Consider the following 57148-nt stretch of genomic DNA (forward strand, 5'->3'; position numbering starts at 1 on the left):
CCTTCACCAGTATGTACCGTGTCATTGCACTCCTGAGCAGAAATTTTCATAATCATGATTACTGCCAAAAAATAGAAAATGTAACTGTGTGATTTCATTAAATTAGGTTTTAATTCTTTTTAAATTTCTTTCTTTCTTTCTTTTTTTCTTTTTACTAAAAAGCCTCTTTAAAAAATTATCTCTTTTTTCTGGTTTACATTCTAAATCTTCAAGGATACTATTAGAAGTTTTTTCAAAACTACTTTTGGTTATAGGATCGAAAACAGGGTTCTCGTTCATTTTTTGATAAAGTTTTCCGAAGATTGGTAATGCAGAATTAGCACCTTGTCCCTGTTTGGTGGTTTTAAATCCAATATTATAATTATCATTTCCTACCCAGGTTACCGTGACAAGTTTTGGTGTAATTCCTACAAACCAACCGTCTTTGTTGTCTTGAGTCGTACCCGTCTTTCCTGCTATTTCATTTTTTAACCCATACGTTTTTCGTAATCTGATTGCTGTACCATTATCTACCGTAGACTTCATCATTTCTAGCATTACCTGTCGCGTATAATCGCTATAGGCAGTTTCTCTTTTTTCTTGTTCAAAAGATGCAATTAGATTACCATTTCTATCTTGTATTTTTGTTATATAAAAAGGTTGAACACCTTTAGATTTATTAACATAACTAGCATAAGCACCTGCTAATTCTTTAATCTTGATTCCGGCTGTTCCTAATGTAATGGACGGTTGTTCTGGCAGCTCTTCATCGATTCCCATTTTTTTTATTTGATCAAGCACATTTGTAACTCCAACTTCGTCCATAACTTTTACAGCTATTGTATTTACCGAGTTACTTAAAGCAGTTTCTAGATTATAGTTTAAATAAGGATCTTGTTCTGTAGAAGAATTCTTAGGCGTCCAATCTTCTAAATTAGTATAAGTTACTTCTTTTAGTGGAAAGTAAGTACAAGGTTTCATTCCATTTTCAATGGCTGCTGTATATACAAAAGGTTTGAACGTGGAGCCTACTTGTCTTTTACTTTGTGATACGTGATCATATTTAAAATATCTATAATCAATACCTCCTAAGTATGCTCTAACTGAACCATCTTTAGGGTCAATAGCAATCATTCCCGCATTCAGAAATTTTAGATAATGCTGTACACTATCTCTTGTAGAGACCTTTTTAGTAATATTACCTTCCCATTCAAAAAGTTCCATTTCTTGTTTTACGGATAATGAATCCTTGATCTGGTTTTCACTAAGACCTTGTTCAATGTATTTCTTGTAAATAGGAAGTCGTTTAATTGTATTGTCCAGAAGTTTTGTGTTCCCTTTCCAAGGAGCCTTTAAACCATATTCTTTTTCATATACGTTTTGTAAGTTTCGCATATGATCTTTCATTACTTTTTCGGCTAATGATTGCATTTCGTAATCTAAGGTTGTATGTATTATCAACCCATCTTTATAGATGTCATATAAGGTACTATCTGTTTTTTTGTGCTTTTTTAAGATCTGAATAAGTTCTTTCTTTACTTCTTCTCTAAAATAAGGTGCCAATCCCAGATCATGATTAAAGTATTGATAATCCAATACGATATTCTTATTCATCACTTGGTCTGCTGCATTTTGAGTAATGTGTCCGTATTTTACCATTTGGCGTAAAACAACATCACGTCTTAATTGACTTCTTTCTGGGAAGAGTCTAGGATTATAGCTATGGTTAGCCTTTAAACTACCAATCAACGTAGTTGCTTCTGATAATGTAAGTTCTTTAGTTGATTTATTGAAAAATTTCTGCGAAGCACTCTCAATTCCATATGTGTTATCAGGAAAAGGCACAGTATTAAAATACTGGGTTAAAATATCCTCTTTAGAATATAAATCTTCAATTCGTTTAGCAACAATAGATTCTTTTAATTTATTTACTACAATGCTAAAAACCCCATAGTCTTTTCTTCCAAAAATATTTTTGACTAATTGTAATGTAATTGTACTTCCTCCTCCAGAGGATTTATCACTTAATAAAATAGTTTTAAAAAAGACTCTAAGTAAACTAACATTATCAACACCATTATGTTCGTAGAAACGAATATCTTCTGTGGCGACTAATGCATCTATTAAATGATTTGGGAGATCATCATAGGTTATGGGTTGTCTGTCATAGATATAATATTTTCCAATAAGACGTCCATCTTTGTCTAGAACTTGTGTTGCTTCTACTTGTTTTAATGAGCTCAATTCATCTTTGTTCGGAATGTTTCCCCAGAAACCAAAATAAATGCTTCCATAGAAAATAATGAAGATGAAAATAAATCCTCCTAATGAGATTAATGGATACTTAATCCATTTTTTTTTAAATAGTACTCGTATCATAGATCTGACAACTGTTAACGTTAAAAATATAATATTATTGAGAAGTACTACGCTTTACATTATTCGTAAAATTAATTTCAGGGAAACACTTACTTTTTTTGAAGGTTAATTATCTGGTTTTTAGATTTTTTTATTTTAAATTGTAGTAATAAATACTGCGTCATAAGCACCAGAAGAAAATTATTTGAAGTGTATATGCAAAATTGAGCTTCAAAATGGATTGTATTAAAAAATGTAACACAAAATAACATTCTTTGATTTACTATTTATTAGTGAAATAACCGACTAATCCTGCGCATTATGAAAAGAGTAATTGTTAACTACAAAAAGCTGAACAAAGACATTTTAAATCTTTTAGTAGGTAAATTTCCAGAAGGCTATTCAGACAGTGATATTATTTCTTTTAAGAATCATCAAAATGATACCATTGAAGCTGTAGAGGTAAAAACTAATGATACCATATATTTAGTCAAAATTAGTGAGCGTCTTGCGGGTGTTATGCAAGATTATGATGAGACTACTTCTAATATTAAGATTCCTGAAGGGGTAACAAAAGTGCAAGTAGGAGATGGAGTGAACTTTGACGTTTAATACTTATTATTACAGGCTCCAAGTAAACAGATAGTGCTGTTATTTCAATGTTTTATGTTGATTTAACAGAGATGTTGCTGCCGCAAAGGGAGTGATTTTATGTTGTTGTACAGCTTTAATTTGATCGGATAAAGATTTTTTGATTTCTGGATGATTGTAAAATGAGTTTTTTAACTCCTCTTCAATAGTTTGTAATAACCAAAATTTATTTTGTCGAATTCTATTTTGTTCGAAATATCCGTTTTTTGTAGAAATATCTAAATACCTTAAAATTAATTCCCAGATCTCATCAATGCCAGTATTTTTAAGAGCACTACAAGTCAATACTTCTGGAGACCAACTACTTTCGGCTAGCGGATAAAGATGCAAGGCTTTTTTAAATTGGTTTTTAGCTTCTCTAGCACGTTTTAGATTATCGCCATCTGCTTTATTAATAACAATTGCATCCGCCATTTCGATAATACCTCGTTTAATTCCTTGAAGTTCATCTCCCGCTCCGGCTAATTTTAATAGAAGGAAAAAATCTACCATACTGTGCACAGCAGTTTCGCTTTGCCCAACTCCAACAGTTTCAATGATTATTACATCATAGCCTGCAGCTTCACATAAAATAATTGACTCACGCGTTTTTTGGGCAACACCTCCTAAAGAACTTCCAGAAGGAGAAGGTCTAATGAAAGCACCAGTTGATCTCACAAGTGATTCCATTCTGGTTTTATCGCCTAAGATACTCCCGCCAGAAATAGTGCTACTAGGGTCTACCGCTAAAACGGCTACTCTTTTTCCTTTTTTTATAAGGAGATTTCCTAAAGCTTCGATAAATGTACTTTTTCCTACTCCAGGAACTCCTGTAACTCCTATTCTTATAGAGTTATTAGCATAAGGAAGACATTTTTCAATAAGTTGTTGGGTTTTTTGACTGTGCTTTTGTTGAGTACTCTCTACTAATGTAATTCCTTTACTTAAAGCTGCTGTATTTTGTGAAATAATTCCTTCAAATATATTGGGAATAGATACTTCCTTTTGCTGTAATTTCTTAAAACGATCAATAACATTCTTATTGGTGTTAGAGGGGATTTTAGAAGATTGATCTTTCATATAATTTTATTCAGAAACTACTTTAGAGCAAATTTATAAATTCATTTTAGTATACATTACTATTCTTGTACAGAATACAGGGTAAAATTATTGTTTAGAAGTTATAGGGATCGCAATAGCCGTTTGATCCCAAGCTAAGAACATAATAGTGAAATTATTAGCTTCCTGAAAGTAAATAGAAAATTGTTCTACAACATTTAATAAATGTTGCACAGGAACTTCTATAGTTAGTATATCATATTCAGGGTTTCTAGATGGAGTACCGTCTGTAAAATTAACTCCCCAATTATATTGACCTTTATTAAAAATAACCTTCCAAGAGTCTTTTCCGGGGATTGTCCATAACGTATAGGTTCCGGTTTTTAGTTCTGTCCCATCCACAAGAATTGATTTATCAGTTGTAAAAGTTGTGGCTTCATTGGCACCAGTTCTCCATACTTCATCAAAAGGAACTAATTCTCCAAAAATTTTCCTACCGTTTTTAATAGGTCTGTTATAAAAAACAGTAAAGTTTGTTTCTTTACTTGTATGTGTAACTGTCTGTTCTGGACTATGTGCTTTGGTCTTCGATTTAAGAATTGATATTCCTGCAAATCCTATAATAACAATTCCGATAATTATGATTAATAATCTTTTTAAGAGCTTAGACATTAGTTGTTTTTTTGTTTTTAAAGATAATCCATTTTACATGTGAAAATACAGATATTTATGTACTTTTGGGCTCTTACTAGTGACATATGGTCGAAAAATCCTTTAAAAAATTTACTTCAGATATTAAATTTACCGATGATACTTATGTTATTATTGGTTCAGGAATTGGCGGCTTAACCACTGCGGTTTTTTTAGCTAAAGCTGGGAAAAAAGTAGTAATCTTAGAGCAACATTATACTCCAGGTGGATTTACACACACTTTTAAAAGGCGAAAAGGATTGATTTGGGATGTAGGAGTTCATTACGTAGGGAATATGGAAGAAGATTCAGGATTACGTAGAATTTTTAATTATCTATCTGATAACAAGTTGGATTGGGATTCGATGGGAGATCCATACGATGTAGCGTATATAGGTGATCGTAAGTTTGAATTTGTTAGCGGAAAGGAAAACTTTAGACAGAAGTTTCATGAATACTTTCCTAATGATACTATTGCAATAGATAAATATTTAGAATTACTTCAGAAATCAATTAAGAAAAACCTTTTATATTTTGCTCAGAAAGCTTTTCCAACATTTCTAAGTGTAGTTTTAGGCCCTTTATTTAGAAGAATACAAAGTTCTATTTCTAAAAAAACTACGTACGAGGTTTTAAGTAGTATTACAGATAATCGGGAGCTTATTGCAGCATTATGTGCCCAATGTGGAAATTATGGGCTATCACCTAAAGAAAGTAGTTTTGCTTCCCATTGTATAGTGATTAATCATTTTATGGAAGGAGGGTATTATCCCAGAGGAGGAGCTAATCGTATCCACGAGACCATAATTGATAATTTAGAATCTTTAGGGGTTCAGGTATATATCAAAGCAAAAGTTGAAAAAATTCTTACTAAGGGAAGATCAGTTTGCGGAGTTATGATTGATGGACAAGAATATGCGTGTAAGAAAGTAATTAGTAATGCAGGAGCTCGTAATACTTTTTTACGTTTATTAAACAATTCTTTGAACAATAAAAAATATTTGAATTTTGAAAAGATTAATCCATCTACTTCTCATTTATGCTTGTATGTTGGGTTAAATAAAAGTGATAAGGATCTTAAATTACCAAAATATAATATTTGGTGGTATGACGATAAGGATACGGATAGTATCTTAAATGATAGAAATAATCTAGAAAAAGATACTTTGTCTTTTGCGTATATATCTTTTCCTTCTGCAAAAGATAGTTTATGGTCTTCTGAGCACCCTGATCAATCAACAATTCAATTAATTGGTAGGGCTTGGTATTCGGATTTCAGTAAATATGAAGATAAACCTTGGCTCAATAGAGGCGAGGAATACGATAAAATTAAAGAGAAATTTAAGCTTAAAGGATTAGCATTGCTTAAAGAGTTATATCCACAATTAGAGGGACAAATAATCCATGCAGAAGTTTCTACTCCTGTTTCTACGAGAAAATTTAGTAATTACAGTCAAGGAGAAATTTATGGGATTACTCATGGACCGGAACGATATCAAACTAGAGTTTTGAGACCTAGGACTCGTATTAAAGGTTTGTATTTAACTGGGCAGGATATTACATTAGTTGGAGTAGGTGGAGCTATGGGGAGTGGTGTTTTGACTGCAGCTACAATTATAAAATGGAATATGAGTAAGCAGTTTAAAGAAATTGCTGCTAAATATTAACCGCTATATTTTCTTCATGATTCTCATAGAATTCATCACATTTACCGCATATGTGTTTCGTTGAGTTACTAATAAGTCAAGTACTGATTTTGGTAATAATTTAGTTTCTAAGAAATTGTCTATTTGATTGATTATATCTTTTGTACTATCAACATTATCCTTCATAAGATTGATGACATTTTTAAACTCGTTAGTATCTGTTTTAGTATTGTTAATTGAAGTAAGCATTTCTTTGATAATTTGTGATTAAAAGAATTTGTGTGTTTTAGTAGTCTTATGTTTTATTAAAAGCTTACTTCGTTTTGTGATTTTTTTTAACAGTTTGATATTCAGTGTGTTTTGTTTTTTTGTTTTTTTTATCTTTAATTTTGCAACAAATTGATATTCCCTGTCGTCTTTAGAAGAGAATAGTAATTAGAACAGTTTTAAAAAAGTAATCACTAACCAAAATTTAGAAAAGTTTGTTACAGAGCGAGCTAATAGAACAATGTAGGGCTAATGATCGTAAAGCACAGATGAAGCTTTATAATAAGTACTGTGATGGTATGTATTATGTGGCATTACGATTTCTTAAAGATCCTTTTGAGGCTGAAGAAGCCATGCAAGAATCTTTTATTAAAGCCTTTTTAAAACTTCATCAGTTTACTGGTGATGTGACTTTTGGTGCGTGGTTAAAACGTATAGTGATTAATAAGAGTATTGATATGCTCAAAGCAAAGAAGATGAATATGGTTGCTATCAATGAGCAGGTTATGTCTACAGTAGAAGAACAAGATGATTGGTCCGTTGCTGATTCAACAACGGTTGAAGAAGTGAAGGGAGCAATAGAAAGATTACCTGAGAAATATAAATATGCTGTAATGCTATTTTTAATAGAAGGATATGATCATAAAGAGATCAGTGAAATATTAGATATTACTCCAGTTGCTTCAAGAACTTTAGTACATAGAGGAAAGAAACAGCTTCAGGATCAATTAAAACATTTGAGAGATGGGACAGGATATTAGAGAGTTATTAAAACAAGACAACAGGATTCCTTCAGAACGTTTGTCAGAAGGACATCAGAATCGTTTTATGGCAAGATTGGAGGAGGAACTTCCTAAAAAAGCTAGGAAATTTAACTATGGTTGGTTAAGAATTGCAGCCAGTGTTGTGGTAATCTTATCAATATCTATGTTCGCTTTTAATGAGTTTGGGAATAATAATGGTAGTAATACTAAAATTGTTGATACTAATACTCCAGATGTGAAAAATGCTACAGTGGTTTTGAGTAAACAGACATCATCATTAGCCGAGATGTTTCCGGAGTATGAAAAAACAGAGAATTATTTGCTAACAGGAATAAAGTTTCAGTTATCCCAAATTAATGTAGATGATTCTAATAGAGAGCTGGTAGAAAGTTTTATGAAGAGGTTAGAGAATTTAAATAGAGAATATCAAGATCTTAATAAAGAATTAATAGAGATAGGACCTAATGTGCAAAGTGCGGAAGCAATGATAGAAAATCTAACACTTAGACTATCGCTCTTAAAGAGACTAAAAGACAAACTAAAAGAATTAGAAAAAATTGAGAATGAAAATTACATTGATATACAAGCTTAATCTTGTAACACTTAGTTTAGTATGTTTCTCTGGAGTATTTGCTCAGAATAAACAAGACAAGTTAAGTGAAAAGTTTGTAGTAAATAAAGATGTTGCAATTCATCTAAATACTAGCCATACCGAAGTTGTGTTCGAAACTTGGAATAAAAATTCCGTTGAGATAGAAGCATACATAGAGGGGGATAATATTACAGAGGAAAACAAAGAGCGGCTACTACAAAATTGGAAAATAGAAGCTTTAGGCAATAGTAAAGAAATTACGATAAATTCTATTACAGGTAATTTTTGGTCAGGAAAAGCGGCCGTTTCCAACGCGCAAAATATCAATTCACCAGAACTTAGACGATTAGAACCAGTTATTTCTAATATGCTAAGGCCTATCCTAAAAAATATAGAGAATAACCCAATGCCAAGTGCTCTTTCCGAAAATCTGGCTAGTATGAATTTTGATACGAATAAGTTTAAGGAAAATGAAGAAAAATATATTCAACAATGGGGAGATCAGATCAAAGAAAAGTTTGGAGATAATTATGAAAATGTTGTAAAGAGTTGGACAAAAGAACTAAGTAAGAATGCTAAACAAATCCAACCAAATTCTGAATTAAGTTCTCAGAATTGGGCAGGAGAAGAGTTTGCTCAGAGAATGCAAGCCTGGGCATCACAATTCTCTGGTGATTTAGAAATAACGCAAACAAATGGTTCTAATGTTACTGTATACAGATACAGTTCTCGAATGAATAACTCAGGAAGTATTCATAGAATTGTAAAAGTAAAAATGCCAAAAGAAGCATTACTTAAATTAAATATTAGGCATGGAGATGTACAATTAGCAGAAAAAACAACTAATATAGTTGCTTCTTTATCCCATACGAGCCTGCAAGCTAATGTTATCGATGGAGATCGTACATTTATAAGAACATCATATTCTCCTGTAGTTATTAAACAATGGAACAATGGTAGATTAGCAGTTAATTATGTAAAGAATTGCAGAATTCAAAGTGCTAAGAACCTTAGAGTAAATGCAGATTCTAGTAATATTTTTATTCAAGAATTAGAAGATAATGCGGCTATATCCGGAAGCTTTGGAGCAATTACTGTAGCAAACCTTTTAGATTCATTTTCTACATTAGATTTAGCTGTTGAGAATAGTGATTTTAAATTGAAATTACCAGAAGTAGCATTTAATATAGCCTATAGTGGAATGCAAAGTAGAATTTCATTACCAAAGACCGTAGAGGTAAATGCAAGAAGAAATTTTGGAAATGTATTTGTCAATGGATTCAATCAAACTAGAAATACTGATAGGGTTATAACTATAAACGCCAAGTATAGCGATATCATACTACAATAATTTTATAATAATGTGTTAATTGTTTAAAAGCTCTGCTAATCAATTTAGTAGGGCTTTTTTGTTGTCGTGTTTTACAAGTAAAAGAGTTTCTTCTTGTAAACGAATTACTACACTGTTGTTTCTGTAATTGTTTAATTGTGTATTTAGCCGACTATATCAAAACTTAAGCTAAAAAGTTTTAAGGTTCTTTTGTCTATTATGATTTTATGGTAAATTTAAAGTGGGAAAATACAGATCATAATTAATTTAATTTCAGTGGCTTATGAAAAAATTATTACTAATTTTTTCTTTAATATCTGCTACAGTTTTGTTTGGAAATAATGGGAATGACGAAAGCCTCATCGTCAAACGTAATGGCAACATCATCACTGTAGTCAATTTTAAAGATGGGGACAAAGTAAAATTGTTTGAGTTAAGAACAGGTAGGATTATTACCTATAAAACAAAAAGAGGAATCTTCGACCTTACTCAGCTTCCTGCAGGTAAATACCTTCTAGTAGATAAAGATGGGCGAAAGGTTATCGTCGAAAAATTATCAAATCCAGAGTTTTATGTTAAGTGATTGTAAATCAAAAATTAAGCAAATTTTGATATGCAAATTGTGTGCGTAAATGTTAATTTATTCACATTTAAAGCTAATTATTAATGTTTTTTTAAGACAATTATAATAGTACGAATATTAAAATCTGGTTTTTTCGTCTAAATAATGTGCTTTTTGTCGCTTTTTTCGAAGTCTTACAAAAAATAAATAATTGATAATCAGGTATTTATTGTTTTAAAATTAAATAAACAGACCTTTTTGTGTCATTTGTCGAAAATCAAAAACGTTTGATCTAAAAGTTGGTGTTTTTTTTCGGGAAACGATAATTTAACAATATTATTGTATGGTAATCACGTAATAACATTACAATAAATATATCCAGACAATGAGGGCTTTAATTTTTATTTTCAGTTTATTCTTCCTAACAAATCTAAATGCTAGATTTGAGGATGATGATCTGCAAATAGCAAGAGAAGGATTTGTTATAGTGGTAGTCGATTTTAAAGAAGGAGATAAAATAAAAATGTTTGAGGTTGAAACTGGTGATCATATTTTATCTAAAACAAGAGGTCAGATAGATCTTAGTCAATTACCATCAGGTAAGTATTTGTTAGAAAATAATGAAGGTAAATCTGTTGTAATCGAAAAAAGTGAAGATGATATAGTAATCGAGAAAGAACTTGGTACAGAATATATAGTGGAGTACGATAGTGAGTCTATGTCTTCAAATGATGTAACTGTAGAGGAAGAGTTAGAAGAATATTATTTAAAGTCAGAATTAAATCCTTTAGGAATTACGAGAAACGGTGATGTTATAACAGTTGTAGATTTCTTAGAAGGAGATAAGATTAAATTGTTCGAGATGATTGGTAAAATTCACGTTTTGTCCAAAACAACGGAAATTGTAGATCTTACGCAGTTGGCTACTGGTAAATATATTTTAGAAAATGATAGAGGACAATCTGTAGTTGTAGAGAAATTTGATGTTGATCTAGAATTTACGGAGACTGTAGCATTCAACTAGAAAATTAAAATTAATTATTTATTTTTATAGAATAAGTAGAATTTGGGGGAAAGACCTATCAGAAATGATAGGTCTTTAATATTTTATAAACTATTTTAATGTTTATTTATCCAAGTTGCTAGTCATTTTAAAACCAGTAAATAATCCTGCCCCAGCCATTAAAAAGATAGTTCCTGGATATGCTACTTCTCCATCTACACCTAAGCTATAATGTAGTATTCCTGCGATAAAAATACCTAAACCAATTCCCATTAATAATAAGGAAAAGTTAAGAATGAAAACTTTCCAAATAGGAGTTACTCTTTTCGTTTTACTGCTATAAAAAATAGAAGCATCAGCTCCTTTATCAATAAGAGACATACGCTCTTTATTGCGGGCGGTAATAAATAAATAAAAAATGCCAAAAATACATCCGAATATAGATAATGGTATTAGTACTTCGATAAAACTCATAATTTTAAGATTTAAAAAATTTAACTGTTCGTTTTTTATCTATGACGCTGATATGTAAAGTTAGGTTACAGAAAAGATGAAAAAATTATTTTGTATCTTTTTACGTAAGGAGTGTAACCAGTTCTAAAAAGGTGTCGTCTAATGTATAAATGAACCATCAATCAGATCAATATTATATTAAACAAGTGTTAGAAGGAGATGCAAATGCTTTTTCCGCATTAGTAGAACGTTATCAAAATTTGGTGTATACTGTGATATACAGGATGGTTAGAAATAAAGAAGAAGCGGAAGAGGTTGCACAGGATACTTTTATTAAAGCCTATAAATCCTTATCTAATTATAGAGGAGAAGCTAAGTTTTCTACCTGGTTGTATACTATTGCATATAGAAAAGGCTTAGACGCTATCAAGACTAAAAAACGATTCATTGCTACAGAGTTAATTGAGGATATAAGTGAAGGAGAAGTTACTAATGTAAACGATGCATTAAGTTATTTACAGGATAAAGAACGAAAACAAATTATTTCTGATAGTATTCTTAAGCTTCCAGAAGAAGAAGCTGTTATTGTAACCTTATATTATTTTGAAGAGAAAAGCGTAAAAGAAATAAAAGATATTGTAGGAATTACAGAAAATAGCATCAAAATAAAACTATATAGAAGTAGAAAAAAACTATATTCGATACTTAAGTATCACATTTCACCAGAAATTAATACTAGCAATGGAAGAGCAATTTAATGACATAAAGAAATTAGTAAAAGAAGCAGGTGTAGAAAATCCTTCAGTAGATTTTTTGCAAAATGTGATGCGTAATGTTAGTGTAGAAAACACTTCTTCAAATAAACCTCTAGTTTATCAACCTTTGATCTCAAGAAAAGCATGGGTTGTTATTGGTTTAATAGTAATTGGAGTTTTAATTTCTTTACCGTTTTTATCAGATGGAACTTGGGCTTTGCGTAAATTCGATTTTCCATTATTTAGTCTACGTGATTTTAAGAATCCCTTTTCCGATTTTAGGCTTCATGCTACTACAACATATGGTATTATATTTCTTGCCATATTATTTACAGTACAGATAACAGTAATTAAAAGAAGGATAGATAAGATATATTCTATTTAAACTGCTTCTGTTGTTAATCTAAATCATAAAATACTTTTTAAACTTATATACATTCTTTATTTTACAAGCTGCTTTGGATAACAGGGTTATAGTTTATGAAATCAAGAATATGTATTATAGGGGCTGGACCAAGTGGTATTACTACTCTAAAAAATTTGAAAGACAAAGAGCTAACAGTTGTTGTCTATGATTGTAATCAGGAAGTAGGAGGTAACTGGATTTTTTCAGAAGATGTTAGTCATTCTAGTGTATTCGAAACGACACATATAATTAGTTCCAAAACACTTTCGCAGTATGAAGATTTTACTTTTGATGATTTTGATACTACTGTAGCAGATTACCCATCTCATGATGAATTAAGAAGATATTTTCAAGCGTATGCTAAACATTTTGAGCTCTATCCTTATATAGAATTTGGAACTATTGTAAAGTATTGTGATCGTATAAGTGATCGTGAATGGGAAATTACAATACTGCAAAATGGAAGTGAACGAAAAGAAACGTTTACAGATTTAGTAGTTTGTAATGGACATCATTCTGTTCCTAGAATTCCTAAATATCCTGGTAATTTTTCTGGAGAATTTATACATTCTCATGGATATAAAAAGGCTGCACCATTTGCAAATAAAAAAGTTTTAGTAATCGGTGGAGGTAATTCTGCTTGTGATGTAGCTGTGGAGACAAGTAGGGTAAGCAAAAAAACAGCAATTAGTTGGCGTAGAGGTTATCGAATAATACCCAAATTCTTTTTTGGGTTACCCTCTGATATTGTCGGGGCAAGATCTGCATGGCTTCCGGTAAAAATTCGGAGTTGGTTTAATGATAGGTTATTAAACCTTATGCTTGGTAAGAATAAATTATATGGTTTACCAGAAGTAAAAACTAAGTTTGGTGAAACGCACCCAACGATTAACGACGAACTTTTGTATAAAGTAAGACATGGGAAAGTGCATCCCAAAGTTGATATAGAAAGGTTGGACGGTAAAACGGTATGTTTTAAGGATGGAACAAAAGAAGATTTTGATGTAATTATCGCCTGCACAGGCTATGTGTTAAAACATTCATTTTTTGATTCGTCATTTATCGATTATAGTGAAGGACCAGTTCCGTTGTATCTTAAGATGTTTCATGAAGAATTTCATAACCTTTTTTTTATTGGATTGTTTCAGCCTTTAGGATGTATTTGGCCGGGATCAGAATTACAAAGTAAAATATTAGCAAATTACCTTACAGGAACCTGGAAAATGCCTTCTGCTATAAAAAAATTATGTCAACGAGAAATAACACATCCTCATTACAAACAGATTAATACACCTAGACATACGATTACGGTTGATTATCACAAATTTAGAAAATCGTTACTAAAACAGTTGCCCAAGAATTGGGTTTCGAAAACACTTAATAATATTTCAAATAGTACTTGATGATAAATAATTCATTTTCTCAGTTTATAGAGAGCTTATCCCATAGTTTTATACCCGTTGTTAATCCTGAGTTTTTAAAAGAAGACTATGTTTCTATAGATTTATCAATATACAATAAGGATTTAGAACGTATTGATGTATCCTCTTCTAAGGCTTTTGAAGGTTATATAAATAAATATTTAGCAAAGAATGTGGCTAAGGTAGCTTTTGGTGGTTATAATGAAACCAGAGGGATTTATAGGAGAAGTAAACATTTTAATCAACAAGATCCAGAAACCGAACGTAATATACATCTCGGATTAGATGTTTGGTGTGATGCGGGGACTGATGTGTTAACTCCATTAGAGGGCAAAATTCATAGTTTTAAAAATAATAGGAACTTTGGAGATTACGGACCTACTATAATTTTAGAGCATAAGATAGAAGAAATAACCTTTTATACATTATATGGTCATTTAAGCGAAAAATCTATTGAAGGTCTAAAAATAGGACAACACTTTTATGCCGGAGATGTTGTAGCTAAGTTAGGACACTCATCAGTAAATGGTGATTATGCACCTCACTTACATTTTCAGATTATTAAGGATATGCAGGGTAATCTAGGTGATTACCCAGGAGTATCTAATAAAAATGAGTTGCGGTATTTTTTACAAAATTGTCCAAACCCTAATTTATTATTGAAAATTTAAGCTAATTATTGTGTTATTTTCGATGTATTTAATTTATGTGTGAGATAATCAAAATCTTAAATAGCCTAAAAAGATATAAGAACATGGGCGTTTTTTGTGTTTTTTATCGGTACTAAAAAGCTTTTTATCAGATTTTTTGTAATTTTTAAAACATAAATAATTGATAATCAGTTGTTTAAAAAGTAAATTAACAAAATCTTTGTAGTTGAACGAAAATCCGTGCTATTTCATCTAAAAGTCTGATTTCTAGTTGGTGGCGTAAGTTTTTTGCAGTATTCTTGTATGGTAAAGCCGTAATAACTTAACTTTAAAGCCCCAAAAAAATGAAAGTTATAGCCCTAATATTCAGTCTATTTTTATCTCTTATCATTTCAGCAAATGAAGACAACAAACTTACTGTTCATATGGATGGTTTAACTGTTGAAGTGTTAAATTTTGAAGAAGGAGATAAACTTAAGTTATTTGAACTTGAAACTGGAGATCATATCTTATCTAAATCTTATTCATTAATAGACCTAAGTCAATTACCTGTTGGTTCTTATTTATTAGAGAACAATGAAGGTAAGTCTTTAGTAATTAACCGTCAAGAAGAGGAGTTGATGATTGATGGCGCAGTTATTTTACAAGAAGAAGAGTTTATAGTAGAGGATGATGCTCAATTAGCTGATGTTAGTGGAGATGAAGAAATGAATGTAGAGAAAGATTTTATTAATAACTACGTAAATTCAAACCAAAACTTATTGAATATTGAAAGAGAGGGAGATATTATAGTGGTTTTGGATTTTGAAGATGGAGATAAATTAAAATTGTTTGAAGTAAAAGATACTATTCACGTATTGTCTAAAACAACAAATGAAATAGATTTAAGTCAATTACCAGTAGGGTTATATATATTAGAAAATAGTAAAGGGGATTCTGTTGTTGTTGAAAAATTTATAGAAACTCAAGCTACATTAACTGATTTGTAGAAGTTTAAAGGGGATAAACAAATACAAGAATAAAGCGGGTTCAATTTGGGCCCGCTTTGTTTTTGTTTATAATGAGAATGTATTATTCGTTTATGATTTCTTTTAAAATATATTCGCCGTCAGTTCCGTGGGTAAATACACCAGTAAGTTGTTCTTGATTATTAATCTTGGTTGATAATTCATTGCATAAACTTTCACAATCAATACGTATAAAAGAATTGATTATTGAATAATTATTGTCCTCATCTACAAATACCCAATTTTCAAAACTTTCGGGAATAATGTTTCTAGTTAGTCTAATTTTAAAGGTTGTGTCAGGTGAAATCTGTGTTTTTGCTAATACTTTTATTAAAGTTATTTCGTATGGAGGGATGTCCGCAATAGATAAATCGTTGGGTTTTAATTTAACTATAATGTCTTGTATAAAACCATTTTCAAATTCAAAACCGTTGATTCCTCCGTATAGGCTTATATAGTCTTCGGTACCAATACTATCATCTGTTTGGTATTGTATTGCTGCAGTATAATCTAAAAATATTACAGTATTTTGATAGTGATTAATCCTCCACGACTCAATTCGAGAATCATCATTATTATTATCACCATTACAAGAGTTTAAAATAATTGATATAACAAGTAAAAACAATACTTTTTTCATGGTAGCTTTTTTTTATATAGATGAAAAAAAGCTGAGTGGTTGCTTAAGGTTTTTATTAAAGAATGTTAAAATTAAATACATAGAATTATGATGTATTGTATTTTTATGTATATTTGAACTATGTATTCAAAAGAACTTCTAAAAGGAACGTTATCTGTTATTATTCTTAACCTATTATCAGAAAAAGGTAGAATGTATGGTTATGAGATTTTTCAACAAGTAAAAGAACGATCAGATGGTAAAATATTACTAAAGGATGGGTCACTCTATCCTGCTTTACAGAAAATGAGAAAAGATGGTTTGTTGTCTTGTGAAGAAGAGTATATCGGCAAAAGAGTTAGGAAGTATTATTTGCTTACATCCAAAGGGAAAGAAGAAAAAGTAAACTATATAGAAGAGCTTAAGGATTTTATGGAAACACTTAATAAAGTTATTTTTCCAAAACTAGATGCTATATGAAATTGAATAGTGAACAAGAAAAGAAAATTAAAAATTTTGTTGATAAACAAGGATTTAAACTATTAGAATTACGAGATGATATAGAGGATCATTTATGTTGTGTTGTAGAGAGTGATCTTAAGCGAGGAAGAACATTTGATCAATCATTACAAGATGCTATATCAGAATTGGCGCCTAATGGATTAATCGATTTAGAACAAAGAACAATTTTTTTATTAAACTCAAAACGAATTATTATGATGAAAAAACTGATGTATTTTATTGGATTTATTGGAGCTTTAACATTAACTGCAGGTATTGTGTTTAAGATATTATGGTATCCAGGTGCTAACAAACTTTTTATAACAGGATTTCTGTTGTTGTTGTTGATTTTTGTTCCGATGTTAGCTATTGATAGATATAAAGTAGCGATTGCAAAAACTCTTTCAGAGCGTTTAAAAATTGTTTTAGGTTGTGTTTCTGGTGTTATTGTAGGTTTATCAGGATTGTTTAAATTGATGCATTGGATGGGAGCAGAGGTGTTATTACTAGCAGGTTCTTTTCTTTTTGTGGTAGGGTATCTTCCATTTTTATTTTTTACAATGTATAAAAAGTCGCTTGCTTAAGTAAAGTACCTGAATGTAATATAAATAAAACAACCCTGAAGTATCACTTCAGGGTTGTTTTATGTTAAATGTTTTTTGAAACCTACTCGTTTACAAGTACCCATTCTCCTTTTTCAATTAGAGGAATTGCTTGTTTGTATTTTACAGTTTTGTTTTCACCACTCATTACATGTTTGATAGTAACTTTGTCATTACGTCCAATTTTTGGTTGTTCTCTAACGATAGTTTCTGTTATCTGAGGGCGTTGTTGCGTTTCTCCTGCAGCTCTGTTTTGGGCAGCACGTTCGTCCATGTTCGGAATTTCTTCTTTAGAAGTCTCTAAATTGTCTTTTCTTCGTACTTGGCGAGCTTCAGAAATATCTTGCGTGTTGCCTGTTGGTAATTCTCCTTTGAATAAGAAAGAAATAACATCTTTATTAACCTCTTCAATCATTACTTTGAATAATTCAAAAGCTTCGAATTTGTAGATCAATAATGGATCTTTTTGTTCATGAACTGCTAATTGTACACTTTGTTTTAACTCATCCATTTTACGAAGATGTGTTTTCCAAGCGTCATCAATAATTGCTAGCGTGATATTTTTTTCAAAATCAGTGATTAATTGTTTCCCTTCACTTTCATAAGCTTTTTCAAGGTTAGTAGCCACATTTAAGCTTTTTACTCCATCTGTAAACGGAACTAAAATACGTTCGTATTTGCTAGAAGGATCTTCGTATACTTGCTTAATAACTGGATATGCAGCTTCTGCATTTCGCTTCATTTTGTCTTGATAGTGCTCATAAGCAGCCTTGTAAACTTCTCCAGCAATCTTTTGGGTATCCATTTTCTCAAACTCCTCAGCGGTTATAGGGCTGCTCATTGAGAAGTAACGAATTAATTCAAACTCAAAGTTTTTATAATCCTGAGCATTCTTGTTTGACTCTGTGATCACCTCTGCGGTGTCATAAATCATGTTGGCAAGATCTACACGAAGACGCTCTCCAAACAATGCGTGATAACGACGTTTATATACAACTTCACGCTGAGCGTTCATTACATCGTCATATTCTAATAATCGCTTACGAACTCCAAAGTTGTTTTCTTCTACTTTTTTCTGAGCTCTTTCAATGGATTTAGAAATCATAGAATGCTGAATTACCTCACCTTCTTTCAGTCCCATTCTATCCATCATTTTAGCAATACGTTCTGATCCAAAAAGACGCATTAAATTGTCCTCTAAAGAAACATAGAATTGAGAACTACCTGGATCTCCTTGACGACCAGCACGCCCACGTAGCTGTCTGTCTACACGACGAGAATCATGACGTTCTGTACCTATAATAGCTAAACCACCTGCAGCTTTTACTTCATCAGATAATTTAATATCTGTTCCACGACCTGCCATGTTGGTTGCAATAGTAACTACTCCTGGATTACCAGCCTCAGCTACAATATCCGCTTCTTTCTTATGTAGTTTCGCATTCAGTACATTGTGTGGTACTTTACGAATTGTAAGCATTCTACCCAGTAATTCCGAAATTTCTACAGAAGTAGTACCAATAAGTACAGGTCTACCAGCTCTTGATAATTCGGTTACTTGTTCGATTACAGCATTGTATTTCTCACGTTTAGTTTTGTATACTAAATCTTCCATATCTTTTCTAGCGATAGGTCGATTTGTAGGGATTTCTACAACATCCAATTTATATATTTCCCAAAGCTCTCCTGCTTCTGTAACAGCAGTACCGGTCATACCAGATAACTTTCCATACATACGGAAATAATTCTGTAATGTTACAGTTGCGAAAGTTTGAGTTGCATCTTCAATTTTTACATTTTCTTTGGCTTCAATCGCTTGATGTAATCCATCACTATAACGACGTCCATCCATGATACGTCCTGTTTGTTCGTCAACAATTTTTACTTTGTTGTCCATCACTACATACTCTACATCTTTTTCGAATAAAGAGTATGCTTTTAGTAATTGGCGTAACGTGTGGATACGTTCGCTCTTTACACTATATTCTCTGAAAAGATCTTCTTTCTTTTCTGCTTCTTCTTCTTTTGGTAACCCAAGATTCTCAATTTTAGCAATTTCCATTCCTATCTGAGGTAGTACAAAGAAATCTGGGTCATCCTTACCAGAAAGATAATCTACACCTTTGTCAGTGAGATCAATCTGATTGTTCTTTTCTTCTATAACGTAATAGAGATCTGCATCAATTTTATGCATCTCTCTATTGTTATCCTGCATATAAAAATTCTCAGTTTTCTGAAGTAACATTTTTACACCTTCTTCACTTAAGAATTTTATTAACGCTTTATTTTTTGGAATTCCTCTATAGACTTGAAGTAATTTAAACCCTCCATCTTTAGTATTTCCTTCTTTAATAAGTTTTTTAGCTTCTGCTAAGACCGTTGTTAGGTATTTTTGTTGTACCCCAACAATATCAGCAATTTTTGGTTTTAACTCATTAAATTCGTGGATATCTCCTTTTGGAATAGGTCCGGAAATAATTAATGGAGTACGGGCATCATCAATTAATACCGAATCAACTTCATCTATGATTGCATAATTATGAGGGCGCTGAACTAAATCTTCTGGCGCATGAGACATATTGTCTCTTAGGTAATCAAAACCAAACTCATTATTAGTTCCATAAGTTATATCTGCATTGTAGGCTGCTCTACGTTCTGCAGAATTAGGTCTATGGTTATCGATACATTCCACAGTTAACCCATGGAATTGAAATATGGGAGCCATCCATTCACTATCACGTCGCGCTAGGTAATCATTAACAGTAACTAGATGAACACCATTACCAGATAATGCATTAAGATATACAGGTAATGTAGCTACTAAGGTTTTACCTTCTCCGGTTTGCATTTCTGCAACTTTTCCTTCGTGTAAAGCAATACCACCAATCAGCTGTACATCATAGTGTATCATATCCCATTTTACTTCTTTACCAGCTGCATCCCAACTTGTAGACCAGATCGCTTGGTCTCCATCAAGATTAATATGATCTCTTGTTCCAGAAAGTTCACGATCATAAGCTGTAGCTTCTACTGTGATAGTATCATTTTCTGCAAATCTCTTAGCAGTTTCTTTTACAACCGCAAAAGCTTCAGGTAAGATTTCGTTTAAAATTTTTTCTGTTGCTTCATAAGCATCTTTCTTTAGTTTGTCGATCTCACCATAGATATCTTCTTTTCTGTCAATATCCTCTGTAGCGTCCGCTTCTTCTTTAAGGGAATCAATTTTAGCATTGATATCAGCACGGGCTTCATTTATGGTGTTTTTGAATTCTACGGTTTTGGCACGTAATTCATTGTCAGAAAGAGAAGCGACACCTTGCGCTGCTTTTTTTATTAACTCAACCTTTGGTTGGATTTCTTTTATATCTTTTTTGGATTTATCTCCAACAAATACTTTTAATACAGAATCTAAAACTCCCATGATTTATGGTTATGTGTTTTTAATGAGATTTAATTTTAAAGTGAAATCAACTTGTTTTTCCTTTAAAAAAAGGTAACGTTAAGTGTAACTTCAAATCTTCGAATCTATTGTAATCTCTATACCTCAAAGGCATTATTATACAATGCTCCACAGGCTATTTGATAGCTAGTGAAGGTGGCGTAATTTACGCAAAAAAAAAGCCTCTTGCGAGACTTTTAATACTATTTAAATATTTTTTTAATATTCATCCTCATTCCAAAGATAATCTTCGTCAGTTGGATAATCTGGCCATATTTCTTCTATAGAATCATACGAATCTCCTTCATCTTCAATTGATTGTAGGTTTTCCACAACCTCTAGCGGTGCTCCCGTACGAATTGCATAGTCAATTAACTCATCTTTGGTTGCTGGCCAAGGTGCATCACTTAAATAAGATGCTAATTCTAAAGTCCAATACATATGCTTACTGGTTTAATTTTTTTGCAAAAATAATTTTTTAGTTTAAAAAGTCAAGTAAAAAATTAATTATTTCAACAATAATTATAAGAACGTGATTTTTCGGGTATTACCCTTAACTTATTTTTAAGCTTTTTTGAGCACTAAGAATTTTTTTGAGGAATCCATTGTATCTCGTTTGCTTGTAAATCGTAGGACAACTTTCGTGCCAGTACAAATAGGTAGTCAGATAGTCGGTTTAAATACTGTAAAGTTGTTGCTTCAAAGGGCTCTAATTCATATAATGCTGTCGCTAAACGCTCAGCCCTTCTGCATACACAGCGGGCAATGTGACAGAATGACACTGTTTGGTGTCCTCCTGGTAATACAAAATGAGTCATTGGAGGTAAAGATTCGTTCATCCGATCTATTTCAGTTTCTAATAGTGTTATATCTTCTATGGAAATAGTAGGGATGTTTAGCCTTTTTTGTCCATTTTTTAATGTTGCTTTTTCTGGATCTGTCGCTAAAACGGCACCTACAGTAAATAATTTGTCCTGAATAGTCACTAATACAGTTTTGCTTAACTCATCTATTTGCTGATCTCTTATTAAACCGATATGCGAGTTTAATTCATCCACAGTCCCATAGCTGTCAATACGAATATGATGTTTAGGGACTCTGGTGCCACCAAATAATGCGGTAGTGCCTTTATCACCTGTCTTTGTGTATATCTTCATCTCTTTTTTGTTGATTATCTTTTTTATATTTTGAAATATCTTTTTTCGCCTTATTTACATTTAAATAAACAAAGATTCCTCCGATTAATACAGCGGTCCAAAACCAAGGAAATTTCATTTTTTCTTCTTTTTGAAATAATTCTTCCTAAAATCTCTTGTCGAGCGATCATATAATTTTTTTTTATTTCTACCAGAATTCCATCGCACTACAAAAAACAGTAATGCTATTCCAATAATAACTAAAACTAACTGGGTTTCTTCAGATAGAGCATCAAACATGATTTCTTCTTTTGCAGTAAATGTAATAAATAGCTATGAGTATTTTAGTAATGGAATTTATGAGTATTTGTACAGATTAGTGTTAAGCTGATTGTTAAATGTTAAGTAAGAACTTAAGTTGTTATCGTATTACCTAAGAAACAAGTAAACTCAAATAGTATTTTATTACATTTGTATCGCTATGGAATTTTCGTCAAAATTATTGGAAAATGCAGTGTATGAAATGTCTCAATTACCTGGAATAGGTAAAAGAACTGCATTACGATTAGTTTTACATCTTTTAAGACAACCAGAAACGCAAACACAGCATTTGGTAAAAGCGTTAGGTACGTTAAGAGAAGATGTGAAGTTTTGTAAAAACTGTCATAGTATTAGTGATGTAGAAATATGCGATATCTGCAGTAATCCTAATAGGACTCAAGATATTATTTGTGTGGTAGAAGATATTAGAGATGTTATGGCGATTGAGAGTACTAGTCAGTATAGAGGTTTATATCATGTTTTGGGTGGAAAAATTAGCCCAATGGATGGTATTGGTCCCCAAGATCTTAAAATCCATACATTAGTGGAAAAAGTAAAATCTGGAGCAGTAAAGGAGTTGATTTTTGCTTTAAGTGCTACTATGGAAGGTGATACTACGAATTTTTATATTTATAAGCAGTTGGAAGGTGTTGATATTAAAATAGCTACTATCGCTAGAGGAATAGGTGTAAATGACGAGTTAGAATATGCCGATGAGGTTACTTTAGGAAGAAGTATTATTAATAGAATTCCTTTTGAAAACGCTTTAAAGAGTTCCTAATCTGTTTCATTTTTAAAATTTGACCCTCTGAAATTATCTGTAGTCATCCTTAATTACAATGTTCGTTATTTTTTAGAACTATGCATTTTAAGCGTTCAGAAAGCTGTAACTGATCTAAATGCAGAGATTATTGTTGTTGATAATAATTCTTCTGATGATAGTTGTGTTATGGTCAAAGAACGTTTTCCTAATATACTTTTAGTAGAAAATAATGATAATGTTGGGTTTGCAAGGGCTAACAATCAAGGAGTTGATTTAGCAAAAGGTGAATATATTTGTATCCTAAATCCAGACACTGTAGTAGCTGAAGATACGTTTGTAAATATTATTTCGACATCAGAAAAGTTAATTCATATGGGCATGTTAGGCCCAAAACTTATTGATGGTACTGGTAATTTCCTTCCAGAAAGTAAAAGAAATGTGCCATCTCCATTAACTTCTTTTCGACGATTGTTTGGTGTTAAATTGGGTAAAGTAAAAAATTACTATGCAGATCATATACCTGAAACTGGAATTGCAGCTGTTGATATTTTAGTTGGGGCTTTTGTTTTAGTAAGAAAAAAAGACTACAAGTCAGTAAAAGGTTTTGATGAAGATTATTTTATGTATGGAGAGGATATTGATCTCTCATATAAAATGAAAAAGAAAGGATTACAAAACTACTATATAGGAACAATTCCTGTAATTCATTATAAAGGCGAAAGTACAGATCGTAACGCAGAATACATAAAACGTTTTTATGGAGCAATGCGATTGTTTTATAGAAAACACTTTAAGAGTAATTGGTTCTTGGATTTCATTGTATCTATCGGAATACGTTTGACTTCTATAATTCAGTCGTTTAAAAGCTATCATAAAGAAAAACGCGTGATTGATACTTGTTATTTAGTATCCGAGAATCATAGTTTGAAGAAGCGGCTTAGTGAGGTACTGCAAAAAGAAGTGAAGTTTATTTCATTGGAAGCTGTAAAGAATTTGGGATATACTAATAACGAGCTTATCTTTGACAACGAGTTACTAAGTTTTGGTGAAATTATAAAAGAAATGCAAGTTTTGAGAAAATCAAATATGACCTTTAAGATTAAACCAGCTGGATGTGATTTTATATTAGGAAGTGATTTTAGTGATGGAAAAGGGGAAGTAATCACTTTTTAAAGAAACTTTAGTAAATAAAAATTAATTTAAGAGCTTAACTTTTATTAATTTCGCAAAAAACATAACTAATAAATACCTTTGATTAAGAATATGGCAAAATTTGAGCTTAAACTTCCGAAGATGGGTGAAAGTGTTGCAGAGGCAACAATAACAACTTGGTTAAAAGAGGTTGGAGATACTATCGAAATGGACGATGCAGTATTAGAGATTGCTACGGATAAAGTAGATAGCGAAGTCCCTTGCGAGGTAGAAGGTGTGTTGGTTGAAAAACTTTTTGAAGTAGATGATGTAGTAAAAGTTGGTCAAACAATTGCTATTATCGAAATTGAAGGAGAGGGTAGTGCAAATACTACTCCAGAAGAAAGTAAAGAAGAAATAGCTCCTGCAACTGCAGAAGTGATTGAAACAGAGATTACTGCCGTGACAGAGACGGTTGTTGCAAAAGCTGATTTTTCCGAAAGTTCTAAGTTTTATTCTCCATTAGTTAAAAATATAGCTGCGGCAGAAGGAATTTCTGTAGCAGAATTAGAAAATATATCTGGAACTGGAAAAGATGGTAGAGTTACTAAAAATGATATCTTACAGTTTGTAGAAGATAGAAAAGCTGGTAAAACTGCGACTCCTGCATCACCAGTATTAAAAGAACAAAAAAATACTCCTGCAGCACGAGCTAAGAAAACGGATGCTCCCAAAGCTACACCAGTAGTTGCATCGGGAGAAGATGAGATTATAGAAATGACCAGAATGGGGAAATTGATTTCGCATCATATGGTAGATTCTGTACAAACTTCTGCACACGTACAATCGTTTATCGAGGCAGATGTAACTAACATCTGGAACTGGAGAAAGAAGGTGAAAGGTGATTTTATGAAGAGAGAAGGAGAAAACTTAACCTTTACTCCAATCTTTATGGAAGCTGTAGCAAAAGCCATCAGAGATTTTCCAATGATTAATATTTCTGTTTCTGGAGATACAATCATTAAAAAGAAAAATATTAATCTAGGAATGGCAGCTGCCTTAGCAGATGGTAATTTAATTGTTCCAGTAATTAAGAATGCAGATCAGCTAAACTTAGTTGGAATGACCAAAGCAGTGAATGATTTGGCAAACCGAGCGCGTAATAATGCACTAAAACCAGATGATATTCAAGGAGGAACTTATACAGTTACCAACGTAGGGACTTTTGGTAGTATTATGGGAACGCCAATTATTAATCAGCCACAAGTTGCTATTTTAGCGTTAGGAGCTATTCGTAAGGTGCCGGCTGTGATTGAAACTCCTGATGGAGATTTTATTGGTATTCGTTATAAAATGTTCTTATCACATTCTTATGACCATAGAGTTGTAAATGGTGCTCTTGGAGGACAATTTGTGCAACGAGTAAAGGACTATCTCGAAGCGTTTGATGTAAATAGAGAGTTTTAAGAAATACTATAATTTATAAATAAAAAAAACCGCATAATACATATGCGGTTTTTTTTATTTATAATATTTAATTACTACCAAGATGTTTTGATTAGAAGACATATAAACGTGTTAGTTCTTGAAATACTCCTATTCCCTATATTCTGTTTTTATACAATAGATGTTGTATTTAGGGATTAAAGAAAATGTGATAAAATATTAATACAATAAATGCATATAATAGGGTAACATTTTCCTTCTAAATGATACATATGTTAAACTCTAATAAATATTTAAATTTTAAAATGTATGAGATTCTCAAAAGTAAATTATTTTTTGTGTGTATTGTTAGGAACGATGTTGTTAAGTTGTTCTCCGGAAGATGGAACTGATGGTGTTCCTGGGTTAAGTAATCTTACAATATTAAATGATGAGCCTATCGGAGTAAATTGTGAAAATGGAGGGGTTAGAATTGAAAATGGCTTAGACTTAAATTCAAATGCAATTCTTGAAACTAGCGAGGTTTTAACGACAACTTTCTTGTGTGATGGATTTAATAGTGATTATCAAGATGAAACAAGGCTAGTTTTATTTAGTAACGGATCTGGTGCGTCTGGAACTAGTTCTGTAGAAGGAAGGAAAATGGGTGAAATAATAAAATTTGATAAAAGAAATTGGGAAAATGCGTCTTCAATTTATTATGTAGCTTGGATATATTCGGAAAATTCTAATAATAGTTGTTTTGTAGAATTATTTAATGAAACGGATGGGGAGGTCATAGCTAATAGTGTTCTTACTAACAATAGTACTAATTATCCTGGAATACTAATGATCTCAGAAAATATAATTTCTTCTATTCCTGAAAAAGAAATAGATATATCATTAAGATTGCGTTCAGAAAATGAAGGTACGACTGTGTATATGGGTAGAAAGGCTGAATTAGTTATAAAACGTTAATAACACAAACACTTTTTTGATCACTATGAAAAATATTATAAAATTAAGTTTCTTATTTATATCTGTTTTAATATTAAGTGGTTGCGAACCAGAGGATGGAGAGAATGGTGTTTCGGGATTAAATTCCTTAACAGTGTTTTCTAAGGAAGATTCTGGCTCAAACTGTCAATATGGAGGTATTAAAATAGAGTTAGGTTTAGATGTCAATTCGAATTTTGTTTTAGAAGCAAATGAAATAGAAACAATCAAATTTGTTTGTGGGGGAATTGATGATCCAATTTCAAAAGAAACGAGAATTATACTTCATAATAATAATGGTGGAGCTTCCGGTACTTCTGGTAACTATATAAATACGTATCCAGCCATTATAAAATTTGATAAAAGAAATTGGAGTAAATTAAGGTCTGTTGTTTATACAGCAAGTATTAAGTCTGACAATAGTAATAATAGTGCAATTGTTGAATTGTATGATGCTACTAATTTTAGAACAATAAGTAATTCTGTTCTTGCTACAAGAAATACCGAATACGAAAATGTGATTTCTAACAATCTTGTTGAATCATTACCTGAGGAGGAAATAAATATTTATTTAAGATTGAGGTCGGAAAATAATACAGGAGATAATGTTTGGATATCTAACAAGTCGGAGTTGATTATTAAACAAGATAATTAATGATGAATACAACGTTTTATTTAAAAACTATATTTGATTTATATTGTTTATACTATAATACTAATTTAGAAAAATATGTTTACAACTGAAGTTAAAAGTGCTCAGGACGAAGATATTTGTATTCTTATAAAAGTGGATAACCATCCATTTAATTATATAGTAGATTGCGGAGAAGCAAAAAGTTTAAACGTAAAAGAATGTCAAAATACTAATGCTATTTTTATAAGCCATACCCATATTGATCATTTCGTAAATTTTGATACAATTCTAAGACATCAAATAGGTATTAAAAGAAAAGTTGTAATTACTGGACCCAAGGGTATCATTAATCAGGTACAAAATAGAATTAAGAGTTATTGCTGGAATTTAATTGATAAAGATTCTATAATATATGAAGTACGTGAGATTTTTAAAGAAGGAGAGTACAAGTCGGTAGTCTTGCGCCCTCCTTTATGGAGTAAAGAAGACGAAAAACTAGTAATAAAAAACACAATATTCGAAGAAAAACAATTTGAAGTAGAATATGAGATTCTCGATCATAAAACTGATACTATTGCATATCTCTTTAAAGCTTATGATAAAATTAAGATTCAATTAAGTGAAGGTTTAAAAGGAGGTAGATGGGTACAGGAGTTAAAGCAGGCTTATGAAGTCTCTGATGAAGAGAAAACTATAAAAATTGAAGATAAAGCATATAGATCTAAAGAATTATTTCATTTAATCAATATCCAAAAAGGTAAGAAATTAGGAGTTATCTTGGATCATGCTGCTAGCAAAGAAAATCATGTTAAGATAAAGAGAAGATTTACTTTCTGCGATGAAGCTTATATAGAATGTTTTTATAAAGATGAAGATTTAACATTCGCAATGAAAAATAATCATAGTTATGCTTCAAAATCAGCAGAGATCATGAAGGCTTGTGAAATAAAAAATGCGATTCCTGTACACTTTTCACGTAAGTATGATGAAGATGAAATAAAAGAGTTGATAGAGCAATTTAATAGATCAAAAAAATAAGTTTTTTGAGATGAGTTTAAGGCCTTAAATAATTCTACTGTCATATCATTATCCTTTTAGAGAATTGTGAATAAAGTGCCTTATGAAGCTTAATTAGCAGAAGAAATTTAATATTTCTATATAATTTTATAGTAATAGATATACGTTAAGTCTCTTTTTAATTTTGTAACAAATAAAATCATATGACTACTAATAAGTTGGTATCTAATTTTAAATATTAAAACGCTATATCTATGACTATTGAGGAAGCATCTAAATTTTTTAAGAACTTGGTTACTGAAACTGACGAAACATCCGAAATAAAGGTGTACAAAAAATTCATTAATATTTTGTCTCAGTTGGAGGGTAGAGGTTTATCTCAAGACCAATTACGTGCTATAGAAAGTAAGTTAGATGCATTTGATATAGATATACTAAGAGAAAATAGAAAAAAATACTATAACAAAAAACTTAGTGAGTTTACAAATTATCTAAAAAAAGAATTCTCTTTGATATCCGAAGGTTATTATATGACAATAGGTATGAGTTTAGGGATGAGCCTTGGAATGAGCTTAGGGATGACCTTTGGAGTAGTTTTCGGTGGTTCTAATGGATTGATTTATGGAATGACTTTTGGAATGGCAATAGGTATGTCTTTGGGATCAGCAATTGGTGCAGCTATGGATGCTAATGCAAAAAAAGAAAACAAAGTATTAAGTGTCAAATGCAAGTAAAAAAGCGTAAAAAATGTCTTTAGATATTTTTAGAAATACTTTTGAGAAGCCTATTAAACTGCATAACTTCGTAGTAAATATCTATAGGTATGGTCAAAAAGATAGCTTATATTACAGATGCTCATATAGATGAAGAATATCCTAAAGGCTTAGGTGTAAATGCTCGAAACAATTGGAAGACAATTTTAGATGATATCGATTCAAAAAATATTAATGAAGTTATTTATGGTGGTGATATAGGAGAGAAATCATCTAATTCATGGTTTTTTAATACTTTACAAAAGTATAAAGTATCCATTTCTTTGGGAAATCATGATGATTTTTCTGAAGTGATGGAACACTACAAAAATGATTTCCTATTAGATCCTAATGAGCTTTTTTATTATAGAGAGGATGATTTTTTTAGGTTTATTTTTTTAGATTCTAGTACCGATGTAGCTAGTGAAAAACAATTAATATGGTTGGAGTCAGCGTTAATTACTTCAAAAAAAATAGTATTATTTATTCACCATCCTGTTTTACCTATTCCTGCTATTATAGATAAAAAATTTTCTTTAAAAGGAAGAGAGAAGATTCAAACTTTATTAGAAAAGATTCCAAATGAAATTATACTTTTTTCAGGACATTATCATATGGAAGATTATCAAAAGTTTAATAATGTAATACAATATACTACACCAGCAGCATCTTATCAGGTAGAAAAAGATCCGAATGAGATTATAGTTCATAATAATTCATTTGGATATAGAATTATTGAGTTACATAAAGATCAATTATTTACTGAGGTAATTACCTTTAGGGTGTAGAATTTTAAGTTCGTTTTAAAAAAAACTTGTTCTTTTCCTTGGTTTGGATTTCTTTGTGATCTCTTCAATAAAAAGGTCAAAACTTGTAATGGGATAGTATAATTTTTTATCTTTTTTGGCAAATGGTAATTCTATGTTTTCTCTGGCATACCCTTTTTCTAACATGTTCCGCCAGAACACAGGGGATAATAAATTATTTTTACTATCGATATCGATTTCTAAAAACTTTATTTTCTTTTCCTTTAGTTTCTGTATTAAGGTATCACATCGATTACAATTTTGATTAGTGTATATAAAGAGTTTGTAGTTTGCTACAGTTTGGGATTGTATTTCTTTTGGTTTTTCTTTTTGCCTTCTGGTATTAATGTTTTCTAATTTATCATTCACAATAAGATTGTAAGTATAAGAGGATTCTTTATCTGTTAATGGAATCAGTATCAACATTTGTACTTTGCTTTTAGCTGGAACGTTCTTAAGAATAGGACGTTGTGCTCTTCTGCGGTAACCAATAGGATCTATTTTAAGAAAAACGCTTTTATCCGAGTCAGTGTCATTTTGGACATAGATAACACTACGTTTTTTTTGAACGTCTTCTACTAAATAAACTAATTCTTTTTGGCAAAAAGCCGTTGTAGTTTTTAATAAAACAAAAAGAAAAGGAAAGTAAGAAAAGATCTTCAAAACAAGTTTTAGTTTTTATAAAGATAAGTAATCTACTTTTTTAAAATTTAAAAAAAGCCCACTCCTAGTAATATAAACTAGCCTCTAAATAAGAAAAAGCGATCTTTCATTTTCTCAATTTCAGAATTCTTATTAGTTATGATATAATCAATAGCTTCAGTAGTGAAATGCTGTCCTTTTTCTGTTAAGGAAACGATATCGTCATTAATTTCGATCATATTATTCTTAAGAGCTAAGTCTAATACAGATTTAGATTTTACTTTTTGCCAATTGATATGCTCATTAAGGTGTTTTACATGTCGCTCAGTTTCGTCATCTGCATGATTACCAAGATGCAGTAGAAAAGTTAGTAATGAAACTTCGATACGTTGTTGTCTGTGTCGGTAAATAACAGAGAAATATCCTCTATTTGGAGCAAACAAATATACTATTAGAAACAAAACACCAAGCACACTAGTCATAGAGCCAGAAATAGAAGTGTCCAGTCCGTGAGCAACCCAATATCCAACAATGGCAGAAATAACACCAAAAACACAAGCTAGTAGTATCATCTTTTTTAGATCATTGGTTAATAGATATGCAGTAGCTGCCGGTGCTATCATAAAAGCAATTACCAAAATGGCTCCAACCGCATCAAAAGCTCCTACTGTTGTTATTGATGCTATAGTCATTAAGCCATAGTGCATTACGATAGGAGACAAGCCTAAGGCAGCAGCAAGGCCAGCATCAAATGTGCTTACTTTTAATTCTTTGAAAAAAGCAAAAAGTAAACCACAAGTTGTTAAAAGGATAGTTCCGATAATCCACAAAGATTTAGGGCCGAGATCTATTGCGTTGATAATAAGTCTGTCAAAAGGAGCAAAAGCCAACTCTCCTAGTAACACAGCATCTATATCAAGATGTACATCATTGGCATTTTGTGCGATCATTATAACACCGATACTAAATAAAGCAGGAAAGACCAATCCAATAGCAGTATCTTCTTTCACTAAGCCAGTTTTTTGAATAAATTCTACTAAAACTACCGTGAGCACTCCGCTTAGGGCAGCTAGTAAAATTAGTAGAGGAGAAGATAGATCATGTGTAATAAAAAAACCAATTACAATTCCTGGTAAGATAGAATGACTAATTGCATCTGTAATAAGAGCCATTTTCCGTAATACTAAAAATGTACCTGGAATAGCACAAGCAATAGCTACAAGACTAGCAATCAATTGTATTTCAATCTGCGCGCTACTCATCATTTACTTGTGTTAGTTGATTGTATAGGTTCGAAGCAGTTTTATATCCAGAGGAGGTTAGAGACCACATGTTTCCTTCGATTTTTACATAATCCTTGTCTTCTAATTTTTGTAAGGATCGTTTGGTAAATCCCTGAAAGTTATTAAGTATTTTGATTGCGTGTGGATGCGAAATGTCTTCGTGATCCCGGGCAATATTATACATAAATGAAAGGGTTTTATGAAGTTGCAGATCGTTTCTGTTTTTTCTGAAACGTATTTCTCTAAATAGAAGTCCTCTACCAGGAGAAAATATAAAAGAAACTAATACAAATACTGCTGCGACTAAAACGATCACTGGGCCTGTAGATAGATTATTATGGCTCGCACTTATAGCGGTTCCGATAACTCCGGAAAATGCACCAAAAATAGCAGCGAGAATTACCATAATTGATAGACTGTTGGTCCATTGTCTTGCTGCAGCTGCAGGAGCAAGAATCATAGCGCTCATTAAAACTACGCCGACAGTCTGTAAGCCTAGAACAATTGCAATAACAATAAATGTAGTAATTAGTATATCTAAAAACTTAACATTAAAACCTAGAGTTTTGGTATAATCACTATCGAACAATGATATTTTAAGTTCTTTCCAAAATAATAATAAGACAACAAGACAAACTCCAGTTACCAAGGACATCATCCAGACATCACTTTCTAATAATGTAGCGGCTTGTCCAAAAAGATAATTCTCTAATCCAGCTTGATTAGCATTCGGAAGTTTTTGGATGTAGGTAAGTAATAACATTCCAAATCCAAAAAATAAAGAAAGAATTAAACCAAGTGCTGTGTCAGATTTAAGGTGTGTTTTTTTAATAATACCTCTTATCCAGAAACTACCAATTAAACCACTGACTAAGGCACCTAGTAAAAAGGCATTGCTGTTTTTGGCTCCTATAATTAAGAAAGCTATAGCTATTCCTGGTAACGCAGCATGAGAAATTGCATCACCCAAAAGACTTTGTTTTCTTAATACAGCAAAACTCCCTAACATACCACATATAGCTCCCAAAACAGCAGTTCCTAATGTGATTGTACGTAGGGTATAATCAGTAAAGACAAGCTGTATGTATTCTAGGATATCCATAATGCTATTGTTGGACGCTTACTTTATAATTTATACCGTATGTTTTGGTAAGATTATCATCGTTAAAAATGTCTTTCACAGGTCCTGTTGCAATTTTTTTTACATTCAAAAATGTAACCCAATCAAAATATTCAGGAACTGTTTGTAAATCATGATGCACTACAATGACTGTTTTTCCAGCTTTTCTAAGTTCTTTCAAGATATTTATAATTGCTTTTTCTGTAGTAGCATCCACTCCTTGAAAAGGTTCATCCATAAAATAGATAGATGCATTCTGGACCAATGCTCTGGCAAGAAAAATACGTTGTTGCTGTCCACCAGAAAGCTGACTAATTTGTCTAGATTTAAATGCAAGCATTCCTACCTTTTCTAAAGCTTCGAGCGCTGCTTTTTTTTGTTTTTGCCCAGGTCTTTTGATCCAACCTAAACTCCCATAAGTTCCCATCATTACCACATCAAGCGCTGTAGTAGGAAAATCCCAATCCACACTTCCTTTTTGCGGGACATAAGCAACTAAAGACCGCTGTTTTTTATAAGGTTCGTTATAGATTTTAATACTTCCTGCAATAGGTTTGATGATATCTAAAATAGACTTAATTAACGTAGATTTCCCGGCACCATTGGGTCCCACAATCGCCATTAAAACTCCTTCTGGGATAGCAAGATCAATATCCCATAATACGGGTTTGTAATTGTACGCGACTGTTAAGTCATCTATTTGTACAGCTATCTTTTCTTTCATTATTTCAATGCATTTACAATGGTGTTTACATTGTATTCAAACATTCCTATATATGTTCCCTCTATAGTTCCAGGGTTTCCTAAAGCATCAGAATATAAAGTACCGCCAATTATTACTTCATGATCTTTAGATTTCACTGCAGCTTGCAACGCTTCAATAGTACGTTTTGGTACTGACGTTTCAATAAAAATAGCTTTTACTTGGTTTTCTATAATAAAAGCAGCTAACTTCTGAACATCTTGTACACCAGCTTCGGTGGCAGTAGATAGGCCTTGCAAACCAACCACATTAAAAGCGTATTCTTTACCAAAATAACTAAAAGCATCGTGAGCAGTTACCAATATTCTTTTGTCCAGAGGTAAGGTTTCGATGGTTGCTTTTATGTTGCTTTCTAAAATATTTAATTTTTCTAGATATGCCTTCCCATTAGTCTCAAAAGCTTCAGCGTTTTTAGGGTCTAATTCTTTTAGTTTTTCAATAGTAAATAAAGTTACTTGTTTCCAGTTATTTACATTAAACCAGATATGGGGGTCATAATTAGAAGCAAAATAATCAGATCCAATAAGAATGCTTTTGTCCAAAACTTCTCCAACAGCAATTGTTTTTATATTTTGGGTTCCCATTTTCTCAAATACTTCTACTAATTTTCCTTCTAAATGAAGTCCGTTATAAAAAATAACATCGGCATCTACTAATTTTGTGACATCACCTTCACTTGCTTTGTATAGGTGTGGGTCAACACCAGAACCCATTAACCCTTCAACAGTTATTAAATTTCCTCCAATATTTTTTACTAGATCAGTAATCATAGTAGTTGTGGTAACTACATTTAATTTTTGATTTACTTTCTTTTCTTCTTTTTTACAAGAAAAGAAGGTAATTGTTAGTGCTAGAAATATTGTGATTTTTTTGATCATTTTAAATTTTAATTCAATGGTGGTGTTCTAATTTTAAGCTAAAACTATATTTAAAAAAGATATCTAAAAAACTTAATAAGAAGAGGCTATAGTTGAATGCCTTATAATTGTATTAGGTTTAGTATTTTTGTTTAATTATAATAGCAAAACTAAAAAAGTTAGCCATGACTAACAAATTAAATTTGAATAATTTAACAAAAAGTGAAGAAGATTATTTAAAAGCTCTTTTTCAATTATTAGTAGAAGATAATTCCGTAAAGGTTGGAAATAATCAATTAGCAGAATATCTTAAGGTGTCTCCAGCTTCTACTAATAATATGGTTAAAAAACTAAAAGCAAAGAATTATGTAGTAAGTGAGAAGTATGGAAAATTAGAATTAACAGAAGAAGGTAGAGCTATTGCTGTTAGATTGATTAGAAAACATAGGCTTTGGGAAACTTTTTTATATAATTACTTAAACTTTAGTTGGGATGAGGTTCATGAGGTGGCAGAGCAGTTAGAGCATATAAAATCATACAAACTGATTGATGAATTAGATCGGTTTATGGATTTTCCTGAAAAAGATCCACATGGAGAATTAATCCCTACCTCTAAGGGTGAATATAAAGTAGTTCCAAAAATCACATTGTCTTCATTGGAAGAAGGTGCTGTGTGTAAGTTGATTGCTGTAAATGATGGTTCAGTTAATTTTTTGAGGTTTGTATCAGAAATTGGATTGGCTTTAAGCAGTGAGATTAAAGTACTTGAAGTACGAGAGTTCGATAAGTCTATTCGAATACAATTTAACGATAGTATAGAAACAGTAACTAGAAAATTTGCTGATAATGTATTTGTAAAGGTGTTATGACTTAATAATAAATGTTAAAAAAAACAAGACTATTGCGGATTGTGGCTTATACCTATTATCTTTGATGCACACAATCAATTTATGGAGCTTACGTTAAAAAGACCGATCTGTTTCTTTGATCTGGAAACAACCGGTATAAATATTTCTAAAGATCGAATCGTGGAAATCTCTATCCTTAAAGTTTTTCCGAATGGAAATAAGGAAAGTAAGACTTGGCTTGTTAATCCAGAGATGCCAATTCCACCAGAAACTACAGAAGTCCACGGAATAACAAATGAAAAAGTGGCTAATGAACCAACATTTAAGCAATTAGCAACTAAAGTTAGTGATATGATAAAGGGTTGTGACCTAGGAGGTTTTAATTCTAATAGGTTCGATATTCCTTTATTGGCAGAAGAATTGTTGCGTGCTGATGTAGATTTTGACATGAAAAATACGGTAGCGGTAGATGTTCAGACGATTTTTCATAAAATGGAGAAAAGAACCTTAGCGGCAGCTTATAAGTTTTATTGTGATAAAGATTTAGAAGATGCACATTCTGCTGAGGCTGATACTAATGCAACGTATGAAGTTTTAAAAGCACAATTAGATAGATATCCTGAATTAGAAAATGACACGAAATTTTTAGCGGAGTTTAGTTCTAGAAAACAATTTGCCGATTTTGCTGGTTTTATAGCTTATGATAAAGAAGGTAGAGAGATATTTTCTTTTGGAAAGCATAAAGGCAAGTTAGTAGAAAAAGTAATGGAAGATGAGCCTGGTTATTTCGGTTGGTTACAGAATGCAGATTTTCCTTTGTATACTAAAAAAGTTCTTACAGCGGTAAGACTTCGTAAGCTAAATAATAGTCTTAAGCTATAACTGTTATCATCAATTTTTATGAAGATTATTTGTATTGGGCGCAACTATACGGATCATATAGAAGAATTGGAAAATGAAAAACCGACAGACCCTGTTGTTTTTATGAAACCTGATACTTCGATTCTTTTAAAGAAACAACCTTTTTTTATTCCAGATTTTTCTAATGATATTCATCACGAAGTTGAGGTTCTAGTAAAAATTAAAAAATTAGGGAAATATATAGACAAAAAGTTCGCTCATAAATATTATAATGAAATTGGTCTTGGGATAGATTTTACGGCAAGAGATCTACAAAGCAAGCTTAAGGCAAAAGGATTGCCTTGGGAAAAATCTAAGGCTTTTGATGGTGCAGCTGTAGTTGGAAAATGGATTGATAAAAATGAGTTTTCTGATGTGAATAATATCAATTTTCGTTTAGAAAAAAACGAAGAAATTGTACAGGAAGGAAATACAAAGTTAATGTTGTGGAAAATTGATGAGCTTATAGCGTATGTGTCACAATATTTTACTTTAAAAATCGGAGATATTATTTTTACAGGTACACCGGCTGGTGTGGGAGCGGTAAAAACAAATGATAATTTGAAAGGCTTTATTGAAGACAAAGAAGTGTTTTCAATTAAAGTGAAGTAAGTCTAAAGTGTTGATAGCATCTTCTTTGGACTCATATATTCGAAATAACGTTTTCTTACTGTAAAATTTTCGTCTAAAAAAATAATTGCAGGTAAAGAGAAAGGAGTATCCTTTCTAGAAGCTAACAATGCAGGAATTTCGTGGATTGCATTTCTTGAAGTAGTATAATTTTTGTTTGTGAAAATTGAACCGTCAAAAGTAATGGTATCCCTGCTCTCTGCATCCATTTTTACAGCATAATAATCCCTAGATATTTTTTCTATAATTTTTGGTTTCGTATATACAGCTCGATCCATTTTCTTACAGTAAACACACCAATCCGCATAAAAACTAATAATTACTTTTTTAGGCTTTAACGAAAGAGAATCATCTAATTGTTCAAAAGTGATCCAATTAATGGTTTTGTTTTCTTGAGCTTCTGTTTTTAATATTGTTATCAAGAAAAAGAACAGTATGATTTTTAAAAATTTCATTACTAATGAAGTTTACCAAATTTTATACCTATAAAGAATGTTCTTGGGGTTCCAGGACCATAAATATAATCAGAATCCCGAAGTGGTCCGATATCAAAATCATCTTGGTAGCTATTAAATATGTTTTTAATACCTCCGCTAAATGTAATTTGAAAGTTTTCCGAAATATCTGAGTGATATTCAAGTTTTAAATTCATATCAAAAAACGAATCCGTATCTACCAGATCTAAAAAACCGGATTCGCTTATAACTCTGGGAACTGTCATTTCTCCTGTGTAAGTACCAGTAACATCTATGTTAAATCGTTCGCTGGGAATCCAGGATGTATTTAGGTAGCCATATGTATTCGGGTTTCTTACGAATTCGTCCACAACTACATTATTTTCTCCGGGTATACTACCATCTGTTTCAAAAAGTATTTGACTTTTATTATAAGATGCTTTTTGAATGGTTCCTCCAAATTGGAATCGCCATTCTTTTGATGGGGATATACCGATTTCAAAATTAGTTCCAAATACTTTGGCTCCTGATCCATTCCTTACTTCTTCAAGAATAGAGCCATTTTCGAGAATTGCACCGGTGCTAACTAAAGTAAAAGGGTCTTCAAGACTTGTATAAAATCCTTCAAGCAAAAAGTCTGCTTGAACCTTTTGTATATTTTTCGTGTAATTTAAAGAAGCTGTAAATGCATTTGAAAACTCTGTATCTAGGTTTTCTGATAAAATAACAAACTGGGGTTCTCCTCCAACTGATGAGATGTGCAAGTCTTCATTAAATGCTTGTGGGGCTCTAAAGCCTCTAGCATATCCGCCTCTAAATTTTAAAGAATTAAGAATGTTATACGATATAGTTATTCTTGGACTTAGTACAGTTTGTTTTATGGAGACATCTCGAGAAATCCCACCTATATTGTATGCCCCGTCAACATTTACATAATCTAGTCTAGTTCCTAAAAGTGCTGTAAAATCGTTGCTCAGTTTCCATTCATACTGCGCGTAAGAACCAATAGTGTGAACTTGTTGATCAATTAATCGATTATATCCGGCAATAATATCTTCGGTATCGCTAATGTTATACTCTGTTCCTATTGTAATAATATCCTTGTTTTTTAAATTTTGAGTGAATTGAAAACCTGTAAGCAAGGCTAAATCTTTGGTAATTCCGTATGAGTTTAATGCAAGAATACTATCTTGTCTAGTTCTAGAACCTCCTAATCCACCATAATAACTATCTCTATCAGTATATTGCCCAGAGGTATAGATTGATAAGTTGTTTGTTCCTTTTTTGTTTTCCAGTTCGTATGTCAAACCTCCTAAAAAAGTGTTGTGATCTAGTTCTTCTGTAATATCTGTAAAATGAGGAGCAAGGTCAAGACGATCTCCTCCACGGCGATATTCTTTAATAGTGGTTAGATCTAATGAAATTTTACTCCGATCATTTGGTTTTAAGAATGTTTTTAGGCCAAAAGTAGTGTTTTGTAGTGTTGTTAATTCTGTGAATCCGTCATCATTAGCATCAAACTCTTCTCGGTCTCTATTGAGCCCAAATACTGTGATTCCGGACATTAAATCATCGCTTACAAGAGATGCATTGAAGTTTAAAGAACGATCAGGAATTTCTCCATCTATAAGACCAAGATATGTTCCGATTTCCCATGTATTTAAAACTGGGTCTTTGGTTATTATATTTATAGTCCCTGCAATGGCATTAGAACCATAAAGGGCAGAACCACCACTTCGTACTACCTCAATACGTTCAACAATGTTGGTAGGTATTTGTTCTAATCCATAAACACTGTTTAGAGCACTAAAAACGGCTCTACTATTTATTAATACCTGAGTGTAACTACCATCTAATCCGTTAAGTCTTACTTGGGTGAATCCGCAGTTTTGACAATTGTTTTCCACTCTAACTCCGGGAGAATAATTTAAACCCTCGGAGATTGATATTGATTGGGTAGCTTCTAGTAGTTTTGGACTTAAAACATTTACAACCACAGGAGCGTTTTTTCGATTTACTCTATTTCTAGTGGCGCTTACTACGACTTGATCTAGATTTAAACGATCTTCTCTAAGAATGAATTTTTTTACTAGATTATTAGTTGTTATTGTAATGTTTTCTGTCAAAGTCTGATGTCCTAAAGAACTAATTTTTATACGATAATCTCCTACAGGAATATTTTTGATTTCAAAAAAGCCATCCCCGTCTGCAGAGGTATATGTATTAAAAGAAGGATTTGATATTGCTATGTTAGCATAAGGTAAGGAAGATTCGGTTGTATTAATATTACCTTTTAGATTTCCTGTTTGACCTATTAATATATAGGAGTTTATTATGGTTAAGAAGAATAAGAATGGTTTCATATTTAGATACTGCGGCTTCTTTATTAGTTTTAGCAAATTTAAAAAGTTAGTTTAGACTAACAAATTGTTTTAACAAATAATAGATTATATTTTAGTTTAGTTTAAATTTATTAAGTTTTTTATATAAGGATGACCTGTATTTATAATTAGAATAGATCTTTTGATCTCGTTATTTTGTAATTTGATTATAGAATAATCAATGAAATATTTTAGATTAAAGATTGGAGATGTTATCTTTACAGGAAGACCAATTAGAACAGATGCTATAAAAGCACAGTATTTATGGTTGGTTTTATAGAAGGATAATAATTTTTTTCAATTATAATTAAGTAAATGAGCAAAAGTTACAGCTTAGAAAGTGTAAATGAATTGTCGGGTGGCGATGATGAATTTATAACAGTATTGGTGCAAACATTTTTAGAAGAAATACCTCCTGATCTCGCAGGTATGGGGCAAGCGGTTAAAGATAATGATCCAAAGACTGCTTATCAATTCGCTCATAAAATGAAACCTAATCTACAATTATTTGGAATTGATCTTTTAAAAGAAATTAAACAAGTTGAAGCTTGGTCAAAATCTGGTATGGATCAATCTGAAATATCTTCTATTCTTGATCATATTACGGCAACTGTTAATGGTGCGATTGAAGACCTGAAAGTTGATTTTCAATAAATATGCTTGCAGAAATAATTACCATAGGAGACGAAATTCTTATTGGACAGATTGTAGATTCTAATTCCGCTTTTATAGGAAAAGAACTTAATAAAATAGGTGTTGATGTTTATCAGATTACTTCTATTCAAGATGATAAGCAACATATTCTCAATGCACTAGAAGAAGCAAAAAACAGAGTGGATATTGTGCTTATTACTGGAGGCTTAGGACCTACTAAGGATGATATTACTAAACACACTATTTGTGAATTTTTTGATGATGCATTGGTTCAAAATGAAAAGGTTTTACGACATATCGAATCGATTTTCGCAAAGTATATACAAACTCCAATTACTGATATTAATCGAATGCAGGCACTTGTTCCTAGTACTTCTATAGTATTGATGAATCAATATGGTACAGCTCCTGGTATGTGGTTGGAGAAAGATGAGACAGTTTTTGTGTCTATGCCAGGCGTTCCCTTTGAGATGAAAAACCTTATGAAGGATGAGGTGCTACCAAAACTTCAAGAACGATTTGATAGACCATTTATCATACATAAGACAGTGCTTACATATGGATTAGGAGAAAGTGCAATTGCTGAAAAAATAGAGGTCTGGGAAGATAATTTACCAGCCTTTATTAAATTGGCTTATTTACCAAATCTAGGAAGAGTTAGATTGCGACTTTCTGCACGTGGAACAAATGAGAAATTGTTAGTGGATACTATTGAAGAAAGAATTGTTGATTTACAGGTTCTTATTGGAGATATCATTGTTGGTTATGAAGAAGATGAATCTATTGAGGTGTTGATAGGTAGAATATTGACTTCGAGAGGGCATTTTCTTGCTGTTGCAGAAAGTTGTACAGGAGGTAAAATAGCTCAGTCTATTACTTCTTATCCTGGAACATCTTCATTTTTTAAAGGAGGAGCAGTAACATATGCTACTCAATCCAAAAGCGATATTTTAGGGGTTTCAGAGGAAATAATAAAACAGTTTACTGTTACAAGTAAAGAAGTTGCAGAGGCTATGGCGCTGGGCGCAAAAAATAAATTTAAATCTGATTATGCTATTGCTACAACAGGAAACGCTGGTCCAACAAAAGGAGATGGTGATGTAGAGGTGGGCACAGTTTTTATTGCGATAGCTACGCCAGAAAGAGTTTTTTCTGAGAAATTTGTATTTAGTAATAACAGAGAGCGCACTATAGGTAAGGCTGTTAATAAATCTTTCGAGCTTCTTCTTAATGAATTAAACTAGTTTTATTAACCATTTAGTAGTTCTTTTGACCACATTATAGCATCTTCTAAATTGTTGAAATTATAAAAAGGTTTCTTCGCAAAATGCTTTTCAATTTCGGTAGATTTTTCAGTTAATAGGTTATAAGTTATTACTCCGTACCCTTTAAAATTTTCCATATATAAAAATGGACAATCTAAATAATCTGTTGGGATTATAGAATGAGAATTTATTCTATTGGATATGTATGTGAAGGGTTGTCCAGTTCCAAAGTGTTTTTTTACAATAGGGATGAGATCCTGAAGCTTTCCTAATGTAATGGTGACACCTTCTTTTATTTCTGCAATAATATAGTTGTCATAAATATAATAAGTACCTAGTTTCAGATCATATCGTTCTATTAAAGTGTTATTTGTGTTGATGGTCATAACTTTTGTTTTTTTATTAGTTATGATTATGTCGAATTTGTTAAGAGATAATTTCTTTTTAAGTGTTGAATTTCAGTATTTTATGAAATTTTTATGAATTTCAAACGTTTTAGTTAGTGAGGATGATTAATAAATTATTCTAATATTCAAAAAGATTTAATACGATTAATTTAAATAGTAAAGAACTAGTTCTTTTTTGGAAAGTTTAACTGTTTTTAGTTCTATTTTATTTCATAGTATGAATCCAAAGTCTATAGTGGTTTAATGAGTTCATGTACCCAAAGCAAAGCTTCATCTAGGTTATCAAAGATTTTAGTTTCATTTTCTAGAAAAGACTGTTCAAGAGTAGCTACCTTGGTGTTAATTGCATCATAAGTTACTACACCATACCCAATGAAATTGGGAAATAATTTAGAAGATTTAAAATGTCCAGTAGGAACAAACGAATATGAATTTTTTCTATTAGAAATATATACAAATGGAGTAGAGGTACCGTAATAAGAATGAATTATCTCAAATAATTCATTGCAATTTTCGAAGGTTAGGGTAACCCCTTCTTTTATTTCAGAAATAATATGATTCTTGTAAAAGTAAAATAATCCAATAGCAAGCTCATGCTTGTGAAGAAGCTTTTTGTTAAAATCATAAATCATGTCTAAATAAAACGTTTTCCAATTACCGTTGTAATATACTGATTTTTATAGGTAAAAATCAATATAATTGATTTTAAATAAGATAAATTTATTTTTTTAGTTAATTTTTTAAAAATAATAAAATATTATAATTAGTTTAATCAACTTTAATTATTTCATCTACCCAAAGCACCGCTTCTTTTAGATTATCAAATATTTTGGTAGGAACATTAAGAAAAGATTGCTCTAAAGAAGCTATTTTGCTATTAATTGCATTGTAAGTTACTACACCATATCCTTTTAAATTTGGAAATAACTTGGCAGATTTGAAATGAGTTGTGGGTTCAAAAGAGTAAGAATTGATTCTATTTGTAATATATATAAAAGGGGTGTTATTTCCATAATACTCCTTTGCTAACAAAAATAATTTATTAGAGTTGTCATAATTTACGGAAGCTCCCTCTTTCATTTCAGAAATCAAGTAATTTTTATAAAAATGAAAAGTTCCTATATCAAGCTCATGTGTGCGAATGAAATTATTACTGTTGTCCGGTAGCATCGCATTATTTTTTTTCTAATATACAATTTAGACGTTATATAATGGTAATAAATAGAAAGGTATTTTATGTTTTCCTTAACAGTATTTAAGTGATTGGTTTTTTTGAAATAAATCTTTTTACAAAAAAAAGCGGATCCTAAGATCCGCTTGTTTACTACTCAATTACCCCATATCAAGTAGTTAGTTACAGTTATGAAAACTAACTGGTGTAAAATTAATTTTAATCTTTGATTTACTATATAGGTATAAATACGTGTTTTTAAATAGAAGGAGTTGATATAGTTAAAAACTAATAGTAGTATCTTTGTATTATCTTATTATAAGGTGCTTTTTTTACATTAATGCCTTTAATAGTAGCTTAGTAATACTGTAAAAGAGTTTTTTTGGAAAAAACAGAAAAAATTACAAAACTATTATTGGTGGTTCGGTAAATAATTCGTTAATTTGCACCCTGTTTTGAAATAATACCAAAATTAAGAAGAGATGTCAAGAGTTTGCGAGCTTACAGGTAAAAAAGCGATGGTGGGAAATAACGTTTCTCATGCGATGAATAAAACAAAACGTAAATTCAACGCGAATTTAATTAAAAAGCGTTTTTATATTCCTGATGAAGATCGTTGGGTAACACTTAAGGTGTCTACTGCAGCGTTAAAAAATATAAATAAAAACGGTATTGCTGCTGTTTTAAAAGAAGCAAAAGCTAAAGGTTTCTTAACAAAATAATTCAGCTTCTAAAAAGATACTATAATGGCAAAGAAAGGTAATAGAGTTCAGGTAATCTTAGAATGTACAGAGCATAAAGCTTCTGGTAAACCAGGTACATCAAGATATATTACAACGAAAAACAAAAAGAACACTCCTGATAGAATGGAAATAAAGAAATTTAATCCTATTCTTAAAAAAATGACTGTTCATAAAGAAATAAAATAAGACAATGGCAAAGAAATCAGTAGCATCGTTACAGACAGGATCAAAGAGATTGACCAAAGCTATTAAAATGGTTAAATCTCCAAAAACGGGAGCATATACTTTTGTAGAGTCTATTATGCAGCCTGATGCAGTGAATGACTTTTTTAAGAAAAAGTAATTCGTAAGAAAATATTTTAAAAAGAAGCCGTTTCAATTTAATTGGAATGGCTCTTTCTTTTTATATTTATACGATTTTATGGATATATCCATATTTAACTTATTAGCATTCTGAATATAACACATGAGTTTGTTTAAAAAAATATTCTCTTCTGAGAAAAAAGAAACCCTGGATAAAGGGTTAGAGAAATCTAAAACCACCTTTTTTTCTAAATTAAGTAAGGCAGTTGCCGGTAAATCTAAGGTAGATGATGATGTATTAGATAACCTTGAAGAAGTTTTGGTTACTAGTGATGTGGGAGTGAAAACTACCATAAAGGTTATAGAAAGAATAGAAAGCCGTGTAGCAAAGGATAAATATTTAGGTGCAGAAGAATTAAACCAAATTCTTAGAGAAGAGATTGCGGGCTTACTTTCTGAAACTAATTCAGGAGAAGCTACAGATTTTGAGATTCCAGCAAATAAAAAACCATATGTTTTAATGGTGGTAGGAGTAAATGGTGTTGGAAAAACTACTACTATTGGTAAATTGGCTTATCAGTTTAATAAAAAAGGTTTAAAAGTAGTTTTAGGTGCAGCTGATACGTTTAGAGCAGCCGCAATAGACCAGTTGCAAGTTTGGGCAGATCGAGTAGATGTTCCTATTGTAAAGCAAGATATGGGTAGTGATCCGGCTTCTGTTGCCTTTGATACGCTAGAATCTGGAGTAAATCAAGATGCAGATGTGATTATTATAGATACAGCCGGTAGATTACATAACAAAGTAAACTTGATGAATGAATTAACCAAAGTAAAGCGAGTAATGCAGAAAGTAGTAGGAGATGCTCCTCATGATGTTTTATTAGTTTTAGATGGTTCTACTGGTCAAAATGCATTTGAACAAGCAAAACAATTTACAGCTGCTACAGAAGTAACTTCATTAGCTGTCACTAAATTGGATGGAACGGCAAAAGGAGGAGTTGTTATTGGAATTAGTGATCAATTTCAGATTCCTGTAAAATATATTGGTGTAGGAGAAGGGATTGAAGATCTTCAGGTATTTAATAAATACGAATTTGTAGACTCCTTTTTTAAGTAGTAAATACTGTTACCGAATAGTTAAAAAGGTGTTATGCTATAAGCATAGCACCTTTTTTTTATATTTTCAGTTTTGAAAATACCTTGATAACCTCCGTTCAATGAAGAAAGTACTATATTTTTTAATATCAGTTTTAATTTTTGTTTCTTGTAAAAAAGAAAAAGAGAAATCGCAAAAAGAGTTGCAACCTAAAGTAATTTGGGAATCTTATGATGAATCGGAAGATTTAAAAGCAACACTAGATTTAGAGCAATCAAGAATGCATTTGAAACTTATAAATTCTAAAGTTTTAAATAAAAACAATATATGGAAGGATGTAGAATCGGAGTTAGATTATTTTTCGGAGGAAAATTATAATAGATTAAAAGAATATATCCTTGAAAAGGATATTCCATCTATTCAGAGAAGTATAAAAGAAGGTAAATTATCATACGAAGAATTGACCAAGTTTTATATTTATAGAATTCGAAAATATGAAAGTGACAACTCACTTTCTTTAAATGCGTTGATATCTTTAAATCCAAAAGTAGTAGAACAGGCAAGAGTATTGGATAAAGTTGATAAAAATATCATTGATATTAATTCAGTTTTTGGAATGCCAATCATACTAAAAGATAATATTGGTGCTAATAATATGTATACAACTGCGGGTGCTATAGCGTTGCGAAAGAATAAGACAAAAAATGCTTTTATAACGAAACGTTTATTAGATCAAAATGCATTAATTTTAGGTAAAGCAAACCTTAGCGAGTGGGCATATTTTCTTTGTATTGGCTGCCCTGTTGGATATAGTGCGATAGGAGGTCAAACTCTTAATCCATATGGTAGGATGGTTTTCGAAAGCGGAGGATCTAGTTCTGGTAGTGGTGCCGTTGTTGCTGCGAATTTTTGTGTCGCCGCTGTGGGAACAGAAACTAGCGGATCTATTTTGTCGCCGTCTAGTCAGAATTCTGTAGTGGGGCTGAAGCCCACAATAGGAGTATTGAGTAGATCCGGGATTGTTCCCATATCCAGCACGTTGGATACTCCAGGACCAATGACAAAAAGTGTGATAGATAATGCAATTTTGTTAAACGCCATGGTTGGTAAAGATCCAAACGATTCTGCTTCGATTTCTTCCGAAAAAGATTTTATGAAGTCCATAAAAGATTCGGCTCTTAAGGGAAAACGTTTTGGAGTTATTAAAAGTTTTTTACAAGATTCTTTGTACCTGCAGGCAATTGACAAGATTAAAATTGCTGGTGGAGAGATTATAGGGATTGAACGAGAGCAACCGTCGTTACCGGGATTTCTTAGCATTCTGAATGTGGATATGAAAAATGATCTTCCCGAATATATTAGGTTGTATGCCAGTGAAAACATAGATTTAAAAACGGTACAAGATGTAGTGACATTTAATTTAGAAGATACACTTACTAGGATTCCGTATGGACAAGGCATATTCGGAGGAATCATAAACGATAGTACTACCGTAGAAGATGTAAAAGGAATAAAAAATGATCTTAAAGCTATGGCTCGTGGATATTTTGACTCTCAGATTGATCAATATAACCTAGATGTTTTTTTATCCATAAATAATTATCATGCGGGTTATGCTGCGGTAGCTAAATATCCGGCTTTAACTGTACCTATGGGATATACAGATAAAGGAGAGCCTAAAGGACTTACTTTTATATTAAAACCTATGTTAGAAAATAATTTACTTCAATTAGGATATGGATATGAATTAATTTCTAAAGAACGTAAGATCCCTGAAAAGTATAACTAATTAATTAACTCGTTAATTTTAACCCATAAATCATTATCAAAACTCGATGGACCTAATAAAGCTTGTCCTGCATCATTTCCCATTCTTACAATTACCAAATTCTGACTAGGAACTACATATAGCTTTTGATCATCTTTACCAAGACCGGCAATAAGATCATCTGGAGCGTCTGGCATCAATTCTCCAGAAAATTCATTTTCAAATGCGGGTGCTCTAAAGCTTGATTTACCATTTAGCCACCATAAATACCCATAAGATTCATTGAGGTTTTGAGAAGTAGTGGTCATTTCTGTAAAGTAGTTTTGATCCGTTAGAATTTGATCAGTATCCCAGGTTCCTTTATTTAAATTTAATAGACCAAAACGTGCCATACTGCGTGCATTACTGTAATACACGTTCGCAAAACCAAGACGAATCCAAGTACCGTTCATACCAATCCTATCACGTATTGTGGTGTTATAATAGGTTTTAAAATCCACTTGAGTGGCTCCTTCTATGATACCATCTAATATTGTATATGCCGCATTATGATAGTACCAGAAATCATTAGGGTCGTTGAGGTAGGTTAAACATTCAAAATCAGTACAGTTTTGATTGGAAACATTATAATCTAAACCAGTTGTCATGGTTAGGTGATTTTTTATAGTAATAGATTGTTCCTGAGAAGCGGTTATATTTGCCCATTGTGTTCCTAAATAGGTAGCAGAAGATTCGTTAATATTTAATAAACCGTTTTGTTGCGCAACTCCGATTGTAAATGCAGTTAATGTTTTTCCAGTGGAGTACCAAGGATTATTATCTGAGGATGTTGCTCCATTAAAGTATTTTTCGATTACAATTTTTCCGTTTTTAAGAATTATAAATGCTTTGGTGTTTTTTTCTTCAAGAAAATCATATAGTGGTTGTTCCGCATTGATATTCCATTCTAAATCTTGAATTGAAGTATTTTCCCATTCTTCAGAGTTAATAGGCGGGAAATATAATTCATCTTGATTTGGATCTGGTTCTTCTGTAATTACTTCTTCAGTATCATCAGAACAAGAAAGCATACTGCTTAATAAAAGGAATAGAAAAGGAATCGTTTTAGTTTTCATAGTTGGGGGAGTATGAAGTTTAGACTACACAATATACAAAAGGTTTAGTTTACTTTTTTTAGTTGATTGACTTATTAGGAATTATGTACTAAAACTTTGGTTATTCATTGTATCTTTGCACACCTTTATTCAGATGATATGAGAACAAAGACTTTAAAAAAGAATAAGATTAATGTAGTTACATTAGGTTGTAGCAAGAATGTGTATGATAGTGAGGTTCTTATGGGACAACTAAAGGCCAACAATAAAGAAGTGGTTCATGAAGAAGAAGGAAATGTTGTTGTAATTAACACTTGTGGTTTTATAGCAAATGCTAAAGAAGAATCTGTTAATACTATCTTAGAGTACGTTCAGAAAAAGGATCAAGGTGTTGTAGATAAAGTTTTTGTTACAGGTTGTTTGTCCGAAAGGTACAAGCCTGATTTGCAAAAGGAAATTCCGGATGTAGATCAATATTTTGGTACTACAGAACTACCAGGATTATTAAAAGCTTTAGGAGCAGATTATAAGCATGAACTTATTGGAGAAAGATTAACAACAACTCCTAAGAATTATGCGTATTTAAAAATTGCCGAGGGATGCGACCGCCCTTGTTCTTTTTGTGCTATTCCGTTGATGCGTGGGAAACATAAATCTACTCCTATAGAAGAATTGGTTACGGAGGCAGAGAAGTTAGCTGCGGATGGAGTAAAAGAATTGGTGTTGATTGCTCAGGATTTAACATATTATGGGTTAGATTTATATAAAGAAAGAAAGTTAGCAGATTTACTTCGCGCATTGGTAAAGGTTGATGGTATAGAATGGATTCGATTGCATTATGCATTTCCTACAGGATTTCCAATGGAAGTATTAGAAGTAATGCGAAAGGAACTCAAAATCTGTAATTACATAGATATACCTTTACAGCACATAGCTGACCCTATTCTGAAATCAATGCGAAGAGGAACTACTAAAGCTAAAACTACAAAGCTTTTAAAGGAGTTTAGAGCAGCTGTTCCAGAAATGACAATTCGTACTACATTGATTGTCGGATATCCTGGAGAGACACAAGAAGATTTCGAGACGTTAAGGGATTGGGTAAAAGAAATGCGTTTTGAACGTTTAGGTTGTTTTACATATTCTCATGAAGAAAACACACATGCTTTTAACCTTGAAGATGATGTGCCAGAGGAAGTAAAAATGGACCGTGCCAATGAGATAATGGAGATACAGTCGCAAATCTCTTGGGAATTAAATCAACAGAAGATAGGGCAAGAATTTAAGGTTGTTATTGATCGTAAAGAAGGACAATACTTTGTGGGTAGAACAGAGTTTGATTCTCCGGATGTTGATAACGAGGTTTTAATAGATGCTTCTAAGTTTTATCTAAAAACAGGAGAATATACAACTGTTAAGATATATGAAGCGGAAGATTTTGATTTATATGGAGAAGTTGTTTAATTAACTTTCTAATACGATTCTTTAATATGATTCTGTTATTGCTATTAGGATTTTATTAATGAATGATTATCAAATGTTATCCATCAGCACTTATTTTATTATTTTTTTACGAAATAGCGCTCTCTGCAGGTTTTATATTGTTGTAAAAAAATAGAATATCAGACTCTATAAACTTTTAGATGATACAGTTTAAAACAAAAAAAATCGAGGATTTTAATGATCCTCGATTTTGTCGCGTAATACTCTTTAGATTTTTTGGCTAATTCTAATTATGAGAGAACTTTATTTCTTTATTTTATTAAGGGACAAAGTTTTATAGTTAACGCTGTATTTTAAATTTAATTTTATTCGGGCGCAAAAGTATTTAAAAAAGAGATACGAAATTCTTAATTTTAGATGATGCTCATTATAGTAATATAGTTAAGGGAAATGATACCTTGAGATTTTCGTAATGTAGAAAAGGCAAGGGTTAAGATATCATTAGTATAATAAAAAAAACTACTATTGGAATGTATTTTTTTTAGGTTTTTATTGAATTAAGTTCATTGTTGTTTTCTTTAAAAAAAAATCAAACTTAACAATTTGATAATATTGAGTTTTAAATATTAGATTGTATTAATATTTTTGTGGCAAAAGAACTAATACTCTAATTATAATGTATTAATTGAGGTTTATCCTGTTTAGGGGTAAATAGATTTCTCAAAATATTAATAGAGGTCTGGGTATTTCAACTCGAGCCCTCTATTAATATGTTGGTTTTATGTATTAAATAGTTTCGAATAATTCATTCAAAGGTTTACGCACTTTTGTATCATGCTGAGTTAGATCTTCTTCAGAACGATATCCAATTGTGGCAATAACTGCCGCGGAAAGTCCTTTTTCGGATAAACCTAATATCTCATTATATGCTTCGGGTTCAAAACCTTCCATCGGACAGGCGTCAATTTTAAGTTCTGCACAGGCAGCCAATAAGTTTCCTAATCCAATATAGGTCTGTTTTGCAGTCCAAGCTTTCATGACTTCACTAGGTAATTCCGTAATTTTAGATTTCATAAAATCACCATATCTTTTTAGGTTATCCAAGTTTAATTCTTGTGTATCAGCTTTCAACTTTAGATAATCATCGATTATTTTTTCATTTACAGTTGTATAATTGCAAAATACAATTAAATGTGATGCGTCTACAACTTGCGTTTGTCCCCATGATTTAGGCTGTAATTTTTGTCGAATTTCTGGATTTGTTACGATTAATATTTTATATGCTTGTAAACCATAAGATGAGGCTGAAAGAGAAATTGCTTCTTTAATTTTTACGAGATCAGATTCTGATATTGTTCTGTTTGGATCAAATTTTTTGGTGGCGTACCTCCAATTTAGGCTTTCTAATAATTTCATAATTTATAGTTTTATTGTGTGATAGGAACTTCCATCAATAGTATTTTAGAAGATTCGTTTGATCTAATTTGAAGTTGTTCTATATCCCAGATTCCTAACCCATCTCTTTTATCTAATACTGTTCCTTCTATAGAAATGTTTCCTTCTAGCATAAAAACGTATACGCCATTTTCTTTGTTTTTTAGTGTGTACGTATGTGTACTATCTTTTTCTAAACTACCAATATGGAACCAGGCATTTTGATGAACCCATACACCATCATCCTCTTTATTTGGGGATAATATTTGATATAGGTTATTTTTTATGTTTTCTTTATCTATGGTAACTTGATCGTATCTAGGAGTTACATCTTTTTGGTTGGGAGTAACCCATATTTGTAAAAACTTTACTTTTTTGTCAGTGTTTTTATTGTATTCGCTATGAAATACACCTGTACCAGCGCTCATTACCTGAATATCACCTTCTTTAATTACAGTAGTATTCCCCATACTGTCCTTATGTTCTAGATCACCTTCAAGAGGTATAGAGATAATTTCCATGTTATCGTGTGGATGTTTGCCAAACCCCATCCCTGCAGAGACTGTGTCATCATTAAGAACTCTAAGTGCACCAAAATTCATTCTTTCTGGGTTGTAATAACTTCCAAAACTAAAAGAGTGATGGGAGTTTAACCAGCCAAAATTTGCTGTTCCTCTTGTGTTTGATTTATGCATGATCGTTTTCATAATATATTCCTTTCTTTATAATTCTTTTACAAAGGTCAATTTTTGAATGATAATTTAAAATATGAGAATACGGAGGAATATTGTAAAAATCAGATCTTTAGCTTTTTTGTCTAAAGTTTGAAGGAGTAATATTTGTGCATTTTTTGAAAAAATTACTAAAATTAGCTGGTTCACTGAACCCAAGATCATATCCAATCTCCTTTGTCGTTTTGTCAGAAAAACTTAATAGCCTTTTTGCAGCTATAATAATTCGAGATTGTAAATATTCCTTTGCAGTTTTCCCTACAAGTGATTTTATAGTTCTGTTTAGGTGATCCGGAGTCACGTGCAATACTTTAGCATATTGATGTACTTTGTGCCATTCGAAAAAATGCTGCTCTACTAAGTTTTTATATTCTTTAAGTATCATGGATCCCGCCTGTAATTGTTGCGGATCTTTTGGATGAATAGCACAAACATTATTACTGTAAATCAAAAAAAGTTTTAAAAGTGCTCCTATCGCTTCTAATTTAAACTTGGAATCAGAATGATGTGTTTCGAAGATTTGTGAACTGTAAAAGTTCAATTGCTTTAATTGTTCATTATTTAAAGAAAGTGGAGGAGTATAGCCATAATCCTGAAAAAGATTAATATCCTCTATAAATCTATAATTGATATTGTTTTTTACTAGAAACTGTTGGGAAAATGTAATTACCCAACCATACGATTTTTGTTCTTCTTTGATTTGATGGACTTGCCCTGGACTTAGAAAAAAAGCTTGTTGGTCTTTTAGTATAAATTCGTTGAAATCTATAATATGTGCACCCTTAGCTTTAGAAACTAAAATGATAATATAAAAATCATGTCTATGAGGTAAATCTGCTTTACCAGCCTTTTCATCATAAATGTCTTCCATTTTTTTGATGTCAAACACTATATGATTATCTATTTCATCAGTAAGTTTATACGTCTTAATAGAAGTCATTCGTTAATCGTGGATAAAACTATTTTTTGTTTTAATATACGATTCTATATTATAATTTTGACTAACCATAAATAGAATAATTTATAGGTAATTGTTTTTTAACTATTTAGGAAGTATATAAGTGAAATAGTTATAATTAAAAAGGGAAAGCTTAGATCAGCTTTCCCTTTTTAATAAATATCAACTCTTTTTAAAAAAAGAGATATGTGTTATGACTAGTTGTTACCGTCGATAATGATATCACCGTCAGTGTTTTCATCATCTGTATCGTTTTCATTGTCATTGTTATTGTTTTCTTCTTCATTGAAAACTTGACTTTCAATTGTTTCGTTTTCACAAGAAACGAATGTTGTAGCTAATACGAATACTAATAAGAATGTAAATTTTTTCATTTTGATTTGTTTTATTATTTTAATTTTATTTTGAGGTATTATATTTTTAGTCTCCTAATCCGTGATTATCCTCTTCGTGGATATGTACGATTTCTGGTTTATCATTTTCTTCACTAATAAATGTTTCTTCTTCAACAGAAGATTTTTCACAAGATGCAAGTGCAATAACTAGCATAAACAGAAATGGGATTTTTTTGATCATTTTAGTAAAAATTAATTATGTTTTGTTCTACTTTTTCAAAATCGAGTGCAAATGTATTCAAAAAACTAAATGTAAATCATAAAATTATCTTAACACCCCTTTGTTTACGGGCTTTTGAAGAAAAACACGGTGTTTAGTCTTTAACAAAAAAGAGAAAAAAATCAATATTCAATATGCTATTGAAATGAATCTATAAATTATATGTAGTTTTTAGCTGTTTGTATTGAGAATGTGATAAAAGTATAAAAACAGCTGAATTAACAATATGGTAATATTAGGGCCTTAAATTATATATAAATTGATGTATTATTACTTAAAATAGAAATAATATGATAATATGTCAATAAAAAACAATGTTAACAAAACTATTATATGTATAAATTCCCTCTTTTTGTATAGTCGTTAATCTCGAGACTTAAGAAAATCCTTTAATAATACTTATTTATCTAAAATTAGAAGATTGAGAATGTTATTAAAGTAACTTTTTAGGATTCTAAATTTAAAATTTTCATCATTTCTGCTCCGATTCCTGTTTCAAATGGATGTGTACTTGTAGCTAATAGGTCAGCAGTTTTGAAATAACCTCCATATGTATATATGGTAGCGTTTATGTCAGCACCTTGGTCAATTAGAAATCGTGTGATTTCTGGAAGATTTTTGGGAACTTTTTGTCTCCACATTTCTACACCATTACTAGCTGTATAAATTAATAGTGTTGCTTTGTGACCATATTTTGATGTTCTTGTTACTAAATCGGGATAGCTGGTGATTAGTTTTTTTAATTCTTTAAAATCACCGTTAACTAATAAATTGATTGCTTTTTCAAAATTTTGATCATAAGAATCTTTTAATTTTTCTACTTCACTCCAATTTTTGAAACCATATTCATTTGCTATAGTGGTTCTGCAATCGTTAATTGTAAGGTTAAGTTTTTTTAATTTTTTAATAGACTGCCCTAAATAGTCTGGATGGTAATTATTTATTTCACGGAAAACCACATCTCGATTTTCTAACATACCCTCAAGCATTCTATTAGCTATTTTGTCTAAATGATCTCTGACCAGAGGATAAGAATCAGTTTGATAAAGAAGATTTCCATAAAAATTAGTTATTTCCATCATACCTTATTCATATGTAAATCTTCTTTATCTTTTAAAAATAGTGTACCTATAAAACTGTAGGTTGCGTGCCTGTGACGGTAATACCTAATTCACTCAGGTTAGCTACTTTTTTAGGATTGTTAGTTAGCATGGTTATAGAAGTAACTCCAAGATCAGTTAGGATTTTAGCAGCAGGAGAGAAGTCTCTGGCGTCTTTTTTAAATCCTGCCGCTTCATATGCTTCTGGTTGCGATAGACCACGTTTTTTGTGTTCAATGCTTTTTAATAGTGCATAATGTCCATTAGATTTACCTTCCTGCTCTAACCAGATAATAATTCCCGTTCCTTCTTTTTGAATTATTTGTTGTGAAATTTCCATTTGTTCACGACAGTCACATTCTATACTATTAAAATGATGTGCAAAAATACAAGAGGAATGAACTCTACATAATACATCTGCTTGATCCTTTACATCTCCCATAACGAGTGCAAAAGATTCTTTTTGACCATCATAAAATAAAATTTCACGATATTCTCCAAATTTGGTTTTAAGGTTAGTTTCTGCTAATCTAATAATCACTTTAATTATTTTTTAAAATTCAGTATTAATCTTTAACGATTTGGTTTTCTTTATTAAGTAGTATTGGGGTGCCGAATCCGAGTTGTTCTAGTTTTTTCATTTGAGTTTTAGCATCTCCCACCACTAGATATATCATTTTATTGGGGTCAAGGTATTGATTGGCTAGTTTTTTAACCTCTTCGACTGTCATATTATTTACAACTTCTTCTCGCTGTGTAATATAATTATGAGGATATTTTAGTGTACTTATATTAGTTAGTATGTTTAATTTAGCACCTAAGGTTTCAGAAGCTCTGGCATTACTTTTAATCAAAGAACTTTTTGTGATCTCTAGGTCATCTGCGTTATAATTTTTCCCATATTTTTCTAAAATTTCTTTCACCAAACTAGTAGATTCGTACGTGACATTGGATCTCACTCCACTAGAGATAACAAAAGAACCCTGCGTTGGTGTACCAGAAAAACCAGATCCAATACCGTATGTATATCCTTTACCTTCTCTTAATTGTTGAGTAAGTTGGGATGCAAATCCACCACCACCTAATCGATAGTTCATAATACTAACAGGGTAATAATCTTTATCTGTAGCAGGCATCGCACGATATCCAAAACGTAACATGGATTGCTTAGCGCCAGGAACGTCATAAAAATATACTTTAGATCTTTCCGGAGAAGCTGGAGCTTTAAGTTCTGGGAATCTCACTTCTTTTGGAACCCAATTTTTATTAAGTTCGGTAAGAGAAGTGGTTACTTGTTCCTTAGAGATATCACCAGCAATATGTAATTTGGTTACAGATGGCGAAAGATTATTATTATAATATTTCTTAAGATCTTCTATTGTAATTTCTTTTACAGAATCTTCTGTACCTAAATTATTATGCGAAAGTATATGATCTTCTCCATAAATTAACTTTGCATACTCATTACTAGCGATACTACGAGGACTTGCTTTTTGCTGTTGTATTTGGCTGATAACGCTCTGCTTTATTAGTCCAAATTCTTTTTCGTCCCATCTAGGCTCTAATAGAATCTCCTTAATCAATGCAACCGTTTTGTCATAGTTTTTAGAGAGTGTGCTTCCACTGATAACAATATTTTCATCTGTTGCATAAACATTTAATATTGCACCAAGACTTTCTATAGCATTTTCTAATTCTTCGGCAGTTTTGCTTTTTGTTCCCTTAGTCATTAATTCTGCTAGGAGATTAGAAACACCAACTTTATCAGGTTTTTCTAATAATAAGCCACCTCTAATATTCATCCTAAACTGGACTAAAGGGACTTCATCATTTTCAATTCCATAAACTTTTATACCAGAGGTAAGGTTATCTTCCCATACTTCTGGAACGGTCACTTTTGGGGTGTCTCCATATGCGGGTTCTATGGATCGGTCAAAACTAGAAGGTGTCTTATCATAAGTAGCCACTATACTTGCATCAAAATTTTCTTCTGCTCCTTCGATAATTTTTTCCTCTACAACTTCAGCTAATGTAGAGTTGTTTAAAATTAAATCTGTTTGCCCAATAGGAACAAAACTAGTAGCTACGTAATGTTTTCCTTTTATATATTGATTATATACTCGCATGATATCATCTGTAGTTACAGCAAGTATGTTTTTGATATCTTGGTTTATAAAACCTGGGTCCCCAGCAAAGATCTCATATTGTGCTAATTGAAACCCTTTACCCAATACACTGGATAAGCTATTGTAAAAATTAGTTTCTAAACCTGCTTTTATTCTATCAAGATCCTTCTGGGAAATTCCTTCTGTTTCGAACTTAGTAAAAGATTCTTGTATTGCTTTATCCACTTCATTTAGATTTACTTTTTCGAATCCTCTTATAATTAATCGAAATTGACCAGCTAATTCGGATCCATAATGAAACATGGTAACATTAGGTGCTAGTTGTTTATCTTCTACAACAACTTTGTTGAAAGGAGCTTTTTTTCCTTCTGATAGGTAACTTGATAATACATCCAATGCATAAGAATCTGGATGATACTGGTGCACTGCAGGCCAAGTCATAGTTAGTTGAGGAAGTCGAGCAAAATTGTCCTCGTAATACAATTTCTTAGTTTCACTTAATGATGCTGGTAGTTTTTTTAAAGGTTCGATATCTTCTCCCTTTTTAATTTCATCAAAGTACTTATGAACCCATTCTTTCGCCTGAGCGGTATCAAAATCTCCAGCAATAGTAAGCGTTACATTATTTGGTACGTACCATCTATTGTAAA

Annotated in this window: 63 protein-coding genes (2 of these 63 only partly in view); 33 read left to right on the top strand and 30 right to left on the bottom strand. The window is 31.6% G+C overall.

The genetic code is table 11. The annotated features are described in order from the left end of the window. Both NMK29_RS03510 and NMK29_RS03515 read right to left on the bottom strand, forming a co-directional pair. Positions 1–98 carry the 5' portion of an expansin EXLX1 family cellulose-binding protein gene (locus NMK29_RS03510; protein ID WP_108801601.1) on the bottom strand. The gene continues 832 nt to the left of window position 1, outside the view, so the window shows 98 of its 930 coding nt (coding positions 1–98); it begins with the start codon at positions 96–98; its stop codon lies beyond the left edge, outside the window. Positions 99–102: 4 nt separating this feature from the next. Then, on the bottom strand, positions 103–2358 hold the full coding sequence (locus NMK29_RS03515) for a transglycosylase domain-containing protein (RefSeq protein WP_108801602.1): 2256 nt from the start codon (positions 2356–2358) through the stop codon (positions 103–105). 300 nt (positions 2359–2658) lie between these two features. Between NMK29_RS03515 and NMK29_RS03520 the strand changes: the two genes are divergently transcribed. After that, on the top strand, positions 2659–2949 hold the full coding sequence (locus NMK29_RS03520; RefSeq protein ID WP_108801603.1) for a hypothetical protein: 291 nt from the start codon (positions 2659–2661) through the stop codon (positions 2947–2949). A 39-nt stretch (positions 2950–2988) separates the two neighbouring features. On the opposite strand, the gene meaB is transcribed toward NMK29_RS03520, so the two are convergent. Both meaB and NMK29_RS03530 read right to left on the bottom strand, forming a co-directional pair. Beyond that, on the bottom strand, positions 2989–4047 hold the full coding sequence (gene meaB, locus NMK29_RS03525; protein WP_108801604.1) for a methylmalonyl Co-A mutase-associated GTPase MeaB: 1059 nt from the start codon (positions 4045–4047) through the stop codon (positions 2989–2991). A gap of 87 nt (positions 4048–4134) precedes the next feature. Further along, positions 4135–4698, bottom strand: coding sequence for a DUF2911 domain-containing protein (locus NMK29_RS03530; RefSeq protein ID WP_108801605.1), 564 nt, complete (start codon positions 4696–4698; stop codon positions 4135–4137). Positions 4699–4784: 86 nt separating this feature from the next. Between NMK29_RS03530 and NMK29_RS03535 the strand changes: the two genes are divergently transcribed. After that, the gene (locus tag NMK29_RS03535) at positions 4785–6383 is read left to right on the top strand and encodes an NAD(P)/FAD-dependent oxidoreductase (RefSeq protein WP_108801606.1); all 1599 of its coding nucleotides are present in this window, start codon (positions 4785–4787) and stop codon (positions 6381–6383) included. Positions 6384–6386: 3 nt separating this feature from the next. Here the strand turns inward: NMK29_RS03535 and NMK29_RS03540 are convergent, their stop codons facing one another. Next, positions 6387–6611 (bottom strand): hypothetical protein, encoded by a 225-nt coding sequence (locus tag NMK29_RS03540; RefSeq protein ID WP_108801607.1) that lies wholly within the window; start codon positions 6609–6611, stop codon positions 6387–6389. 287 nt (positions 6612–6898) lie between these two features. Between NMK29_RS03540 and NMK29_RS03545 the strand changes: the two genes are divergently transcribed. From NMK29_RS03545 to NMK29_RS03565, 5 genes are all read left to right on the top strand, one after another. Further along, positions 6899–7390, top strand: a complete 492-nt coding sequence (locus NMK29_RS03545; RefSeq protein WP_108801805.1) for an RNA polymerase sigma factor — start codon at positions 6899–6901, stop codon at positions 7388–7390. Beyond that, a complete protein-coding gene (locus NMK29_RS03550) occupies positions 7374–7985 on the top strand; it encodes a hypothetical protein (RefSeq protein WP_108801608.1) in 612 nt (203 codons plus the stop codon). The genes NMK29_RS03545 and NMK29_RS03550 overlap by 17 nt, the downstream gene beginning before the upstream one ends. Beyond that, positions 7957–9336, top strand: coding sequence for a hypothetical protein (locus NMK29_RS03555; protein ID WP_108801609.1), 1380 nt, complete (start codon positions 7957–7959; stop codon positions 9334–9336). Before NMK29_RS03550 ends, NMK29_RS03555 begins: the two co-directional genes overlap by 29 nt. Before the next feature lie 262 nt (positions 9337–9598). Continuing rightward, a complete protein-coding gene (locus NMK29_RS03560) occupies positions 9599–9898 on the top strand; it encodes a hypothetical protein (RefSeq protein WP_027395490.1) in 300 nt (99 codons plus the stop codon). 364 nt (positions 9899–10262) lie between these two features. Then, positions 10263–10901: a hypothetical protein gene (locus tag NMK29_RS03565; protein ID WP_108801610.1), complete on the top strand. Its 639-nt coding sequence runs from the start codon at positions 10263–10265 to the stop codon at positions 10899–10901. Positions 10902–11003: 102 nt separating this feature from the next. Here the strand turns inward: NMK29_RS03565 and NMK29_RS03570 are convergent, their stop codons facing one another. Next, on the bottom strand, positions 11004–11354 hold the full coding sequence (locus NMK29_RS03570; protein ID WP_027395492.1) for a DUF6249 domain-containing protein: 351 nt from the start codon (positions 11352–11354) through the stop codon (positions 11004–11006). 149 nt (positions 11355–11503) lie between these two features. Here NMK29_RS03570 and NMK29_RS03575 point away from each other — a divergent pair, with 149 nt between their 5' ends. From NMK29_RS03575 to NMK29_RS03595, 5 genes are all read left to right on the top strand, one after another. After that, a complete protein-coding gene (locus NMK29_RS03575) occupies positions 11504–12091 on the top strand; it encodes an RNA polymerase sigma factor (RefSeq protein ID WP_108801611.1) in 588 nt (195 codons plus the stop codon). Beyond that, positions 12075–12473, top strand: coding sequence for a hypothetical protein (locus tag NMK29_RS03580; protein ID WP_108801612.1), 399 nt, complete (start codon positions 12075–12077; stop codon positions 12471–12473). The genes NMK29_RS03575 and NMK29_RS03580 overlap by 17 nt, the downstream gene beginning before the upstream one ends. Before the next feature lie 95 nt (positions 12474–12568). Further along, positions 12569–13897, top strand: a complete 1329-nt coding sequence (locus NMK29_RS03585; RefSeq protein WP_108801613.1) for an NAD(P)/FAD-dependent oxidoreductase — start codon at positions 12569–12571, stop codon at positions 13895–13897. After that, complete coding sequence (locus tag NMK29_RS03590) at positions 13897–14586, top strand: peptidoglycan DD-metalloendopeptidase family protein (RefSeq protein ID WP_108801614.1); 690 nt, start codon at positions 13897–13899, stop codon at positions 14584–14586. The genes NMK29_RS03585 and NMK29_RS03590 overlap by 1 nt, the downstream gene beginning before the upstream one ends. A gap of 323 nt (positions 14587–14909) precedes the next feature. Next, complete coding sequence (locus NMK29_RS03595; RefSeq protein WP_108801615.1) at positions 14910–15554, top strand: hypothetical protein; 645 nt, start codon at positions 14910–14912, stop codon at positions 15552–15554. Positions 15555–15636: 82 nt separating this feature from the next. On the opposite strand, the gene NMK29_RS03600 is transcribed toward NMK29_RS03595, so the two are convergent. After that, the gene (locus NMK29_RS03600; protein ID WP_108801616.1) at positions 15637–16212 is read right to left on the bottom strand and encodes a DUF4377 domain-containing protein; all 576 of its coding nucleotides are present in this window, start codon (positions 16210–16212) and stop codon (positions 15637–15639) included. A gap of 120 nt (positions 16213–16332) precedes the next feature. Here NMK29_RS03600 and NMK29_RS03605 point away from each other — a divergent pair, with 120 nt between their 5' ends. Both NMK29_RS03605 and NMK29_RS03610 read left to right on the top strand, forming a co-directional pair. After that, positions 16333–16671, top strand: a complete 339-nt coding sequence (locus NMK29_RS03605) for a PadR family transcriptional regulator (protein ID WP_108801617.1) — start codon at positions 16333–16335, stop codon at positions 16669–16671. Beyond that, a complete protein-coding gene (locus NMK29_RS03610; protein WP_108801618.1) occupies positions 16668–17276 on the top strand; it encodes a hypothetical protein in 609 nt (202 codons plus the stop codon). Before NMK29_RS03605 ends, NMK29_RS03610 begins: the two co-directional genes overlap by 4 nt. Before the next feature lie 82 nt (positions 17277–17358). On the opposite strand, the gene secA is transcribed toward NMK29_RS03610, so the two are convergent. From secA to NMK29_RS03630, 4 genes are all read right to left on the bottom strand, one after another. After that, positions 17359–20715 carry a preprotein translocase subunit SecA gene (secA, locus tag NMK29_RS03615; protein WP_108801619.1) on the bottom strand — a complete coding sequence of 1119 codons (3357 nt, stop codon included), beginning with the start codon at positions 20713–20715 and terminating at the stop codon, positions 17359–17361. Between the two features lie 237 nt (positions 20716–20952). Continuing rightward, positions 20953–21174 carry a DUF2795 domain-containing protein gene (locus NMK29_RS03620; RefSeq protein ID WP_006989959.1) on the bottom strand — a complete coding sequence of 74 codons (222 nt, stop codon included), beginning with the start codon at positions 21172–21174 and terminating at the stop codon, positions 20953–20955. A gap of 140 nt (positions 21175–21314) precedes the next feature. Next, entirely contained in the window at positions 21315–21890 is a 576-nt protein-coding gene (locus tag NMK29_RS03625) for a cob(I)yrinic acid a,c-diamide adenosyltransferase (RefSeq protein ID WP_108801620.1), read from the bottom strand. A 114-nt stretch (positions 21891–22004) separates the two neighbouring features. Then, on the bottom strand, positions 22005–22169 hold the full coding sequence (locus NMK29_RS03630) for a hypothetical protein (RefSeq protein ID WP_155839784.1): 165 nt from the start codon (positions 22167–22169) through the stop codon (positions 22005–22007). Between the two features lie 181 nt (positions 22170–22350). Between NMK29_RS03630 and recR the strand changes: the two genes are divergently transcribed. The 8 genes from recR to NMK29_RS03670 all read left to right on the top strand — a co-directional run bounded on the left by recR (position 22351) and on the right by NMK29_RS03670 (position 29696). Further along, a complete protein-coding gene (recR, locus tag NMK29_RS03635) occupies positions 22351–22971 on the top strand; it encodes a recombination mediator RecR (RefSeq protein ID WP_108801621.1) in 621 nt (206 codons plus the stop codon). Between the two features lie 45 nt (positions 22972–23016). After that, a complete protein-coding gene (locus NMK29_RS03640) occupies positions 23017–24126 on the top strand; it encodes a glycosyltransferase family 2 protein (protein ID WP_371924110.1) in 1110 nt (369 codons plus the stop codon). Positions 24127–24216: 90 nt separating this feature from the next. Further along, positions 24217–25551, top strand: coding sequence for a dihydrolipoamide acetyltransferase family protein (locus tag NMK29_RS03645; RefSeq protein WP_108801623.1), 1335 nt, complete (start codon positions 24217–24219; stop codon positions 25549–25551). A 288-nt stretch (positions 25552–25839) separates the two neighbouring features. Further along, positions 25840–26487: a hypothetical protein gene (locus NMK29_RS03650; RefSeq protein WP_159092064.1), complete on the top strand. Its 648-nt coding sequence runs from the start codon at positions 25840–25842 to the stop codon at positions 26485–26487. Positions 26488–26512: 25 nt separating this feature from the next. Beyond that, positions 26513–27160: a hypothetical protein gene (locus NMK29_RS03655; protein WP_108801625.1), complete on the top strand. Its 648-nt coding sequence runs from the start codon at positions 26513–26515 to the stop codon at positions 27158–27160. Between the two features lie 75 nt (positions 27161–27235). Beyond that, positions 27236–28177, top strand: coding sequence for a peptidase (locus tag NMK29_RS03660; protein ID WP_108801626.1), 942 nt, complete (start codon positions 27236–27238; stop codon positions 28175–28177). 233 nt (positions 28178–28410) lie between these two features. Continuing rightward, on the top strand, positions 28411–28890 hold the full coding sequence (locus NMK29_RS03665) for a hypothetical protein (protein ID WP_108801627.1): 480 nt from the start codon (positions 28411–28413) through the stop codon (positions 28888–28890). Between the two features lie 89 nt (positions 28891–28979). Next, positions 28980–29696, top strand: coding sequence for a metallophosphoesterase (locus tag NMK29_RS03670; RefSeq protein WP_108801628.1), 717 nt, complete (start codon positions 28980–28982; stop codon positions 29694–29696). A gap of 15 nt (positions 29697–29711) precedes the next feature. Here NMK29_RS03670 and NMK29_RS03675 read toward each other — a convergent pair whose 3' ends face one another. The 5 genes from NMK29_RS03675 to NMK29_RS03695 all read right to left on the bottom strand — a co-directional run bounded on the left by NMK29_RS03675 (position 29712) and on the right by NMK29_RS03695 (position 34397). Next, positions 29712–30377 (bottom strand): hypothetical protein, encoded by a 666-nt coding sequence (locus NMK29_RS03675; protein ID WP_108801629.1) that lies wholly within the window; start codon positions 30375–30377, stop codon positions 29712–29714. 77 nt (positions 30378–30454) lie between these two features. Further along, positions 30455–31618, bottom strand: a complete 1164-nt coding sequence (locus NMK29_RS03680; RefSeq protein ID WP_108801630.1) for a metal ABC transporter permease — start codon at positions 31616–31618, stop codon at positions 30455–30457. Next, positions 31611–32741, bottom strand: coding sequence for a metal ABC transporter permease (locus NMK29_RS03685; protein ID WP_108801631.1), 1131 nt, complete (start codon positions 32739–32741; stop codon positions 31611–31613). The genes NMK29_RS03680 and NMK29_RS03685 overlap by 8 nt, the downstream gene beginning before the upstream one ends. 4 nt (positions 32742–32745) lie before the next feature. Further along, positions 32746–33483: a metal ABC transporter ATP-binding protein gene (locus NMK29_RS03690; RefSeq protein WP_108801632.1), complete on the bottom strand. Its 738-nt coding sequence runs from the start codon at positions 33481–33483 to the stop codon at positions 32746–32748. Continuing rightward, on the bottom strand, positions 33483–34397 hold the full coding sequence (locus NMK29_RS03695) for a metal ABC transporter solute-binding protein, Zn/Mn family (RefSeq protein ID WP_369862760.1): 915 nt from the start codon (positions 34395–34397) through the stop codon (positions 33483–33485). The genes NMK29_RS03690 and NMK29_RS03695 overlap by 1 nt, the downstream gene beginning before the upstream one ends. Before the next feature lie 167 nt (positions 34398–34564). On the opposite strand from NMK29_RS03695, the gene NMK29_RS03700 reads away from it, so the two are divergent. The 3 genes from NMK29_RS03700 (at position 34565) to NMK29_RS03710 (ending at position 36739) form a co-directional block, all read left to right on the top strand. After that, complete coding sequence (locus NMK29_RS03700) at positions 34565–35248, top strand: metal-dependent transcriptional regulator (protein ID WP_108801634.1); 684 nt, start codon at positions 34565–34567, stop codon at positions 35246–35248. 81 nt (positions 35249–35329) lie between these two features. Next, on the top strand, positions 35330–36109 hold the full coding sequence (locus NMK29_RS03705) for a 3'-5' exonuclease (protein WP_108801635.1): 780 nt from the start codon (positions 35330–35332) through the stop codon (positions 36107–36109). Positions 36110–36127: 18 nt separating this feature from the next. Next, positions 36128–36739: a fumarylacetoacetate hydrolase family protein gene (locus NMK29_RS03710; protein WP_108801636.1), complete on the top strand. Its 612-nt coding sequence runs from the start codon at positions 36128–36130 to the stop codon at positions 36737–36739. 2 nt (positions 36740–36741) lie between these two features. Here the strand turns inward: NMK29_RS03710 and NMK29_RS03715 are convergent, their stop codons facing one another. Together NMK29_RS03715 and NMK29_RS03720 are read right to left on the bottom strand one after the other, a co-directional pair. Then, entirely contained in the window at positions 36742–37212 is a 471-nt protein-coding gene (locus tag NMK29_RS03715; protein WP_108801637.1) for a thioredoxin fold domain-containing protein, read from the bottom strand. Between the two features lie 2 nt (positions 37213–37214). After that, complete coding sequence (locus tag NMK29_RS03720) at positions 37215–39575, bottom strand: TonB-dependent receptor (protein WP_108801638.1); 2361 nt, start codon at positions 39573–39575, stop codon at positions 37215–37217. Positions 39576–39908: 333 nt separating this feature from the next. Here NMK29_RS03720 and NMK29_RS03725 point away from each other — a divergent pair, with 333 nt between their 5' ends. Together NMK29_RS03725 and NMK29_RS03730 are read left to right on the top strand one after the other, a co-directional pair. Then, positions 39909–40247: an Hpt domain-containing protein gene (locus tag NMK29_RS03725; RefSeq protein ID WP_108801639.1), complete on the top strand. Its 339-nt coding sequence runs from the start codon at positions 39909–39911 to the stop codon at positions 40245–40247. A 2-nt stretch (positions 40248–40249) separates the two neighbouring features. Then, a complete protein-coding gene (locus NMK29_RS03730; protein ID WP_108801640.1) occupies positions 40250–41491 on the top strand; it encodes a competence/damage-inducible protein A in 1242 nt (413 codons plus the stop codon). 5 nt (positions 41492–41496) lie between these two features. On the opposite strand, the gene NMK29_RS03735 is transcribed toward NMK29_RS03730, so the two are convergent. From NMK29_RS03735 to NMK29_RS03745, 3 genes are all read right to left on the bottom strand, one after another. Continuing rightward, positions 41497–41898 (bottom strand): hypothetical protein, encoded by a 402-nt coding sequence (locus NMK29_RS03735; protein ID WP_108801641.1) that lies wholly within the window; start codon positions 41896–41898, stop codon positions 41497–41499. Between the two features lie 251 nt (positions 41899–42149). Continuing rightward, positions 42150–42551, bottom strand: coding sequence for a hypothetical protein (locus NMK29_RS03740; RefSeq protein ID WP_108801642.1), 402 nt, complete (start codon positions 42549–42551; stop codon positions 42150–42152). Between the two features lie 136 nt (positions 42552–42687). After that, positions 42688–43089, bottom strand: a complete 402-nt coding sequence (locus NMK29_RS03745; protein ID WP_159092065.1) for a hypothetical protein — start codon at positions 43087–43089, stop codon at positions 42688–42690. A gap of 483 nt (positions 43090–43572) precedes the next feature. Here NMK29_RS03745 and rpmB point away from each other — a divergent pair, with 483 nt between their 5' ends. The 5 genes from rpmB (at position 43573) to NMK29_RS03770 (ending at position 47021) form a co-directional block, all read left to right on the top strand. Next, positions 43573–43812: a 50S ribosomal protein L28 gene (gene rpmB / locus NMK29_RS03750; protein WP_027395521.1), complete on the top strand. Its 240-nt coding sequence runs from the start codon at positions 43573–43575 to the stop codon at positions 43810–43812. A 24-nt stretch (positions 43813–43836) separates the two neighbouring features. Then, positions 43837–44019 carry a 50S ribosomal protein L33 gene (gene rpmG, locus NMK29_RS03755; RefSeq protein ID WP_027395522.1) on the top strand — a complete coding sequence of 61 codons (183 nt, stop codon included), beginning with the start codon at positions 43837–43839 and terminating at the stop codon, positions 44017–44019. A gap of 4 nt (positions 44020–44023) precedes the next feature. Next, positions 44024–44176 carry a DUF4295 domain-containing protein gene (locus NMK29_RS03760; protein WP_081415706.1) on the top strand — a complete coding sequence of 51 codons (153 nt, stop codon included), beginning with the start codon at positions 44024–44026 and terminating at the stop codon, positions 44174–44176. 123 nt (positions 44177–44299) lie between these two features. After that, positions 44300–45253: a signal recognition particle-docking protein FtsY gene (gene ftsY, locus NMK29_RS03765; protein ID WP_108801644.1), complete on the top strand. Its 954-nt coding sequence runs from the start codon at positions 44300–44302 to the stop codon at positions 45251–45253. Positions 45254–45353: 100 nt separating this feature from the next. Next, positions 45354–47021, top strand: a complete 1668-nt coding sequence (locus NMK29_RS03770) for an amidase family protein (RefSeq protein WP_108801645.1) — start codon at positions 45354–45356, stop codon at positions 47019–47021. Here the strand turns inward: NMK29_RS03770 and NMK29_RS03775 are convergent. Next, complete coding sequence (locus NMK29_RS03775; RefSeq protein ID WP_108801646.1) at positions 47018–48115, bottom strand: serine hydrolase; 1098 nt, start codon at positions 48113–48115, stop codon at positions 47018–47020. The two genes, NMK29_RS03770 and NMK29_RS03775, sit on opposite strands and share 4 nt — an antisense overlap. 138 nt (positions 48116–48253) lie before the next feature. Here NMK29_RS03775 and rimO point away from each other — a divergent pair, with 138 nt between their 5' ends. Next, positions 48254–49555 (top strand): 30S ribosomal protein S12 methylthiotransferase RimO, encoded by a 1302-nt coding sequence (gene rimO, locus NMK29_RS03780; protein ID WP_108801647.1) that lies wholly within the window; start codon positions 48254–48256, stop codon positions 49553–49555. A 765-nt stretch (positions 49556–50320) separates the two neighbouring features. Here rimO and NMK29_RS03785 read toward each other — a convergent pair. From NMK29_RS03785 to NMK29_RS03820, 8 genes are all read right to left on the bottom strand, one after another. Next, positions 50321–50950 carry an NAD(P)H-dependent oxidoreductase gene (locus tag NMK29_RS03785; protein ID WP_108801648.1) on the bottom strand — a complete coding sequence of 210 codons (630 nt, stop codon included), beginning with the start codon at positions 50948–50950 and terminating at the stop codon, positions 50321–50323. Positions 50951–50961: 11 nt separating this feature from the next. Next, on the bottom strand, positions 50962–51675 hold the full coding sequence (locus tag NMK29_RS03790; RefSeq protein ID WP_108801649.1) for a pirin family protein: 714 nt from the start codon (positions 51673–51675) through the stop codon (positions 50962–50964). Positions 51676–51772: 97 nt separating this feature from the next. Next, positions 51773–52639, bottom strand: a complete 867-nt coding sequence (locus NMK29_RS03795) for a helix-turn-helix domain-containing protein (protein ID WP_108801650.1) — start codon at positions 52637–52639, stop codon at positions 51773–51775. A 215-nt stretch (positions 52640–52854) separates the two neighbouring features. Next, on the bottom strand, positions 52855–53031 hold the full coding sequence (locus NMK29_RS03800; protein WP_159092066.1) for a hypothetical protein: 177 nt from the start codon (positions 53029–53031) through the stop codon (positions 52855–52857). A gap of 46 nt (positions 53032–53077) precedes the next feature. Next, positions 53078–53233 carry a hypothetical protein gene (locus NMK29_RS03805; protein WP_159092067.1) on the bottom strand — a complete coding sequence of 52 codons (156 nt, stop codon included), beginning with the start codon at positions 53231–53233 and terminating at the stop codon, positions 53078–53080. Positions 53234–53718: 485 nt separating this feature from the next. Then, the gene (locus NMK29_RS03810; RefSeq protein ID WP_159092068.1) at positions 53719–54354 is read right to left on the bottom strand and encodes a hypothetical protein; all 636 of its coding nucleotides are present in this window, start codon (positions 54352–54354) and stop codon (positions 53719–53721) included. A gap of 46 nt (positions 54355–54400) precedes the next feature. Next, positions 54401–54913 carry a GTP cyclohydrolase gene (locus NMK29_RS03815; protein WP_108801652.1) on the bottom strand — a complete coding sequence of 171 codons (513 nt, stop codon included), beginning with the start codon at positions 54911–54913 and terminating at the stop codon, positions 54401–54403. 25 nt (positions 54914–54938) lie between these two features. Continuing rightward, positions 54939–57148 carry the 3' portion of a pitrilysin family protein gene (locus NMK29_RS03820; RefSeq protein WP_108801653.1) on the bottom strand. The gene runs 661 nt beyond the window's last position, so only the last 2210 of its 2871 coding nucleotides appear in the window; its start codon lies beyond the right edge, outside the window; its stop codon occupies positions 54939–54941.

It is taken from the genome of Aquimarina sp. Aq107, from assembly GCF_943733665.1.
GTDB lineage: Bacteria > Bacteroidota > Bacteroidia > Flavobacteriales > Flavobacteriaceae > Aquimarina.

Excerpts from the sequence above, each read along its gene's own strand:
- NMK29_RS03670 (WP_108801628.1), top strand. The coding sequence starts at position 28,980 with ATGGTCAAAAAGATAGCTTATATTACAGATGCTCATATAGATGAAGAA.
- NMK29_RS03705 (WP_108801635.1), top strand. The coding sequence starts at position 35,330 with ATGGAGCTTACGTTAAAAAGACCGATCTGTTTCTTTGATCTGGAAACA.
- NMK29_RS03550 (WP_108801608.1), top strand. The coding sequence starts at position 7,374 with ATGGGACAGGATATTAGAGAGTTATTAAAACAAGACAACAGGATTCCT.
- NMK29_RS03710 (WP_108801636.1), top strand. The coding sequence starts at position 36,128 with ATGAAGATTATTTGTATTGGGCGCAACTATACGGATCATATAGAAGAA.
- NMK29_RS03700 (WP_108801634.1), top strand. The coding sequence starts at position 34,565 with ATGACTAACAAATTAAATTTGAATAATTTAACAAAAAGTGAAGAAGAT.
- NMK29_RS03645 (WP_108801623.1), top strand. The coding sequence starts at position 24,217 with ATGGCAAAATTTGAGCTTAAACTTCCGAAGATGGGTGAAAGTGTTGCA.
- NMK29_RS03610 (WP_108801618.1), top strand. The coding sequence starts at position 16,668 with ATGAAATTGAATAGTGAACAAGAAAAGAAAATTAAAAATTTTGTTGAT.
- NMK29_RS03730 (WP_108801640.1), top strand. The coding sequence starts at position 40,250 with ATGCTTGCAGAAATAATTACCATAGGAGACGAAATTCTTATTGGACAG.
- NMK29_RS03585 (WP_108801613.1), top strand. The coding sequence starts at position 12,569 with ATGAAATCAAGAATATGTATTATAGGGGCTGGACCAAGTGGTATTACT.
- NMK29_RS03720 (WP_108801638.1), bottom strand. The coding sequence starts at position 39,575 with ATGAAACCATTCTTATTCTTCTTAACCATAATAAACTCCTATATATTA.
- ftsY (WP_108801644.1), top strand. The coding sequence starts at position 44,300 with ATGAGTTTGTTTAAAAAAATATTCTCTTCTGAGAAAAAAGAAACCCTG.
- recR (WP_108801621.1), top strand. The coding sequence starts at position 22,351 with ATGGAATTTTCGTCAAAATTATTGGAAAATGCAGTGTATGAAATGTCT.
- rimO (WP_108801647.1), top strand. The coding sequence starts at position 48,254 with ATGAGAACAAAGACTTTAAAAAAGAATAAGATTAATGTAGTTACATTA.
- NMK29_RS03740 (WP_108801642.1), bottom strand. The coding sequence starts at position 42,551 with ATGATTTATGATTTTAACAAAAAGCTTCTTCACAAGCATGAGCTTGCT.
- NMK29_RS03515 (WP_108801602.1), bottom strand. The coding sequence starts at position 2,358 with ATGATACGAGTACTATTTAAAAAAAAATGGATTAAGTATCCATTAATC.
- NMK29_RS03655 (WP_108801625.1), top strand. The coding sequence starts at position 26,513 with ATGAAAAATATTATAAAATTAAGTTTCTTATTTATATCTGTTTTAATA.
- NMK29_RS03555 (WP_108801609.1), top strand. The coding sequence starts at position 7,957 with ATGAAAATTACATTGATATACAAGCTTAATCTTGTAACACTTAGTTTA.
- NMK29_RS03775 (WP_108801646.1), bottom strand. The coding sequence starts at position 48,115 with ATGAAAACTAAAACGATTCCTTTTCTATTCCTTTTATTAAGCAGTATG.
- NMK29_RS03805 (WP_159092067.1), bottom strand. The coding sequence starts at position 53,233 with ATGATCAAAAAAATCCCATTTCTGTTTATGCTAGTTATTGCACTTGCA.
- NMK29_RS03620 (WP_006989959.1), bottom strand. The coding sequence starts at position 21,174 with ATGTATTGGACTTTAGAATTAGCATCTTATTTAAGTGATGCACCTTGG.
- NMK29_RS03760 (WP_081415706.1), top strand. The coding sequence starts at position 44,024 with ATGGCAAAGAAATCAGTAGCATCGTTACAGACAGGATCAAAGAGATTG.
- NMK29_RS03605 (WP_108801617.1), top strand. The coding sequence starts at position 16,333 with ATGTATTCAAAAGAACTTCTAAAAGGAACGTTATCTGTTATTATTCTT.
- NMK29_RS03795 (WP_108801650.1), bottom strand. The coding sequence starts at position 52,639 with ATGACTTCTATTAAGACGTATAAACTTACTGATGAAATAGATAATCAT.
- rpmG (WP_027395522.1), top strand. The coding sequence starts at position 43,837 with ATGGCAAAGAAAGGTAATAGAGTTCAGGTAATCTTAGAATGTACAGAG.
- NMK29_RS03600 (WP_108801616.1), bottom strand. The coding sequence starts at position 16,212 with ATGAAAAAAGTATTGTTTTTACTTGTTATATCAATTATTTTAAACTCT.
- NMK29_RS03650 (WP_159092064.1), top strand. The coding sequence starts at position 25,840 with ATGAGATTCTCAAAAGTAAATTATTTTTTGTGTGTATTGTTAGGAACG.
- NMK29_RS03545 (WP_108801805.1), top strand. The coding sequence starts at position 6,899 with ATGAAGCTTTATAATAAGTACTGTGATGGTATGTATTATGTGGCATTA.
- NMK29_RS03790 (WP_108801649.1), bottom strand. The coding sequence starts at position 51,675 with ATGAAAACGATCATGCATAAATCAAACACAAGAGGAACAGCAAATTTT.
- NMK29_RS03745 (WP_159092065.1), bottom strand. The coding sequence starts at position 43,089 with ATGCTACCGGACAACAGTAATAATTTCATTCGCACACATGAGCTTGAT.
- NMK29_RS03565 (WP_108801610.1), top strand. The coding sequence starts at position 10,263 with ATGAGGGCTTTAATTTTTATTTTCAGTTTATTCTTCCTAACAAATCTA.
- NMK29_RS03810 (WP_159092068.1), bottom strand. The coding sequence starts at position 54,354 with ATGATGGAAATAACTAATTTTTATGGAAATCTTCTTTATCAAACTGAT.
- NMK29_RS03800 (WP_159092066.1), bottom strand. The coding sequence starts at position 53,031 with ATGAAAAAATTTACATTCTTATTAGTATTCGTATTAGCTACAACATTC.
- NMK29_RS03770 (WP_108801645.1), top strand. The coding sequence starts at position 45,354 with ATGAAGAAAGTACTATATTTTTTAATATCAGTTTTAATTTTTGTTTCT.
- NMK29_RS03575 (WP_108801611.1), top strand. The coding sequence starts at position 11,504 with ATGAACCATCAATCAGATCAATATTATATTAAACAAGTGTTAGAAGGA.
- NMK29_RS03690 (WP_108801632.1), bottom strand. The coding sequence starts at position 33,483 with ATGAAAGAAAAGATAGCTGTACAAATAGATGACTTAACAGTCGCGTAC.
- NMK29_RS03630 (WP_155839784.1), bottom strand. The coding sequence starts at position 22,169 with ATGTTTGATGCTCTATCTGAAGAAACCCAGTTAGTTTTAGTTATTATT.
- NMK29_RS03530 (WP_108801605.1), bottom strand. The coding sequence starts at position 4,698 with ATGTCTAAGCTCTTAAAAAGATTATTAATCATAATTATCGGAATTGTT.
- meaB (WP_108801604.1), bottom strand. The coding sequence starts at position 4,047 with ATGAAAGATCAATCTTCTAAAATCCCCTCTAACACCAATAAGAATGTT.
- NMK29_RS03665 (WP_108801627.1), top strand. The coding sequence starts at position 28,411 with ATGACTATTGAGGAAGCATCTAAATTTTTTAAGAACTTGGTTACTGAA.
- NMK29_RS03595 (WP_108801615.1), top strand. The coding sequence starts at position 14,910 with ATGAAAGTTATAGCCCTAATATTCAGTCTATTTTTATCTCTTATCATT.
- NMK29_RS03625 (WP_108801620.1), bottom strand. The coding sequence starts at position 21,890 with ATGAAGATATACACAAAGACAGGTGATAAAGGCACTACCGCATTATTT.
- NMK29_RS03560 (WP_027395490.1), top strand. The coding sequence starts at position 9,599 with ATGAAAAAATTATTACTAATTTTTTCTTTAATATCTGCTACAGTTTTG.
- NMK29_RS03685 (WP_108801631.1), bottom strand. The coding sequence starts at position 32,741 with ATGGATATCCTAGAATACATACAGCTTGTCTTTACTGATTATACCCTA.
- NMK29_RS03520 (WP_108801603.1), top strand. The coding sequence starts at position 2,659 with ATGAAAAGAGTAATTGTTAACTACAAAAAGCTGAACAAAGACATTTTA.
- NMK29_RS03660 (WP_108801626.1), top strand. The coding sequence starts at position 27,236 with ATGTTTACAACTGAAGTTAAAAGTGCTCAGGACGAAGATATTTGTATT.
- NMK29_RS03715 (WP_108801637.1), bottom strand. The coding sequence starts at position 37,212 with ATGAAATTTTTAAAAATCATACTGTTCTTTTTCTTGATAACAATATTA.
- NMK29_RS03680 (WP_108801630.1), bottom strand. The coding sequence starts at position 31,618 with ATGAGTAGCGCGCAGATTGAAATACAATTGATTGCTAGTCTTGTAGCT.
- NMK29_RS03540 (WP_108801607.1), bottom strand. The coding sequence starts at position 6,611 with ATGCTTACTTCAATTAACAATACTAAAACAGATACTAACGAGTTTAAA.
- NMK29_RS03570 (WP_027395492.1), bottom strand. The coding sequence starts at position 11,354 with ATGAGTTTTATCGAAGTACTAATACCATTATCTATATTCGGATGTATT.
- NMK29_RS03535 (WP_108801606.1), top strand. The coding sequence starts at position 4,785 with ATGGTCGAAAAATCCTTTAAAAAATTTACTTCAGATATTAAATTTACC.
- NMK29_RS03725 (WP_108801639.1), top strand. The coding sequence starts at position 39,909 with ATGAGCAAAAGTTACAGCTTAGAAAGTGTAAATGAATTGTCGGGTGGC.
- NMK29_RS03580 (WP_108801612.1), top strand. The coding sequence starts at position 12,075 with ATGGAAGAGCAATTTAATGACATAAAGAAATTAGTAAAAGAAGCAGGT.
- NMK29_RS03785 (WP_108801648.1), bottom strand. The coding sequence starts at position 50,950 with ATGAAATTATTAGAAAGCCTAAATTGGAGGTACGCCACCAAAAAATTT.
- rpmB (WP_027395521.1), top strand. The coding sequence starts at position 43,573 with ATGTCAAGAGTTTGCGAGCTTACAGGTAAAAAAGCGATGGTGGGAAAT.
- NMK29_RS03735 (WP_108801641.1), bottom strand. The coding sequence starts at position 41,898 with ATGACCATCAACACAAATAACACTTTAATAGAACGATATGATCTGAAA.
- NMK29_RS03590 (WP_108801614.1), top strand. The coding sequence starts at position 13,897 with ATGATAAATAATTCATTTTCTCAGTTTATAGAGAGCTTATCCCATAGT.
- secA (WP_108801619.1), bottom strand. The coding sequence starts at position 20,715 with ATGGGAGTTTTAGATTCTGTATTAAAAGTATTTGTTGGAGATAAATCC.